The organism is Duganella kummerowiae (genome assembly GCF_053572355.1).
The window spans coordinates 228,169-285,093 of sequence record NZ_JBKFEH010000002.1 but is presented as its reverse complement, the minus strand read 5'-3'; the positions used below and the strand labels follow the sequence as shown (position 1 = coordinate 285,093).

The following is a 56,925-nucleotide window of genomic DNA, read 5'->3' as shown; positions in this document are numbered from 1 at the left end:
GAGAGTATCAATGTCCATCAGCGCCCTGACCTCAAGCTCGGCAAGTCAACTGAGCTATTTGAGCAAACTGAGCAGCACGTCGTCGACCAGCAGTGTCAACGGCGGCGGCGAAATGCCGCCGCCGCCTCCGCCCGATGGAGGCGGCGGCTTCATGGATGCGATCGCCAGCGCGCTCGCGTCCATTGGCATCACCGACACCAGCACCAGCGACGGCAGCTCGTCCAGCAGCACCTCGGACTCGTCGGCCACCACCGACAGCACCGACAGCACGGCCGACGCGCAAAGCGTGGCCGAGGCACTGGGCAGCTTCATGCAGAGCCTGATGGGCGCGCTGCACGAGCAGGGCGCCGCCAACAGCGAGGCTCCTCCGGCCTATGGGGAATCCGGTTCCGGCGGTCCGGGCGGCCCCGGCGGCCCCGGCAAGCTGGATGCCGACCTGCAAAGCCTGATCGCCAAGTTGTCGTCCAGCGCGTCGACCTCGGCCGACAGTACCGACGGCTCCGAGGGCACCGACAGCACCGGCTCCACCTCGGACCTGGAAAGCGCGTTCAAGAACCTGCTCGACAAGATCAGCGGCAGCAGCACCGACGGCGACACAGCCAACAGCAAGCTGACCAGCTTCCTGCAGGCGCTGGCCAGCAACTTGCCGGGCAATGGCAGCACCAGCGGCAATCTGGTTAACACTACCGTTTAATCCACCACGATCCGCCGCGGCAAGCCCGCGGCGCGGCGCGCTTGCCGCAGGCCTCTACCCTGGACGGCGCCATGCCGCCCAGCGCTTATCCCCTCGGCCGCATCAGGCCATGAAACCGAGATTCCTGTTGCTGAAATTGACCAGGTTGGGGAAGACGTCGGTCAGCTGCGTGGCCGACAATCCAAACCAGGACGCCAGCGTTGCTCCATACTGTTCCACGGAATAGCTGGGTAACAGGGCCCCGCTACCGACATCCTGTGCGTGGCCGACGCCTGTCACGGGCATCGTTCCATAAATGTTCTTGCCCTTGACCGCGCCGCCGATCACGAAATGGTGAGATCCCCAGCCGTGGTCGGTGCCGTCGCCGTTGCTGCTGAAGGTACGGCCGAAATCGGAAGCGGTGAAGGTAGTTACCTGCTTGCGCATGTCGGCGCCTTGCAGCGTGGCGAGAACGCTGTCGAAATAAGTCATGGCGTGGGCCAGCTTGGCCAGCAGCTCGGAGTGGGTGCCGACCTGCGCATCATGGGTATCAAAGCCGCCCAGGTTGACGTAGAACACCTGGCGCTTGAGGCCCATCGCATTACGCGCGCCTATCATCCGAGCAACGGTTTGCAGCTGCACGGCGAGCGGATTGACGGACGAGGCGCCGGTGACCGGACTGATGAAAGCCGGCGGATTGGGCACGCCGGAGGAGCCGGCCGGCAGCATGGCCGAGCTCAGGGAGGCCTGGCTGGTGATGGCGCGACGCATGACAGCAGCGTGCTCCTTCTGGAAGGCGTCGGTACTGTCCGCAGTGATAATGTTGCGCAGCGCGGAACCGGAAGCACCGAACAGGGTGCCGTTCAGGTTTGCAATGGGCGCCATGTCCGGCGACACCTGGAATTGCTGCACCGTGCGGCCGCTAAGGAACATGGCGTTGCCGTACGCCGAAATGGCGGTGTACATGGAGCTGGTGTTGGCCGAAGCCATCATGTCGGCAAAGCGCCCGCCCCATCCGCTCGACTGGCTGCCTTCGGGAGCCAGGGTTTGCCATGTGGCTTGCTGGTCGTTATGCGAAAACAGCTTGGACGGCTTGGTGTAAGCGCTTGACAGGTATTGTGCCTTGGTCAGCGGCTGCACCAGCGGACCCACGTTTGCCACGATCGCGGCGCTGCCGTTGTCAAACAGGGTTTTCATGCCTTGCAGGCTGGGGTGCAGCGCGAAGGTGCGGCCGCTCTGCGCCGTGGTTGGCGTAATGGGCAGCACGCCGCCGGCGGCGCCGGGCGCTGCCAGCGCGATCGCGCTGCCGGTGGCGCGCAGCCGTCGGTACTCGGACCAGGAGGTGCTGTCGGTTGCCAGCACCGTATTGAAAGCGTCGTTGCCGCCCGTGAGGAACACGCAGACCAGAGCCTTGTAGTCGGCGGCGGTCTGGGCCGCCGCCGTACCCATGGCAGCCAGGTTGAGACTGAACGGAATGGCGCTGCCGCCTGCCAGGGTCAGCATGTTGCCGATAAAGTGACGGCGGGAATTGGGGATATGGGTCATGGTGCCAGCCTTATTTTTGAGCCAGATATTCGGGAGATGCCATCGTCAGGTAGATCGCCAGGTAGACGCGGTTACGCTTGGCGTTGGCGACGTCGTACCCATTCCAGGTTTCCACCTTGGGCTGCACTACCGAGGTGACGGCGGCAATGAGTTGTGAACGTAAGGAGCTGGACATTGTGCCGCTCATGAGTAGCAGATTGATGCGGTCGACCAGTTTGTCCGGGGCATCGACCATGGCCAGCTCGGTGCTGTAGTCGCCCTTGACCTCCGAGTTTTTTCCCACCCCGTAAAGCAGTGCATTCTGCATATAGTTAAGGTAGCCGATCACGGAAGGTTCACCGGTGATCTGCATTTCAGGCGCCACCATGCCGGCGCTTGCCAAAGCGGTGTTAGGCGGTACGTAGCCTGGGCGGTAGAAATTGAAAACCGAAGGCGCGCGCAGCGGGCTCTGGCCCAAACCGGAGACGGCACTGTCGGCTGCCCAGAATAGATACTTACCCGATACTGACGTTGCCTTGAACGCGCGCAGCCAGTTGGCTTGGCGGAGTACCGGCTCACGTAGTTTCTTGGTGGTAGTGGTGTCCATGGCCTCGCTGTCGAGCAGGATGGCCTTGACCACCGCCTTCATGTCGCCGCGCACGCCGGAGCCGTTGTTATTGAACTTGGCAGCAACGCGTGACACATAAGCCGGACTCGGGTTGCTGGTCACCAGTCGCTGGATCAGCTGGCGGCTGATGAAAGGACCAACGTTCGGATGGTTGAACAAGGTATCCAGCGCGGTCTTCACCTCGGACGCTGCGGTGCCGCCACCACTCACGGTCACGCCGAGGAAGGACTTGGACGCGGTGGAGTGGAATTTTGGATAGTTCTGCATGGGCAGCGTGTCGCGGTTGGGGTCCCATACCGTGCCCCAGAAGCGTTCGTCGCTCTGGTCCGGCCCGCCCCAGCTCCAGCCTGTGAAGACCTTGGCCAGACCCATCACATCATCATGGGTATAGGTTTCGACAGGCTTGCCGTCTTGCAGCTTTAACGTGCCATCCTGATTTAGCTGATATAAGCCTATCGTCATCAGCTGCATCAGTTCCCGCGCAAAGTTCTCGTCCGGCATGCGGGTATCGGTTTCTTTCTGGTTACGCAAGTGATTAAGATAGATGCCCATGGTGGGATGCAGGGCCACATCCGTCAGCAAATCGCGGAAATTGCCAAGCGCGTTCTTGCCTAGCACATCGTAGTACGACGACATGCCGTATGGGCGCTGGTACAGTTCGCCATTGACTGCCGATACCACAAAAATCTGCGACAGCGCATATGCCACACGGCCGCGCAACTGATCGAAACCGGTTATGGCCTGCCACCAGAAAGCGCTTTGCATATCCTCTGCAGTCACTTTGGAGCCCGACGGAAGCGACGCCTGCAATTGCGTCATATACGTGGTGAACGATGTCTGAGCCGTCCACAGCTGTACATCCAGCCAGGCTGCCGGGCCATTGGTCGCGACGAAATTGATGGATGAATCGATAGGTCCGAAGCTTGCCTGGCTCAGGAAGTGGGCCGCCGCAGCCGGAGTTACCGCGGTACTGGCGGTACTGGAGGCAGTGGTGCTGCCAGCAGTGCTGGCCGCAGCTCCCTGGCGGACGAGGGCGGTAGTGCCATTGTTTTCGCCGCTGGCAGTGCTTATGCTGCTAAGCAGCACGGTGTTATTTGCTGCGGTGGAAGTATCATTGCTTCCGCCACCGCAGCCAGCCAAGGTGATCATTGCGGCAACCACGGTGCCGCGCACGAGCTTGCTTTGCATTACGTATTGCTCCTGTGAGTTCGATGAACCGATTCTATGGGGAATTTTCCACAAGGATACAAACGTTTCTCTTGAACGTGTGCCAACCTTAACTGTGGGAAATTAAAATCGCAGGAGATAGCAGGAGATCGCAGGCAAATGCGTACAAATTTTCAGCTTGCAAACGAATATTAATTTTCGTCAACGTCGCGTTTGGGCAACGATTTATTTTGCGTTTAGCTAGTTTTCCAGAATTTTATATAGTGCTAACGACAGATATCGTTTTGCAATCATCTGTTTTGCTGAAGACAAGCTGAGCTGAATTCTTGTGGCTAGCATCATGTTAGCCGGATTAATCAGGCAAAATCAAGTGCCTAAATGCATTGCTTTAGAAAAAAATATGGGCAGCCGAAGCTGCCCATAGTCAACAAATTAACAGGAATTACGCTACGGCATGTTGCGGTGCGGTGTCGCGCATTGAGAGCTCGTCATACAGTTGGCGGAACTCCTGGCTAAGTTTGTGCCGCACATCAAGGTGTACCATGGGCAGATTATGTTCGTGCGACTCGCGTATGCGCACGGAACTCGATAATTTACTGTCTAGCACAGGCAATCCTTCTTCCAGCAAGCGCGCGACCATGCGCTGCGGCAGGCTGGCGCGCGGCTGGAACTGGTTGACGACGATGCCTTCGATGCGCAGCCGGGGATTGTGGTCGGATTGGATTTCGGCCACATTGTTCATCAGCGTGTACAGGGCCTGGCGCGAAAAATCATCGCAGTCGAACGGAATCAGGCAGCGCTCGGCCGCGATCAGGGCCGACTGGCTGAAGAAGTTATAGGCCGGCGGCGTATCGACAAAGATTTCGTCGAACTCGGCCTCCAGCTCGTTGAGCAGGTCGCGCAGCTTGTAGATCTTGTGGCGCGACTCCAGCTTCGATTGCAGGTCGCCGATCTCCGGATGCGAAACGATCAGCGACAGATTCTCGAACGGCGTGGCGTGCACATAGCTGCGCGCCGGCGTAGGGAAGATGGTGAAGGCCAGGGTTTGTTCGAAATAGGCCGCCACCGTAGGCGCGGCCTGCTGCGCCGCATCGCCCAGCAGGTAGCGGCTGGAGTTGCACTGTGGGTCCAGGTCGATCAGCAAGGTGCGCTTGCCCTGGTGCGCTGCGATGGCGGCCAGGTTGACGGCAATGGTGGATTTGCCGACCCCGCCTTTCTGGTTGAAGATCACGCGTTTCATCCGTCTCCCTCCTGCGTTATGGATGCCGCCTAGTGTAGCAGGGTATGCTGCATCGCAATAACAAAAGTGCAAAAAAGGCAGCCGAAGCTGCCTTTGCGGGGCGGATGCGTGCGCTGTTACTGTTTGACGCAGTCCACGAAGTAGCCGCGCTTGCCATCCACTTCACGCTTGACCAGGCCGTGCACGTCGGTCTCGAAGCCGGGGAAGCGCTCGTTGAAGTCGCGTGCGAAGCGCAGGTAGTCGACGATGGTCTTGTTGAAGCGCTCGCCCGGGATCAGCAGCGGGATGCCCGGCGGGTAAGGCGTCAGCAGGATGGAGGTGATGCGGCCTTCCAGCTCGTCGATGGCGACCCGTTCGATTTCGCGGTGCGCCATCTTGGCGAACGCGTCCGACGGCTTCATGGCCGGCACCATGTCCGACAAGTACATCTCGGTGGTCAGGCGCGCCACGTCGTAGGCCTTGTAGAAGTCGTGGATCTGCTGGCACAGGTCGCGCAGGCCGACTTTTTCATAAGTCGGATTGGCGGCCGAGAATTCCGGCAGGATGCGCCACATGGGCTGGTTCTTGTCGTAGTCGTCCTTGAATTGCTGCAGTGCGGTCAGCAAGGTATTCCAGCGGCCCTTGGTGATGCCGATGGTGAACATGATGAAGAACGAGTACAGGCCGCATTTCTCGATGATCACGCCGTGCTCGGCCAGGTACTTGGTCACGATGGAGGCCGGGATGCCGGTCTCGTCGAACTTGCCGTCCAGCGACAGGCCGGGGTTGACAATGGTGGCCTTGATCGGGTCCAGCATGTTGAAGCCCGGCGCCAGGTTGCCGAAACCGTGCCAGTCGTCCTCGGCGCGGATGACCCAGTCCTCGCGCGAGCCGATGCCGTCTTCGGCGAATTCCTGCGGACCCCAGACCTTGAACCACCAGTCCTTGCCCCACTCCTGGTCGATCTTCTTCATGGCGCGGCGGAAGTCCAGCGCTTCCAGGATGGATTCCTCCACCAGGGCGGTGCCGCCCGGCGCTTCCATCATGGCGGCCGCCACGTCGCAGGAGGCGATGATGGAGTATTGCGGCGAGGTCGAGGTGTGCATCAGGTAAGCCTCGTTGAAGGCGTCCTGGTCCAGCTTGACGGATTCCGACTCGCGCACCAGCACCTGCGAAGCCTGCGACAGGCCGGCCAGCAGCTTGTGGGTGGACTGGGTCGAGAAAATCATCGATTCCTTGGCGCGCGGGCGGTCCTTGCCGATGGCGTGCATGTTCTTGTAGAAATCGTGGAAGGTGGCGTGCGGCAGCCAGGCTTCGTCGAAGTGCAGGGTGTCGATCTTGCCGTCCAGGAGCTCGCGCAGGGTTTCCACGTTGTACACCACGCCGTCGTAGGTGGACTGGGTGATGGTCAGGATGCGCGGCTTCTTGTTCACGGCTTCGCGCGCGAACGGATTGGCCTCGATCTTGCGCTGTATGCTCTCCATGGAGAATTCTTCCAGCGGGATGGGGCCGATGATGCCCAGGTGGTTGCGGGTCGGCATCAGGAACACGGGAATGGCGCCGCACATGATGATGGAGTGCAGGATGGACTTGTGGCAGTTGCGGTCCACCACCACGATGTCGCCCGGGGCCACGGTCGAGTGCCATACCATCTTGTTCGAGGTCGAGGTGCCGTTGGTGACGAAATAGCAATGGTCGGCATTGAAGATGCGGGCCGCGTTGCGCTCCGACTTGGCCACCGGGCCGGTGTGGTCCAGCAGCTGGCCCAGTTCTTCCACAGCGTTGCAGACGTCGGCGCGCAGCATGTTTTCGCCGAAGAACTGGTGGAACATCTGGCCTATGGGCGACTTCAGGAAGGCCACGCCACCGGAGTGGCCGGGGCAGTGCCAGGAGTAGGAGCCGTCGTTGGCGTATTCCACCAGGGCGCGGAAGAAGGGCGGCGACAGGCCGTCCAGGTAGGACTTGGCTTCGCGGATGATGTGCCGCGCCACGAATTCCGGGGTGTCCTCGAACATGTGGATGAAGCCGTGCAGTTCGCGCAGGATATCGTTGGGGATGTGGCGCGAGGTGCGGGTTTCGCCGTACAGGTAAATCGGGATGTCGGCGTTCTTGTAGCGGATTTCCTCGACGAAGGCGCGCAGGGTCTTGAGCGCATGGTCGGTTTCCTCGGCCGAGCCGCTGCCGAATTCCTCGTCATCGATGGACAGCACGAAGGCCGAGGCGCGCGATTGCTGCTGGGCGAACTGCGACAAATCGCCATAGCTGGTCACGCCCACCACTTCCATGCCTTCTTTTTCCATGGCGTCGGCCAGGGCGCGTATGCCCAGGCCGGAGGTGTTCTCGGAACGGAAATCCTCGTCGATGATGACGATGGGGAAACGGAATTTCATGGTGTCTCCAAAAAGAAGACCGCCCCTGACTATCGTGCAGAGGCGGGCAGGGCGCTACGGCGCAAAAAATTAAGAACGGGATTCTCGCAGAAATGCGGGCGATCCGGTGAAAAAATATCACACGTCATATTAGTGCAAGATTGCAACAGCCTGATGACATGCAGTGTACGCCCCCGCAGGGCGGAGCGGCGTCCGCTTATTCCTTGTCAGTGTGCCAGCAGGCTGGCCAGCGGATCGATGTGCAGCCAGGCAAAGGCCCCCAGGGCGATGCCGACCGCCGCAACGCCGTACGCCGCGCCTTGCAGCCATTTCTTGCGGGTCAGCAGGGTGATGGCGGCCAGCGAAATGGCGATTTGCTCGGCCGTGGTGGCCAGCGCCCACTGGTGGTGGGTGTGCAGGGCTTCGTCCGACTTCTTGTTCCACTCGTCGGCAGCCTTGTCCAGTTCCTCGGCTTCCTTCTTGATCCTGGCTTTTTCCGCCTCGTAGCGTTCGACCTGGGCCTTGTAGCGCTCGTGGTCCACGCCGGGCAGGGTCATGGCCAGTTCGGCCAGGTTTTCCTTGTTGGACTTGGCCTGGTAGTAATTCCAGCTGTTGGCGGCCTTGGTTTTCTCGATGGCGGCATTGTTCTTGAACAGGGCCGCGTCATTCTGGGTGGCGCCGCCCTGGTAGCCGAACATGGCGCCCACGGTGGCCAGGATGGCCGTCATCACGGCGATGTTATTGGAGAAGCTGTCGCTCTGGTGGGCGGCGTGTTCGACCGCGTGGTCGTGCGGACCGTGTACGTGGAATCCTTGTCCGGACATGGTTGTTTCCTTATTTGCGCTGGTAAGTGACGAAAGCATAGGGCAGGGCATCGGCCGAGACATGTTGCTCGCGCCCCGTTTCCTGCCATACCGTGGGATCGATGGCTGGGAAGAAGGCGTCGCACTCGAAAGTGTGGCCGATTTCCGTGACGACAAGAGTATGGCTCAGCGGCAGGGCCTGGGCGTAGATCTCGGCGCCGCCGATGATGTAGGCCGGCAGGCCGCTGGCCAGTGCCACGGCGGCCTCCAGGGAGGCGGCCCTTTCGGCGCCCTGGTGCGACCAGGCCGGGTTGCGCGTGACCACGATATTGCGGCGGTTGGGCAGCGGGCGGCCGATCGAGTCAAAGGTCTTGCGGCCCATGATGATGGCGTGGCCGGTGGTCAGGCGCTTGAAATGGGCCAGGTCCTCGGGCAGGCGCCACGGCAGGGTATTGTTGATCCCGATGCCGCGCCCGGCGTCGGTGGCGACGATAATGGTCAGATTGCTCATGGTGGCTAGGCTCAAGGGCGGATGGCGCGCATTATCGTTGAAACCCGGTGCAGGGGGAAGTGCCGCGCACGCCATCCGTTGCGCAAGCCATGTTTACGATAGGATACCGGCTCACCTACAGTCAAACAGAGCACCATGACGACTTTTGAAAAAACTGGCAGCCGCGCCATCCCCTCGCTGCAAGCCACGGTTGAAGACTACATCGAGACCACCACCGGCGCCCGCCACATCCACCTGGCCAGCGATTCGGCCGAGATGGTGTTCCTGGTGGCCTTCCCCACGGTGCCGGACGTCAGCGACGGCCGCGCCCACATCCTCGAACACCTGGCCCTGTGCGGCTCGCAGCGCTATCCGGTGCGCGACCCCTTCTTCGCCATGATGCGGCGCTCCACCGCCACCTTCATGAACGCCTTCACCTATGCCGACCGCACGGTGTATCCGTTTGCCAGCACCGACAAGGCCGACTTCTTCAACCTGCTGGACGTCTACCTGGACGCGACCTTCTTCCCGAATCTCGATTACCTGAACTTCCTGCAGGAAGGCTGGCGCTACGTGCTCAAGGATGGCAAGCTGTCGTACCAGGGCGTGGTGTTCAATGAGATGAAGGGCGCCTTCAACGATCCTATCCGCGCCCTGTACAGCGGCGTCGAAAGCACCCTGCTGGCCGGCACCACCTACGAGGTCGAATCGGGCGGCGATCCACTGGTGATCCCCGAGCTGACCCACGAGATGCTCAAGGAATTCCACGCCAGCCACTACCACCCGTCGCAGGCGGTGTTCATGACGGCCGGCGACATCAGCGCCGCCGAGATCCAGGAACAGATAGAGAAACGCGTGCTGTCCAAGCTGTCCGGCAGCGCGCCGCGCATGCTGCCGCAGCTGGCTGCCGGCTTTGCCGCGCCCAAGTCCAATGAAGTGCGTATCCCCTCGCAGAAGGCCAAGCCGGATGAATACGGCTTGCAGTTCGCCTGGCTGCTGGGCGAATCGGCCGACCTGGACACTTATTACAACGCCTACCTGCTGTCGTCCGGCCTGCTGGGCGATTCGTCGGCGCCGGTGATGAAGGCCATGGAATCGGCCGGTTACGGCCGTCCGTCGCGCCTGAACGGGCACGACGATGGCCCGCGCCAGATGATCTTCCACATCGGCATGGAAGGCTTGACCGAGCCGCAGATCGAACAGGCCCGCGCCCGCATCTGGGCCGCGCTGGAACAGGCCGCCGAGGAAGGCGTGCCAACGGAAACCCTGCAGGCGGCCCTGCGCGACGTGCGCTACAGCCAGCGCGACACGTCCAGCGGCCGCATGCCGAACGCGCTCACGCGATTGCTGCACGCGCTGCCGGTGGCCATGCGCGCCGGGAATGTGTTCGACGCCTTCGACAGCGACGAGCACCTGGCCAAGCTGGAAGCGGCGATCCAGGATCCGGCCTGGTTCAAGGGCCTGGTGCGCAATCTGCTGGACTCGCCGAACCGCCTGACCACCAGCGTGATCCCGGACGCCGACTACTTCAAGGCCCGCGACGCCGTCGAGGAAGCCCAGCTGGCGGCCCGCACGGCGGCCCTGGGCGACGCTGAGCGTGCCCGCATCGAAGCGGACACCGAGGCGCTGGAAGCGCACCAGCAGCTGCCGTCCAGCTCCGAGGTGCTGCCGCGCATCCGTCCGTCGGACGTCAGCCCGCATCCGCGTCCCTCGCTGCCGGTGCCGCCCGTGCAGGAGACGGCAGGCGCCAGGATGCTGCCGTTCTCCATCGCCTCCAACGGCCTGTCGTATGTGCGCGTGCTGTACGACGTGTCCGGCTTCAGCACCGAGGACTGGCCGTGGCTGCGCCTGTACAGCGACCTGGTGACGGAACTGGGCGTGGGCGAGATGGACTACGAACAGGCCGCCGCCTGGCGCCAGCGCATGGCGCCATCCTTCCACGTTGGCCTGGAGGCGACCCAGCAGCCGGGCGGCGCCCTGCACCTGGACCTGTGGTATGGCGCCAGCGGCCTGCGCGAGGAGCATGCCAACATCGCCGAACTGGTGTCGCGCAGCATCGCCGAGGCGCGCTTCGATGAACATGAGCGTCTGGCCTTCCTGATCGACAGCCAGGTGCAGGACCGCCTGAACGGCCTGGCGCAGGCCGGCAACCGCTACGCCATGCTGTCGGCGGCGGCGCCGGTATCGCCGCTGCGCCGCTTCGAGGACGAAATCAGCGGCGCCGCCGCGCTGCCGTTCTTCGGCCGCCTGCTCAAGCAGATCGGGACGCCGGAAGGGTTGGCCGCCATCGCTCAGCAGCTGCAGGCCCTGCACCAACGTATCATCGCCATCAGGCCGACCGTGCTGTCGGCCGGGGTGGGCGAGGATGGCCAGGCGCTGGGCAGCCTGCTGGCACTGCCGGCATCGCAGCCGGTGGCGCGCAGCGCGGCGCCGTCGCTGGCCGAGGCACCGCTGAGCAGCGTAGCGCTGCACGCGGTCAGCCAGATCAACCACTGCGTATCCGTATGGCGCGCGCCCATGATGCAGGAGGACGGCTCGGCCGCGCTCGCGGTGGCGGCTGAACTGATCACCAACCAGCTGCTGCACCCGGCGCTGCGCGAGAAGGGCGGCGCCTACGGCGGCAATGCCGGCTATGCGGGCAGTACCGGCACCTTCAGCATGTCGTCTTACCGCGATCCGCGCCTGGCCGGCACCTACGCCGATTTCGATTGGGCCATAGCCCAGGTGCTGGAAGCCGAGTTCTCGCAGGAGGAGCTGGAAGAAGCCATCATCTGCGTGATCAAGGGCATGGACAAGCCGAACGCGCCCTACGACCAGGTGCTGCACGCCTGGAGCCTGCGCCAGCGCGGCATCGACGACGGCGCGCGCCAGCAGTTCCGCACCGCCGTGCTGAACTGCACGCTGGACCAGATCCGCGCGGCGGTACGCAGGTGGCTGAAGAACGGCCAGCCGAGCCGCGCCGCCTTTGCCGGCAACCTGACCCAGGACCTGGCCGGCCTGCAAGGCGTGGACTTGCTGGAACTGGCCAACGCCGCCTAAAAGCCAGCGGCAACCCCGGGGTCAGGTCTCTAATTCGGACATGGGTTCGCTGGAAAAAGCAGGCTCATGTACCGATTAGAGACTGACCCCGATGTTATTTGGCATAGAAGGTGGACAGGGCGGCGGCCAGCTGGTCTGGCGCTTCGAGCGGGATCATGTGGCCGCTGCCATGCACGATGGCCAGCCGGACTTGCGGGGACTGCGCGGCAATCTCGCGCAGGTCGCCGGCGCTGACCATGGCGTCTTCCTCGGCGCCGATGATGAGTACCGGGCAGGTCAACTGATCCAGCCGCGCGGCCAGGTCCTCGCGGTCCATCGCGGCCACGAACTGCGCCAGCATCACGTCCTTGCCCAGGTCCAGCGACATCTGCTGTATGGTTTCCGTGATCGTCTTGTCTCCCATGTGCGATGGATGGACAAAATTGCGCAGCTGGCTGGGCGGCATGCCGGCAAAGGCATGTTTTTCCAGCGCCGTCATGGTGCGCTGGCGGCGTTCCTTTTCCTCGGGACGCAGCGCCCTGGCCGAACTGGCGATCAGCACCAGCGAGGCCACCCGCTCCGGGTGGTTGAGCGCATGTTCGAGCGCCAGATACGCGCCCAGCGAGAACCCGACGATGTGGGCCTGCGGCGCCGTGCGCGCCGCAATCACAGCTTGCATTTGCGCCCGCGTGCGGGCCTTGTACAGCGGGATATGGTTAGCTTCCACATCGCCCGGCAGCAGCGGAACCAGCTTGCCCCACAGGCGCTGGTCGCACATGGTGCCGGGGATGAAGTCGATCTGCATGGGATCGCCGCCAATCATACCGCCATCGCCGCCGTGATGGGCGCGTGGTGCTGGTAGCCTTCCAGGCAGAAGTCGGACGGTTCGATCTTTTCCAGCCATTCCGGTTCGTACTTGCCGGTCCGGGCGAAGTCCGGCACGCGGTCCGAGATCACCAGCCGGGGCGCCGGGTAGGGCTTGCGGGTCAGCTGTTCCTTCACCATGTCGATATGGTTTTCGTAGATATGGGCGTCGCCGATGAAGTAGCTGAACCAGCGCGGCGTGTAGCCTGTCAGGCGGCCGACCAGGTGCAGCAGGGCCGCGCCCTCCGCCATGTTGAACGGCGCGCCCAGGCCCAGGTCATTGCTGCGCACGTACAGGCACAGCGAAATCTCCCGGGTGGTGGGATTCGGGATGAACTGGTACAGCAGGTGGCACGCCGGCAGCGCGACCTGGTCCAGCACGGCCGGGTTCCAGCCGTGGAACAGGATGCGGCGGCTGCCCGGATTGTGCACGATGGTGTCCAGGCATTCGCGGATCTGGTCGATGGCCTTGTACAGCAGGACTTTCCTGACACCGCCATCATCGAGCGGGGCGATGACGGTGTAGCCGTTGCGCTGGGCGTCGGCGATCTGCTGGCCGGCGCTGGTGTCCAGCAGTTTGTAGCCCGGCCATTGGCGCCATTGCACGCCATAGACCGGGCCTAGGTCGTCCTCGCCCAGGCGGTGAGGGTTCTCCAGCCACTGCTGGTTTTCGTTGGCGTTCTGGTCCCATACCTTGCAGCCCAGCGCGCGGAAGTCGGCCGCGCTGCGCGAGGCGCGCAGGAAGGCGCACAGCTCACCCACCACCGACTTGAAGGCCAGCTTCTTGGTCGTCACGGCGGGGAAACCGTCTTTCAGCAGGTCGAAACGCATCATGGCGCCTGGCACGCTCAGGGTGCGGATGCCGGTGCGGTTGTCCTGCCAGCTGCCGGTCTCCAGCACGGTGTTGATGAGGTCCAGGTATTGCTGCATTCGATACTCCTAGTGTTGCGGGGCTTGGTCAAGGCGCTATTTTAACCGCTCAGCGCTTGCCGGTCCGGGGCTTGGACGCCGTGGCGCGGGCGGTGGCGCGGGCCGTCGACTTGGCGCCACGCCCACCTGCCACCACCACTGCGCCCCTGGGCGCCGACGGCGCAGCGGCGCTACGACGCGCCTTGCCGGCATTGTCAGGGACGCCTGGTTTGCTGGCATAGCCTGGGGCGCTGCCTGCGGGGCGGGGCGCAGCGCTCTTGTTCGCCACTGGGGCGGCGCGGCCGGTGCTGCTGGCTTTGCCGGCCGGCTGCGCAGACATAGGGGGGGCGGCAGCGGCTTTGCCGCCGGGAGGCCCGGTGAACGGGCGCTTCTTCCCGCCTGCCGCAGCAGCCTTGGCCGCCGCTGCGGCCTGGCCGGCGGCGCCGGTCTCCGGCACCCGGTGATCGGCCTCGAAGCCCGGTTCCTCCTCGCGCCGTATGGTCTGGCGCATCAGCGTTTCAATCTCGCGCAGCTGGTCCACTTCATCGGCGCAGACCAGCGAAATGGCCTCGCCCTCGGCGCCCGCGCGCCCGGTGCGGCCGATACGGTGGATGTAATCCTCGGCCACGGTGGGCAGATCGAAGTTGATCACCTGCGGCAGCGCCTCGATATCGAGTCCGCGCGCGGCCACGTCGGTGGCCACCAACAGCTGCACCTGGGCTTTCTTGAAACGCTCCAGCGCGCGCAAACGGGCCGGCTGGGTCTTGTCGCCGTGGATGCTGTCGGCGCTGATGCCTTGTTCCTGCAGGGTTTTCACCAGCTGGTCCACGCCCTTGCGGGTCTTGACGAACACCAGCGCCTGGCCCCAGCGCAGCTTGCGCAGCAAATGCAGGAACAGCTCCGGCTTGCGCTTCTTGTCGGTGGTGACCAGCCATTGCCTGACGCTGCGTGCGGCGGTGTTGCGCGGGCTGACCTGGATGGACAGCGGATCGTTTTGCAGCGCCGCCGCCATGGCGCGGATATCGTCGGAGAAGGTGGCCGAGAACAGCAGCACCTGGCGCCTGGCCGGCAGCGCCTCGAACACGGCGTTCAGCTCGCGCGCGAAGCCCAGGTCCAGCATGCGGTCGGCCTCGTCCAGAACCAGGGTCTGCAGCGCGTCGAAATGCAGCGCGCCCTGATGGCGCAGGTCCAGCAGGCGGCCGGGCGTGGCCACCAGCACGTCCAGCCCCTTGCGCAGCCTGGCGATCTGCGGTTCCAAGGGCACGCCGCCATAGGCGACATGGCAGCGCAGCGGCAGGTTGCCGCCGTAGGTGCGGAAGCTCTCGTAGACCTGCTCGGCCAGCTCGCGCGTGGGCACCAGCACCAGGCAGCGCACCGATTGCGGCATGGCGACGCCCGCCATGGTCAGCTGCTGGAGTATGGGCAGGGCAAAGGCGGCGGTCTTGCCGGTGCCGGTCTGGGCCGCGGCCAGCACGTCGCGGCCGGCCAGGACTGCGGGTATGGCCTGCTGTTGCACCGGCGTCGGCTCGCGGTAGCCCAGGGTATCCAGTGCGCGCAGCAGGGGATCGATCAGGCCGAAGTTCTGGAAAGTCATGATGAGGGAGCCGGCAAAAGGCGCAAGTGTAATCTAATTCAGCAGTGCGGCCGACCACAGGCCGAGAATTTCCGGAAGCCGCTGCGCAGGGACGGCCAGCAGGTTATCCCCCACATAGAGCTCGGTGTAGCAGTGGTCCGGCAGCGCCGCATGGGCGACCCGGTTGTACAGCCACACGCCATGCTGCCGCGCGACCTGGTCGCGCAGTTCCAGCGCACGCTCGCAGGACACCGGCATATGCACGTGCAGCATATTGGCCTGCGGCCGCGCCGGATTCGGTTTCAACTGCGGCCAGGCACGCAGCGCTTCATACAGGTGCAGGGTGCGCCGGTAGTAGTCCGGCATGGCGGCCAGGCGGGCATCGAACTGCATGGCGGCGGCCACCACGTAGGGCGTGCGGTGGATCACGTTGCCGCCCTGGCGGTGGAACCATTGGCGCGCCTTGGCGACAAAGGCCTCGCTGCCTGCCAGCACGGCACCGCCCAGGCCGCCTATGCCCTTGTACAGCGAGACGTAGACGCTGTCAAAGCCGGCCGCGATCTGGTCCAGCGGCTTGCCGTAGGCGGCAGCCGTCTCCCACAGGCGCGCGCCATCCATGTGCAGGTGGATGCCCTGCTGCCGGCACTGCGCCTTGATGGACAACAGATCATCCCAGTCCGGGCACTGGCCGCCGATCTCGCGCGCGGGCAGCTCCAGGAGAACCGCGCCCAGCTGGTCGGGCACGGCCTGCAATTCCTCCAGCGTCCAGGGGCGGAAAGGATCGCCGATCTGCAGCGCCTGGAAGTGGTCGAACAGCTGGTAGTTGCTGCGCTCGTGGCGCAGGATGTGGGCGGTCGGATGCAGCGCCACCAGGCGGCTGCCGCGCTCCATGCAGGCAATGCGCAGCGCGGTGGCCTGGGTCATGGTCCCGGTGATGCAGAATGCGGCCGCCTCGCAGCCCAGCAGGTCGGCGATTTTCTGCTCGAATTGCTGCAGCAACTCGCCGTTGCCGTACATGTCATGGCTGACGCCGTGCGCCGCGCACCACGCCGACATGGCGGCGAATTGCTCGGTCGGCGTCTGCGCCCGGTGGCCGGGCAATATGGTATGGCATTGCTGCCGCAGTTCGGCATCGGTCATGGGCGTGCTCCTGTTGAGGAGCCCAATGTTACCGGGTTTTGGGCGCGCGCGCCGGCTGGCGGCTGAAGCCGGGCTTAATGCTCGATATGGACGTTGTGGAATTGCAGCGCCGCCAGGTTGGCGTAGATGCCGCCATGCGCCACCAGCTCGGCGTGGGTGCCGGTTTCGACGATGCGGCCATCCTCCATTACGATGATGCGGTCGGCGCGCTGCACGGTGGCCAGGCGGTGCGCGATGATGACGGTGGTGCGGCCTTGCATGGCCGCCTCCAGCGCCTTCTGCACCAGGCGTTCCGATTCCGCGTCCAGCGCGCTGGTGGCTTCGTCCAGCAGCAGCAGGGGCGGATTCTTCAGCAGGGCGCGCGCGATGGCGATGCGCTGGCGCTGCCCGCCCGAGAGGCGCACCCCGCGCTCGCCCAGGAAGGATTTGTACCCTTGCGGCAGGCGCTCGATGAATTCATGGGCGGCGGCCAGCCTGGCGGCCTGTATCACTTCCTCGTCGCTGGCGTCGGCGCGGCCGTAGCGGATGTTTTCCATGGCGTCGGCCGAGAAGATCACGGTATCCTGCGGCACGATGCCGATGGCGTCGCGCAGGGTATGCAGGGCCAGCTGGGTGATGTCCACCCCATCGAGCTTGATCTTGCCATGCTGCGGATCGTAGAAACGCAGGAACAGCTGGAACAGGGTGGTCTTGCCGGCGCCGGACGGTCCCACCACGGCCACGGTTTCACCCGGCTTGATGTCCAGCGAGACCTGGTCCAGGGCCGCGCTCTCGGGCCGGGAAGGGTAGTGGAACTGCACTGCTTCCAGGCTCAGGGCGGCGCCGTTGGCCGCGCGCGGCGGCAGCGCCAGCGGCTGCGCCGGCGAGACGATGGGCGACTTCACCGACATCAGTTCCAGCAAACGCTCGGTGGCGCCGGCCGCGCGCTGGGCCTCGCCCATCACCTCCGACAGGGCCCCGATGGCGCCCGCCGTGATGGAGGCGTACAGGATGAACTGCCCCAGGTCGCCGCCGGTCATGCTGCCGTTCAGCACCGCATGGGCGCCCAGCCACAGCACGAACACGATGGCGCCAAACACCAGCACGATGGCCAGCATGGTCAGGATGGCGCGCGCGCGGATGCGGTCCATGGCGGTGCGGAACGCGCCTTCCACCGAGGCGCCGAAGCGTTCCGACTCGATGCGTTCATGGGTGAAGGCCTGCACGGTGGGCATGGCGTTGAGGATTTCGCCGGCCAGGGCGGACGCATCGGCCACCCGGTCCTGCGAGTCGCGCGACAGCTTGCGCACGCGGCGGCCGTACATCACGATGGGCAGCACGGTCAGCACCAGCAGGCCGATGATGATGGCGGTCAGGCGCGGGCTGGTCACGAACAGCATCGCCAGCCCGCCCACGAACAGCAGGATGTTACGCAGCGCCATGGAGATGCTGGTGCCGACCACCGACTGTATCAGCGTGGTGTCTGTGGTGATGCGCGACAGGACTTCACCGGTCTGCGTGGTCTCGAAGAACTCCGGGCTCTGGGTAACGACGTGGCGGTACACGGCGCTGCGGATGTCGGCCGTGACGCGCTCGCCCAGCCAGGACACGGAATAGAAGCGCGCCGCCGTCGCCACCGCCAGGATCGCGGCCAGCCCGAACAGCGCCAGGAACACCAGGTCCACGTGCTGGATGCTGCGCGCGCCGGCAGCGGCGCCGAAGCCCAGGTCTATCATCTGCTTGAAGGCGGCCGGGATGGCCAGGGTGGCGCCTGCCGCCACCACCAGCGCCACACCGGCCACGGCAAAGCGCTTGCTGTAGGGGCGCAGGAAGGGCGCCAGTCCGCGCAGGGCCGCCAGGCTGCCCTTACGCTGTTCCTGGGCGGGGCTGGAAGATGCGGCGGGCGCCGGGCTGGCGGGATGCTTGCTCATATTGTAGGCTGCGGTGTCGGTGCTCATCTGGTTCAAAGCCGGTAATCAGTGTTCATACAATGTTCATAATTTCATGCGGCTGGCATAGCCCGTCATTTCCAGGTAGCCGTGGCCGGCCGGCTTGCCGTCGCGTCCCAGCGTGACGGCGCCTTCCCAGTACACGGCGCCGGTGGAGCGGCGCGAGTCCAGCTCCTGGTCGTCCTGCAAAGGCAGGATGTCCCAGGTGGTGCTGCCGGTGGTGAGGCGGGTGGCGACCGGATACTCGGCATTGGTGCGGGGCGAACGCCACCGCCGTTGCGGGGTGAAGCTGACCTGGTCGGGCTGATACTGCGTGATCTTGCCGGACGCATCGCGCCATGTCGCGTGCGCCCATAGTTTAGCACCTGTGCGGCTGCGGATCTCGAATGCCATCAGCGCGCCGCCATCGGCCAGGTTGGCGCCTATCCAGTCCCAGCCCTGGGCCTCGGCGTCCAGCACTTCGCTCGACCATTCATGGTCCAGCCATGCGCTGCCGGTGACGGCGGCATTGCCGCTCCCGCGCGCCACGGTGCCGGTCACGCGCAGTTGCGGTTCGCTGTAGTAGTAGCTGGCCTGGGCCGGCTTAGGTCCCTTGCGCGAGTAGCCCTGTTCGCCCTGCAGCAGGCGTGGCTGGGATGGCGCCAGCACCAGGTCCAGCTTAAAACCGGCGCCATTCACGGAGACCGCATAATTGCCGTCGGCGCCGCGCCGCATGCGCCAGTCGTCCAGGCGCACATCGGTGTCGCCGGCCTTGGCGTAGGCCAGGCCGAAGCCTTCGCGCGCGCTGCGCTGGTCGTGTAGCAGCTTGCCCTGCGCCGGGTCGGAGACGGCGGCGTGGCCGATGATGAGCTGCCTGGGCGCGAAGGCGCTGGGGTTGTCCCGGCCGTGCGCGGTGGCGCTGCGGAAGAAGGTCACCTGGAAGCCCAGCGGCTTGCCGTCCCGCGTGTTGAGCCAGCCGGTCACGTACCACCATTCGGTCTTGTGGCCGGGGTGGGCGCCCAGGTCGCCCGGAAAGCGCAGCGGCGCCGCCAGCGGCGTGACGGCATCGTACTGTGGCGGCGCAGCGCTGGCAGCCATGCAAAATAGCGCCAGCAGCGCGATCAGGTAACGCAGCATCACCAGTCCTCCCTCACGGCCCGTATCGGCCCGCCTGACAAGGCGCTACGGCCCGACACCAGCGCGGTCAGCGCGGCGGCGGCCAGCAGCAGCGCCGCCACGCCCCCCAGCAGCGGCCAGGGCATGTGCAGCTGCATGGTCCAGTGGAAGGACTGCGGGTTGACGATGAAAATCAGGACCAGGCTGATGACCCAGCCCAGCACGAAACCGGTCGCGATGCCGAGCGCCGTGAGCGCGCCGCCCTCGATGGACAGGATAGCCAGCACCTGGCCCCGGGTCACGCCCACATGGCGCAGCATGCCGAATTCCTTGGCCCGGGCCAGGGTCTGGGCCGAGAAAGTGGCGGCCACGCCGAACAGCCCGATCACGATGGCGACCGCCTCGAGCAGATAGGTGATGGCGAAGCTGCGGTCGAACACGCGCATGCTGAAGGCGCGGATATCGTCCGGCGCGCTGATCTCCAGCTCCTGTCCGAACCGCAGGCGCTTCAGTTCGGCAGTGACGGCGGCTGCGCTGGCGCCGGGCGCAAGCCAGATGGCGGCATTGCTGGCGTCCTGGTCGCCGGTGATGGCGCGGTAGTCGGACAGGCGGATCTGCACCGAGCCGGTGGGCGTGCCGTAGTCGCGCCATACCCCGGCCACCACGAATTCGCGCAGACTGCCCTGCAGCGGCAGGCGGATGCGCTGGCCCAACCGCATGCCGTACACATCCACCATGGCTTCCGAGATCCAGGCCGGCGCCAGCCCGCCTTGCTGGCTGGCGTCCAGCGCCGGACCGGTCAGCGCCAAAGTGCGCGCCGCGTCGTTGGCGTCGATGCCGCCGCGCGCGATCAGCGCCACGTTGGGCCGCTCGGGCGCCAGGGAAATGGAGCGTGAGCGCATGAAGTCCACCCGCGCCACGCCGGGCAGGGCGGCAATGGCGGCCTGCTCCCGGGGGCGCAGGGCGGCGGTGCTGCCGCCGCTGGTGGAGCGCGTGTACAGGTCGGCCGGCAGGATGTGCTGCATCCAGTCGTCGAACGACACGCGGAAGCTGGATACCATGATGGCCATGGCCACCATCAGGCTAAAGCTGGACAGCACGCCGCCCAGCGCGATCCCGGCCTGGCCGGATGCGTTGGCCAGCCGCGCCAGCGTCAGCGACAGCACGGCCGACGATTGCGGCTTGCGCGCCGCCCGCGCGCTCCAGCGGCGGTGGGCGTCGCGGAAAACGGCTGCGGCCAGGCGCGGCATGAGGGCGATGGTCCCCAGCAGCATCAGCGCGATGGACAGGTAGCCGGGCAGCGGCAGTTCCAGCACCGGCGGCGCCTGGGTCAGCGCGGCGGCCAGCGCCAGGCAGGCCAGCGCCGGCCACGGACGCGCCAAACGCCGCATGGCGCCTTCCTCCGTGCCCGACTTGAGCGCAACGGCCGGCTTGGCGCGCGCCGCTTCCAGCGCGGGCGCCAGGCAGCCCAGTACGGCCACCGCCACGCCCAGCGCGAAGTACACCAGCGCCGCCAGCGGCGTGGAATGCACTTGCGGGCGCACGCCGGCGAAGTAGCCGGCGCCCAGGTCGCCGCCCAGGAAATGCAGCACGGCGGCCGCCACGCCATAGCCGGCCGCGATGCCGATGGCCGATCCGGCCACGCCCAGGCTCAGGCCTTCCAGCAGGATCTGGCGCAGCAGGTGGCGGCGGTCCAGGCCCAGCACGCGCAGCAGGGCGAACTGGCTGCGCCGCCGCAGCACGGACAGGGCCTGGGTAGAGAATACCAGGAAGGCGCCCGTGAACAGCGCCACCAGGGCCAGCACGGTGAGGTTGACGCGGTAGGCGCGGCTCATGGCGTCGTTGCGGCTGTCCTGCTCCTCGCCGCCGGGGATGAGCACGCGGAAGCGCCCCGGATGCAGGCGATCCAGGTCGGCCGCGAGCGCGGCGCGGAAGGCGTCGCGGTTGACGCCGTCGCGCAGCTTGAGGTCGATGCGCGACAGCTGTCCCAGCTTGTCGAGGCGCCACTGCGCGGCGGCGATATCCATCACGCCAAGGCGCTGGCCGCTGCGGGCGCGCAGCAGGGAACCGGCCACGCGCAGCGGCACGTCGGCCACGCCGGAGCGCAGCGCCAGCGTACCGCCGTCTTTCAGGTCAAGCCAGCCGCGCGCGGCCGGCGACAGGAAAATGGCGTCGTCAGCCAGCGTATCCTCGGCTGCGCCTTCGGCCGGCACGCCCATCAGGTCGGGCGCGATATAGCCGGCCCGGAAGGCGTCGATGCCGATGATCTTGAGGGCGCCTTGGCGGCCGCCGACCGAAGCATCGAATTCCAGTATCGGCGAAGCCACGGCCACCCCGGGCCGCTGCGCCAGTACGGGATAGATATTTTCGTCGAACAGCGGCTCGGTGCCCGCCACCTGCACGTCGGCCATGCCGGACAGGCCCTTGACGGCGGACGAGAACTCGTTGATGGCGGCCGCGTTGATCAAATGGATGGCAAAGCCCAGCGCGATGCCGATGGCGATGGCCGCCACTGCCGTCAGCGCGCGCAGCGGATGTGCGCGCCACTCGCCCTGCAGCAGCCAGCGCGACAAGCGGCGCAGGGCGGCGCTCCCCATCAGCGCGGACACTCCAGCGCCAGCGTGTCGCCGGCGCGGCGAGCGCGCTGCTGTGCGCTGTCCCGCCTGGGCACGGAGGCGTTGCGCGCATCCTCGTCGGCCCAGCGCTTGGCCAGGGCCAGCTTGGCGCACTTTTTCTGGCGTGCGTCGGCCACGGCGGAGAGCTTGGCTTGCTCACGGGCGTACAGGTCCTCGCGCTGGTGGCGCGCCTTTTCCAGCGCGGCCGCTTCCCTGCGCTGCCGTTTCAGGTCCGAGGCTGCGCCGGGATCGGCCTTGGGTGCGTATGGCGCCGGCAGGACGGTGTCGGCGCCGGCCTCGCATGGCTGGTCGCCATAGGTGGTTTTGCCCTCGTGTACGCATTTGTGCATGGTTTGCGCGCGGGCGGCGGGCAGCGCCACGGCCAGCAGGCCGGCTGCCAGGGCGGCAAGGGTGTAGCTGGTGTTCATGATCATCCCTTCACAGAATTTTTCCGGGATTCATGATACCGAGCGGGTCCAGCGCCGCCTTGATGGCCCGCATCATGTTCAGCTCCACCGCCGGTTTGTAGCGGGCCAGTTCGCCGCGTTTCAGTGCGCCTATGCCGTGTTCGGCCGAGATCGAGCCGCCGAAGGCCATGACGCTGTCGTGCACCACGCGGTTGACGGCGTCTTGGTTGCGCAGGAAATCCTCGTTGGAGACGCCGGGCGGCGGCGCCACGTTGTAATGCAGGTTACCGTCACCCAGGTGGCCGAAGCACACCAGCTGGCAGCCGGGGAAGGCCGCGTCCAGCTGCGGATTGGTGGCGTCCAGGAAGGCGGCGATGCTGGAGACGGGCAGCGAGATATCGTGCTTGATGTTCTTGCCGGCCTTGGCCTGGGCCAGCGGGATATGCTCGCGCAGCTGCCACAGCGCCCTGGACTGCGCCACCGATGCGGCCACCACGGCGTCTTCGATGATGTCCTGCGCCAGCGCGGCGGCCACCGACTGTTCCAGCAGCGCCACCGCATGCGCTTCGGACTCGCTGCTGGACAGCTCCAGCAGCACATACTGCCCATGCGGCGTGGAGAAGGGCTGGCGCAGCAGCGGGAACTGCTGGCCCACCAGGGACAGGCAGTAGTGCGACATCAGCTCGAAACCGGTCAGGCTGGCGCCGCAGCGCGATTGCATCAGCGCCAGCAGGCGCAGGGCGTGGGCTGGCGAGGGCAGGGCGGCCAGCGCCGTGATGCTGGCCTTGGGGGCCGGATACAGCTTCAGTACCGCGCCGGTGATGATGCCCAGCGTGCCTTCGGCGCCAATGAACAGGTCGCGCAAGTCGTAGCCGGTATTGTCCTTGCGCAGGCCGCGCAAGCCATTCCAGACTTCCCCCTGCGCCGTGACCACCTCCAGCCCCAGGCACAGTTCGCGCGCGTTCCCGTAGCGCAGCACGCCGGTGCCGCCCGCGTTGGTGGACAGGTTGCCGCCTATGGTGCAGCTGCCCTCGGCCGCCAGCGACAATGGGAACAAACAGCCATGCGCGGCCGCCGCTTCCTGCGCCCGCTGCAGGATGCAGCCGGCGTCCACGGTCATGGTGAGGTTGACGGGATCGACCTGGCGCACGCGGTCCAGGCGCGCCAGGGACAGCACCAAGGCGCTCCCGCTGGCGTCCGGCACGCTGCCCAGCACCAGGCCGGTGTTGCCGCCCTGCGGCACCAGCGCCACCCGGTACAAGGCGCAGGCGCGCACCAGCCGAGCCACTTGCTCCACGCTGGCGGGGCGCAGCACGGCCGCCGCCTTGCCGGTAAACCGGCCGCGCCAGTCGGTCAGGTAGGGCGCCATGCCGGCGGCGTCGGTCAATACATGGGCCTCGCCGACCGCGGTGCGGCATTCGCGCAGAAAATCAGGATTCATTTGACCGTGCTGGATTTGATCTTGTCCAGCAGCTCCCTGGCCATTTGCCTGGCGGCGCGCTTGTAGGGCCGCAGGAACAGCACCGCGCACACGAAGTAGACACAGACGATGGCCGCTTCGCCCCAGCCCAGCCAGGCCGATACGCTGCCCCGGTCGCTGTAGCCGCGCACCACGCCCTCGGCGAAGTACAGCAGTATCATCATCGAGGTCCACTGCAGGGTGTAGATGTCGCGTTTGATCAGTCCCAGCAGCGGGAACAGCAGCGGCACGGCTTTGAGCACCAGCCAGGAGCCGCCCGGATGCAGGGGCGCCAGCACCGTCTCCCACAGCACGCACAGCAGGATCAGGGCGCCCAGGCTGCCCATCGCGCCCCAGTGATATGCCTTGTGCATGCTGCTTTCCATGTCTGTCCCCTATGCCGCCACGCGCGGCGCTTGTAGTTTGACCGCGGTTTCGGCCAGGCGTTTGCCCAGCGCCAGCGCCAGGCGTCTCTCATCTTCCGTAAAGGCCTTGCCGCCATCCAGGCCGGCCCAGTGGCTGGCGCCGTAGGGCGTGCCGCCGCTGGCGGTGGTCATCAGTTCCGGGTTGGTGTAGGGCAGTCCCAGCACCATCAGGCCATGGTGGAACAGCGGCACCATCATGGAAAGCAGGGTGGCTTCCTGGCCGCCGTGCAGGCTGCCGGTGGAGGTGAACACGCAGGCCGGCTTGCCGGCCAGGGCGCCGCCCAGCCATTGGGTTGCCGTGCCGTCCCAGAAATACTTCATGGCGGCGGCCATGTTGCCAAAGCGGGTAGGCGAGCCGACCGCGATGCCGGCGCATTCCTCCAGGTCGGCCAATTCCACATAGGGCGCACCTGCGGAGGGCACATCCGGCTCGGTGGCCTCGGCCACGGTGGACACGGCGGGCACCGTGCGCAGGCGGGCGTCGCAGCCCGGCACGCTTTCCACCCCTTGGGCGATCAGCTCGGCAAGTTTGCGCGTGGCGCCGTGCCGCGAGTAAAACAATACGAGAATTATCAGGTTGCGTGAGTTCATCAGCGTTATTATAGGGCGCTTGGCGGATAGCATGTTTGCTATTCTTATATCCACCATATCGAGTACAAGTTATTGAAATACCTGTCTTCCTTCATTCAATACGTGTTCCACCGCTGCCGCAGCGGCGTGGAGACCGTCCGTTCCCTGTCCTGGCATGAGGTGCGCGACCTGCTGCTGTTCGCCAGCCGCCGCCTGCGCGAGGAAAGCCTGCCCCAGGTGGCGGGCAGCCTGACCTTCACTTCGGTGCTGGGACTGGTGCCGCTGCTGACCATTGCACTGGCTATCTTCACCACCTTCCCCATGTTCACCACCTTCCGCAGCGCCCTGGATGCGTACTTCATCCAGAGCGTGATGCCCAAGGCGATTTCCAGCACCATCATGGGCTACGTGACCATGTTTGCCTCCAAGGCGACGCGGCTGTCGGCCGTGGGGGCGGTGGCGCTGGTGTTTACCTCGATCGCCATGATGAACCTGATCGAGCGCGTGTTCAACCGGATCTGGCGCGTGCGCGGCGAGCGCCGCTGGACCCGCCGCATCCTGGTGTACTGGGCCATCCTGACCCTGGGGCCGCTGATGATAGGGGTGTCGCTGACCCTGTCCTCGCGCGTGTTCATGGCCACCAGCGACCTGGTGGGCGATATCCCCATCCTCGGTACTCTGATCTACACGGTGGTGTCGCTGGCGCTGACCGTGGGCGGCTTCACCCTGCTGTATGTGGCCGTGCCCAACCGCGACGTGGACTGGCGCGACGCCGCCTGGGGCGGGCTGGTGGCCGGCGTCGCCTTCGAGCTGGCCAAGCGCGGCTTTGCCATCTTCATCGTCCAGTTCCCGACCTATTCCAAGATCTATGGCGCGCTGGCGGCGCTGCCGCTGTTCCTGCTGTGGGTTTATTTATCGTGGATGATTACCCTGATAGGCGCGCTGCTGGTGGCTGCGCTGCCGGTGGTGAAGTATGAGCGCTGGTGGCATGAGGCGGTGCCCGGCGGCGAATTCGTGGACGCCATGGCCATCCTCAAGGTGCTGTACGTGGCCTGCGTGTGCGGCGATACGGCCCTGGTCAGCGCCGGCCAGATCCGCCTGCGCACCCGGCTGGGCTTTGACGAGATGGACAAGCTGCTGGAGAAAATGCTGGCCGAGGGCTGGGTGGGGCGGGTCAACGTCGATCCGCCGCGCCGGGTGGAGTGGGGCAAGCGGGTCAGCGAGGGCAGCGACCAATGGGTGCTGCTGGCCAATGTGGACAAGCTGACCGTGGCCGATGTCTACCGCCTGTTCGTGTTTGGCGGCATGGCCGTCAATGCCGGCGTGGTGGGTGATGGCGACGACGAGCGCGACCTGCAGGCCGCACGCGACGCCGCCGCGCTGGCGCGCACCGTGGAGAGCGCCGTGGAGGCCGGCCTGGGCCAGCCCCTGGCCGAGCATTTCGGCCCGCTGGACTGCCGTTAATCGCCGGTCAACAACAGAGTGCGGGCATGGTGCGGTTTGGTTATCCGCAATACTGGCTTTTTTGCCTCCCATACGATACATTCTGCCTGAAAGGCGAGAACAACCAGACTCCCATCCACAGAGCGACCAACCCGAGACAGGACGGCCCACCATGAAAGTTTCCGAAATTCTCCAAGTCAAAGGTAATATCCTTTACACCATCAGCCCCGATCAACCCCTGGCGGATGCCGCCAACACCATGGCGGAAAAGGATATCGGCTCGCTGGTGGTGATGGAGTTTGGCGACCTGGTCGGCATGCTGACCTTCCGCGAGGTGCTCAAGGCCGTGCACAGCAACGCGGGCTCGGTGGGCACCGGCACCGTGCGCAAGCACATGGACGACCATCCCATCACGGTCACCCCGGACACCGACGTCAATGAAGTGCGCCGCATCATGCTGGAAAAGCACGCCCGCTACCTGCCGGTCATGAACGCCCGCACCATCCTCGGGGTGATCTCGTTCTACGACGTGGCGCGCGCCGTGCTGGAGGCGCAGAGCTTCGAGAACCGCATGCTCAAGGCTTATATCCGCGACTGGCCTGCCGAGGCGGATCAAGCGGCTGACTGAACTTGCGCCTTGGGGGGCACGTATTGTCACGCACGTAGCCTGACGGTAATAGTGCCTTGTGGAGTCACTGCCGCGTTTGCTGAAATACTCGTGAAACCGTCGAATTTTCATCGGCTTCGGCTATAATCTGGTGGAGGGTGGCAACGCCATTGTGGTTTGCCAGGAATTGCGTCGGTCGGGCCGCCACGTCGGACTTCGCTCGACTATGCAAATTTCCACTGCTGTATCCCGTTCCTTCACCGAATTTACCAACTCATCCAAAGCAGGCGGCATTGTGCTTATTGTGTGCACAATCGTCTCGCTAAGTATTGCCAATACAACGCTAGGCCCGCAGTACCTCCAATTCTGGCATACAAACGTTGCCGGATTAAGCATCGAGCTGTGGGTCAACGATGCGTTGATGGCGGTCTTCTTCCTCCTTGTCGGCCTGGAGCTTGAGCGCGAGCTTTACTGCGGCGAACTCTCCGATTTGAAGCGGGCCATCCTTCCCGCTATCGCGGCGGTCGGCGGTATCGCATTGCCCAGCTTGATACACTTCAGCTTGAATCATGGTACTGAAACGCAACCGGGCTTAGGCATCCCAATGGCGACAGATATCGCGTTTGCACTCGGTGTGCTTGCGTTGCTTGGAAGCCGCGTGCCCGCGGCGCTGAAAGTATTCCTCGCGGCGCTAGCCGTCATGGATGATCTTGGCGCGATTGTTGTAATCGCCTTGTTCTACACTTCTACGGTGTCGGTTGCTTATTTGCTGGGTGCACTGGCGGTATTCGGGGCACTCATGTTTATCAACCATAAATTACGTATCACCGTGCTCCCGCCGTATCTCATCGGCGGCGTGCTGATGTGGTTTTTGATGCTGAAATCTGGCGTGCACGCCACCATTGCCGGAGTCTTGCTGGCGTTCGCTATCCCGTTCTCCAGGGCACAAGACGATGAGGAATCGCCATCCCACCGCCTGGAGCACGCTCTCCATAAGCCTGTCGCGTTCATCATTTTGCCTGTCTTCGCGCTTGCCAACACCGGCATCGTGCTGTCCCCGGACTGGCCGCAGCACCTGCTGTCCACGAACAGTTTGGGCATCATATTGGGGCTGGTCATGGGCAAGCCCGTGGGAATCACGTTGGCATGTGTGGCGGCGGTGGTTCTCGGCGTGTCCAAGCTCCCGGATGGCCTGAGGTGGTCCCACATCGTCGGCGTTTCGATGTTGGGCGGCATTGGGTTCACCATGTCCATCTTTATCGCGAACCTGGCGTTCCCCGGCTTTCCCGACATCGTGAGCGCAGCGAAGCTGGCCATCCTTGTTGGCTCTTTGATCTCGGGCGTAGCCGGCTACATATGGCTAAGCAAGAAGTCATGACCTGACTGCATGGTGGTATGGCCATCCCGGCAACACCATCAGGCGGCCAGCAGACGGCCCAGCAGCGGCGCCAGCAGCACCATCAATATACCGCTGAAAATCATGGTGAGGCTGGCGACCGCGCCTTCCTGCGGCCCGAGCTGGCGCGCCATGCTCATGCCGAAGCCGTGCGCGGCGGCGCCGAACGGCGCCCCGCGCGCGATCCGCATGCGCAGCGGCAGCAGCGCCAGCAGGGTTTGTCCCAGCAGGATGCCGAACAGTCCGGTGATCACCACGAAGATGCCGGTCAGCTGGGCCGAGCCGCCCAGGTGTTTGGTGGCTTCCAGTGCGAACGGGGTCGAGACCGAACGCGCCAGCAGGCTGTGCGCCAGGCTGCCGTGCAGGCCCAGCGCGCGGTCCAGCAGCAGCGTGCTGCCCAGCGAGGCGGCTATCCCTGCCATACTGCCCAGGCCCAGCGCCAGCCAGTGGCGCCTGACCAGTGCGCGGTACTGGTAAATCGGCAGCGCGAAGGCCACGGTGGCGGGGCCGATCAGCCACACCAGCCAGCGCGTGTCGCCGAAATACTGCGGGAAGGGCGTGGACGACAACTGCAGGATGGCGATCAGCACCGCCGACGTGGAGATGGCAGGCGTCAGCCAGAAGTAGCCGTAGCGCCGGTGCAGTGCGCGGTTGGCGTAGAACAGGGCCAGCGTCAGCACCAGGTAGAGCAGCGGCGTCATGCCATGCGCTCCCGGCGCAGGCGCTTGAGGCGCAGGCCGCGCTCGAAGCGGCATACCCACTCGACCGTGAAGGCGGTCGCCAGCAGCACCGCGATGAAACCCAGGCCGATGGCTGCGAGCAGGCGCAGGCCCTCGCTTTGCAACAGGCCGGTGAACTGCACCACCGACACCACCAGCGGAATAAAGAACAGCAGCATATTCGACAGCAGCCAGTCGGCGCCTTGCTCGACCGTGGCCGGGCGCACCACGCCGCCCAGCAGCAGCGCCACCATGGCCAGCAAGCCGAGCACGCCGCCTGAGAAGGGCAACTGCAGCCAGGCAGCGGCGCGGTCGGCGCCATACCAGGCCGCGATCAATGCCAGGACTTGGGCGACGGTGAAGAGGATGCGTTTCATGGAGGCCATTCTAGGCTGCAGCTTCGGAAAGATAAAATGAATTAGAATTATGAAAATCATTCGAATCCGGAATACATTATGGATATCCGCTCGCTGCGCTACTTCATCGCCGTGGTCGAGCAGCAGGGCTTCAGCCGCGCGGCGGAAAAACTGCACGTGACTCAGCCCACCGTCAGCAAGATGGTGCAGCAGCTGGAGCAGTCGCTGGACCTGGTGCTGCTGGACCGCGTAGGTAAGCGCTTCACGCTGACCGACGCCGGCCAGGTGGTGCTGCAGCGTGGCCGCGCGCTGTTGGCCATGCACGAGGAAATGGGTGTGGAGCTGGGCGACCTGCAGCAGCTGAGGCGCGGCGAGCTGCGCATGGGTGTGACCCAGCAGTCGCACGCGGTGCTGGCGCCGCTGCTGGCCGACTATCACCGGCGACATCCCGAAATAGAGCTCAAGCTGTTCGAGGGCGGCTCGCAATCCATCGAAAACGATATCCGCGCCGGAGCGCTGGAGCTGGGTACGCTGCTGGACCACGCCGCCAACGTGGGCGTATGGCAGGAATTCGACGCCGTACCGCTGGTGAATTCGCCCATGTGCCTGCTGGCGCCCATGGACTCCGCCTGGCGCGGCCGCAAGACCGTCGCGCTGCGCGAGCTGGCCGGCAGCGCCTTCATTTTCTATGGCGAGTCGTTCGCGCTCAACGAGATCGTGTGGCAGGCCTGCCTGCAGGCCGGTTTCACGCCGCGCATCAGCAGCCGCAGCGGGCAGTGGGACTTCGTGGCCTCCCTGGTGCGGCTGGGCGTGGGCGTTGCCCTGCTGCCCAGGCTGTTCTGCGACACCCTGCCCAGGGGGCAATTCGTGGTGGCGGCGCTGGAACAGCCTGCGCTGGACTGGAAGCTGATGCTGGCCTGGCGCCGCGGCGGCCACCTGTCCTTCGCCGCGCGCGCCTGGCTGGAGCTGGTGCGCGCGGCCGGATAAGCCGTCAGGCCGGGCCGCGCCAGGCCGGGCCGCGCCAGGCCGGGCCGCGTCAGGCCGCGCCGCGCAGCGCGCCGCCCGCCAGCCAGCTGTCCAGCGCCTGCGCCGTCATGGGGCGGGCGAACAGGAAGCCCTGGGCATGCGGGCAGCCCAGGTCCAGCAGGATCTGGGCCTGGCGCTCGTCCTCCACGCCCTCCGCGATCACGGACAGGCCCAGGTTGCGGCCCAGCTGTATCACCATCTCGGCTATGCTGCTGCCGCGCGCCGAACCGGTGATCTCGGTCACGAAGGCGCGGTCTATCTTGAGGCGGTCGATCTGCAGCCGCTGCAGGTAGGACAGCGATGAAAAACCGGTGCCGAAGTCGTCGATGGCAATGCTGACGCCGGTCTGCTTGATCTGCGCCAGCATGCGTATCAGCAGGTCCGGTTCCTCCATCGCCATCGATTCCGTGATCTCCAGTTCGATGAACTCGGGCGGCGCCTGGGTATCCTCCAGCGCGTTGCGCAGCATCTCCAGGAAGTAGGGATGGCGGAACTGCACCTGCGACACGTTGATCGACATGACGAAGTCCCGGTGCCCGGCCGCGCGCAGCGCCACCAGTTCGCGGCAGGCGGTGCGCATCACCCATTCGCCCAGGTCGATGATCAGGCCGGAATACTCGGCGATCGGGATGAAGCGGTCGGGCGAGATGAATTTGCCGTCCGGCGTCTGCCAGCGCAGCAGCGCCTCGGCGCCCACCGGCCTGCGCGTGGCCAGGTCGATCTGCGGCTGGTACACCACGAACAGCTGGTTCTGCCCAAAGGCGGTGCGCAGCGCGTGCATCATGCGCACCCGTTCGCGGATCTCCACCCCCATGCTGCGCGAGAAGTAGAAATGGCCTGCGCGCTGCTGCGACTTGGCGCGCTTGAGAGCGATGTCGGCGTCCTTGAGCGCATCGGCGCCGCCGCCGTCATGCTCGCACAGGCGCACCAGGCCCAGGGTGGCGGTCAGCTGCACATCCTGGCCGTCGATGCTGAACGGGGTCTGGAACAGGGCCAGGATGCGGGCCGGATTGACCAGGCTGGAGTCGCCCAGCACGCAGAAGATATCGCCGCCTATGCGCGCCACGGTCAGTTCCTTGCCCAACTGGTGCTGCAGGCGGTTGGCCACCGCCACCAGCAGGGCGTCGCCGAAATGATGGCCCAGGGCGTCGTTGGTTTCGGCGAAGTGGTCCAGGTCGACCAGCGAGATGGTGGCGTCATTACGCGCCGGGCCGGCCAGGGCCTCGTCCAGGATCTCGACCAGGCGGGTGCGGTTGGGCAGCTTGGACAGCTGGTCGTAGAAGGCGGCGTTGTGCAGGTGGCTGACCAGTTCCACATTGTCCAGCCCGACCGCCACGTTGCCGCTGAACACTTGCAGCAGCTGCTCGTCGATCTCGCTGGGGCGCCGGGCCAGGCCGAGGAAGGCGGCGAAGTCGCGGCTGGACTTGCCCGGCAAGTAGAGCGCCACGTAGTCGGTCCCGTACTGGTTGCGGCGCTGCGCCAGCGCCATCTCGAGGGCGGCGTGGACGCGCGGCTGCTCGCGCATGGTCAGCTGCTGCCCCTGCAGGTGGGCATGCGCGCCGCAGGCCGCCACCGCCATCAGCTGCTGGCAGTCGCCGCTGGGGCAGTCCTGTACGCACAGCACGCCGTCCACCGGCTGGTCCAGCAGCGCTTGCGCCTGGGCCAGCACGCCGGCGCCGTAGTTCTGTACTCCGTGCAGTGACATCAGCCGGGTACTGGCGTGGACGATCTGGTCCAGGCCGCGCCGGCTGTCGTTGATCTTGCGGATCTGCTCGTACGAGCGGATCGCCGCCGTCACCGTGGTGAACAGCTTGATGCGGGTCAGTTCGGACTTGGTCTTGTAGTCGTTGATGTCGAAATCGCGGATGGCGTCGATTTCGGGCGCATAGCCGGGCTGGCCGGTGCGCAGGATGATGCGCACGTCGTGCAGCCGCAGCTCTTCGCGGATGTGGCGCACCAGCTGCAGGCCGGCGTCGTCCTGCTCCATCACCACGTCCAGCAGGATGACGGCGATGTCGCGCTCGTGCCGCAGCATCTCGCGGGCCTGGCTGGCGGAATAGGCGTGCACGAATTGCAGCGGCCGGTTTTGCATGTCCAGGTTGCCGAGCGCGAAGGTGGTGGTCGAATGCACGTCCTCGTCATCGTCGATGATCATGACGCGCCATACGCAGTCCGGGCCGGACACGGCAGCCGCAGCCGGATGCTCATCGAGGAATACCAGGTCGTCGTGATCATCCTTGGAAGACTCCAGGTTGCTGATCGATGAGGGCATGCGTCACTTCTCCACGTTTGCTCAGTTTCACGGTCAAGTATATAGCGAATTGATAAGAGGGAATGGGGTTTTCCACCGTTTATCACTCATGTAACATTCTCAGTGGCAACATTTATCAAAAACCGTGGGTTTCAGGGGACGGGGCGGGCGGCGGACTGGTAAAATTGAGTCTAGTCACCACCAACCTCCACGTCTACTATGTCCGGCAATACCTTTGGCAAGCTGTTCTCCGTTACCACGTTTGGCGAATCCCATGGCCCCGCGATCGGCTGCGTGATCGATGGCTGCCCGCCGGGCCTGGCGCTGTCGGAGGCGGACATCCAGCCGGACCTGGACCGTCGCCGTCCCGGCACCTCGCGCCACGTAACCCAGCGCCAGGAGCCCGACCGCGTCGAGATCCTGTCCGGCGTGTACCAAGGCGTGACCACCGGCACCCCGATCGCGCTGCTGATCCGCAACGAGGACCAGCGCAGCAAGGACTATGGCAACATCGCCGAGAGCTTCCGACCCGGCCACGCCGACTACACCTACTGGCACAAGTACGGCGTGCGCGACCCGCGCGGCGGCGGCCGCTCGTCGGCGCGCCTGACCGCACCGGTGGTGGGCGCCGCCGCCATCGCCAAGAAGTGGCTGAAGGAGAAGTACGGCACCGAGTTCAAGGGCTGCATGAGCCAGCTGGGCGACATCGCCGTGCCTTTCCAGGGCTGGGAGCATGTGCATGCCAATCCCTTCTTCGCGGCCAGCGGCGACGCCGACCTGATCGCGCGCATGGAAGCCTACATGGACGAGCTGCGCCGCGAAGGCGACTCGATCGGCGCCCGCATCGAGGTGGTGGCCAGCAATGTGCCGGTCGGCCTGGGCCAGCCGCTGTACGACAAGCTGGACGCCGACATCGCCTACGCCATGATGGGCATTAACGCCGTCAAGGGCGTGGAGATCGGCGCCGGCTTCCGGTCGGTGGCGCAAAAGGGTTCCGAGCACGGCGACCAGCTGACCCCGCAGGGCTTCATCGGCAACAACGCCGGCGGCGTCCTGGGCGGGATCTCGACCGGGCAGGACATCACGGTGTCCATCGCCATCAAGCCGACGTCCTCGATCCGCACGCCGCGCCAGTCGATCGACAAGGATGGCGTGCCGGTCACGGTGGAAACCTTTGGCCGCCACGACCCCTGCGTCGGCATCCGCGCCACGCCCATCGCCGAAGCCATGCTGGCCCTGGTGCTGATCGACCACGCGCTGCAGCACCGCGCCCAGTGCGGCGACGTGCACGTCAACACGCCAGACATCGCCCGCTGAAGTCGGGCGCTGAAGGCGGACACTGATACGGCGCGCTGATCCTGGCGCCAGGCCGAGCGTCAGCGGGCCCTGGCCGGCTCAGAATTCTTCCCACTCCGCTTCCTTGCCGGCCTGCTTGGGAGGCTTGGCAGGCCTGGCCAGCGCCGGACGCGCAGGGGGCGCGGCCTTGGTCGCCGCAGGCGCCGGGCGGCGCGGCGCTGGCGCCGGCTTGGGCGCCGGCGCAGCGGCACGGCTGCCCTCCACCTTGAACACGCTCACCATCTGCGCCAGCCTGACGGCCTGTTCCTGCATGGCTTGCGAGGCCGCCGCCGCCTGTTCCACCAGGGCCGCGTTCTGCTGGGTCACATTGTCCATCTCGGCAACGGCCGTGTTGATCTGTTCGATGCCCACCTCCTGCTCGCGGCCGGCGGCGCTGATCTCGGAAATGATAGCCGTCACGCGCTGCACGCTGGCGACAATTTCCTGCATGGTGGCGCCGGCCTCGTTGACCAGGCTGCTGCCGCTGCCGACTTTTTCCACCGAATCGTTGATCAGCGCCTTGATGTCCTTGGCTGCCGCCGCGCTGCGCTGGGCCAGGGTGCGCACCTCGGACGCCACCACCGCGAAGCCGCGTCCCTGTTCGCCGGCGCGCGCCGCTTCCACCGCCGCATTCAGTGCCAGGATGTTGGTCTGGAAGGCGATGCCGTCGATCACGCCGATGATGTCGGCAATCTTGGCGGAGGAAGCGGTGATCTGGCCCATGGTGTCGATCACGCGTGTCACCAGTTCCCCGCCCTTGAGCGCGATGCCCGAAGCCGACGAGGCCAGCGCGTTGGCTTGCTGCGCATTCTCCGAATTCTGCCGCACCGTGGAGGTCAGCTCTTCCAGCGACGAGGCGGTTTCTTCCAGGCTGGCGGCCTGTTGCTCGGTGCGGCGGGATAGGTCCAGGTTGCCGGCCGCGATCTGGTTGCTGGCGGTGGCGATTGCGTCGCTGCCGTCGCGCACGCTGGTGACCGTGCCTGCCAGACGCTCCTGCATCTGGGCCAGGCCGCGCATCAGCGCGCCCATTTCGTCCTGGCGTCCCAGTTCGATGCGGTTGGCGAGATTGCCTTCGGCGATGGCGTTGAAATGGCCCAGGGCCGAGTCCAGCGGCCCCATTACGGCGCGCACCAGCAGCACCCCGGAGACGCCGGCCAAGGCCAGGCCGATCACGATGGCGGCCGTTGCCAGCATCATGTTGCGGCCATAGTCTGCTTGGCTGCGCTCGTACTGTTCCTGGGTCGATTTGAGCTGGTAGGTGGACAGTTTTTCCGAACTGTCCGTGTACAGCCGGAACAATCGCGTCACCTCGCTCAGCATGAGGCGGTCGATCTCGGCCTGGTTGTGCTCGCGCAGCGCCTTGGCGGCCGGGAGGATGCCGTCGTTGATGAGGGCCTTGCGCTGGGCGCCGACCTGGTCGGCCAGCGCCTTCTCGCCCTCGCCGAAGGGCAGCGCCAGGTAGCTTTGCCACAGCTTGTCGCTGGTGTCGAGGAAGCCCTGGGCGCGCGTCAGGGTTTCCTCGACGTTGGCGGCGTCCGGCTTGAGCGCCACCCGGTCCAGCGACAGGCGCGCGCGGTCGATCTGGATCTGGGCTTCGTAGATGGCCTTCATGGACACCATGCTATTGGCGTACACGTCCTTCAGCACGGCGTTGGACACCGACAAGCTTTGGATGCCCCTGGCGCCGATCAGCACCAGCAGGATGGATAACAAGGCGATTGTGCCGATCAGGCGGGTGCGGATGGTCAATCGAGCAAACATGGTGTTTCCTTATGCTGGAAACGGCGGGGGCGGGGCCGTGTTTGCGCCGCGCAGGCCATGCGGCAGGGCATGGCGCGGCTGGGGTGATGACGGCCAGTCTATAGCATTAATTTCTCGGTAACAATTTGTTTTTCGCCCGGGCGTGGCGGCTTAGCCTCGGTTGGCCACCGGCTCGAGCTTGTGGCGCTGTTCGATCGAACGGCCCACCAGTCCGCGCAGGTCGTTGAGCAGGGCGAATTCGGTCGGGTTGAGGCGGATGGGCGGGAAGGAATCGTCCCAGTCGCCGTACAGGAAGCCGGTCGGCTGGCCAACCGCGGTCAGCGGCAGTATCACGAAGCTGCGCGCCTCGGCCAGGGTGGCGGTCCACCAGCCGGGCAGCTTGGCCGCAAACTTGGGGTCGCGCGCATTCTCGATGAAGATGACGCGGTCGCTGTGCAGGGCGGCGAAGAACACGTTCGGCTCGTAGTTGTCCTCAAAGCTCATGTGCGGCAGGCGTTCGCGGGTCCCTTCGCCGAAGCCGATGCGGGCCGCATAGGTGCCGTCGCGGCGGTTGCGCACGAAAGCCACGGCGCGCGAGAATTCCAGGCCCTTGTAGATGGTTTCCAGCGCGATTTGCACCATCTGGCCGGGGCTGGCGGTCTCCAGCATGTCGCGCATGTCGGCCAGGCCGCTGAGCAGGATCTTGTTGCCGGCCGCACGCTGGCGTTTCTTGGCCAGGGCCTCGGCGCGCTTTTCGGCCGGCCGCGACAGCGGGGCGATGGTGAGGTCGTTGACCGCCACCGCCTTGGCCTGTTCGATGGCCTCGGCCAGCTGCTCGGGCTCGACGCCCAGCATGGCGCTGTAGCGTTCGGTCAGCGCGGCCACCTGGGCATGGCCTTCCGGGTCGTCGTTCCACAAGGCGTCGGCGCAGCGCGAAGCCATGGTGGACAGGCCCGCCACCCAGTCCGATGACGACACTTCGGCGCCTTCCTCGGGCGGCTCGAGGTCGCGCATGCCTTTGACCAGGCTGGCCGGCAGGCCCCAGTGCAGGGCGGCGGCGTGACCGATCTCCTGCAGGGTCAGTCCCAGCAGCTCCGGTGCGCACGCATCCGGCGTGACCGCGTTCTGCCCGGCGTGCTGCAGCAGCGCAGCCCATTGTTCCGGCATGTAGTAGGTCAGCATCAGTGCGCCCAGGCGCTGCAGCATGGCGCACACCACGGCTTCCTCGCCGTGTCGGCTGTGCGCGGCCTCGGCCACCTGCTGGGCCACGATACCGGATAAAACCGCCTTTTCCATTTCCACGTGGGCGACGGCGGAGTCCGGCGTCGAGGAGGCCAGCTCCTCGATCAGCTTGAGGCCCAGGGCCAGGTGGCCGATGGCTTCCGTGCCCAGCACCAGCACGGCCTTGGAGACGGTACTCACGTGCTGCCCGAAGGCCGAATACATGGTGCTGTTGGCCAGCCGCAGGACCTTCTGGGTCAGGACCGGGTCCGACAGCACGGTGCGGGTCATGTTGAATTCCTGCTCGTCCTCGCCGCGCATGGCGCCCAGGATGGAAGTGATGGCCTTGGCGAAGCCGGGCAGGTCGCCGCGCCTGCGCGTGCATTCCCACAGCCTGGACAGGGTCTGCTCGCCCAGCGCCGTGCCGGCCTTGTACGGCGGCGTCATGCGGACACCTGGCGCGGTTCGGCCGGCGGCACCAGATGGGCGTAGGTGCTGTCCTTGAGTGCGGCCATGGCCACGTTGGCCGCCATCGGCTTGCCGGTCAGGTAGCCCTGGATGTACTGGCAGCCGCGCTGCTCCAGGTAGTGCAGCTGCGGCTCGGTTTCCACCCCCTCTGCCACCACGCTCAGTCCCAGGTGCTTGGCCAGGTCCAGCACGGCGTTGCAGATGGCGGAGTCCTTGGTGGACTCGGGCAGGTCGCGGATGAAGGCGCGGTCTATCTTCAGCACCGAGATCGGGAAGCGCTTCAGGTAGGCCAGCGAGGAATAGCCGGTGCCGAAATCGTCGATGGCAATGCGGGCCTTGCGCTGGGTCATTTTGGACAGGATGGATTCGGCATGGGCCGGGTCCAGCATCAGCGTGCCTTCTGTTATTTCAAGAACCAATTGCTCACCTAAAACGCCGGAAAACGCAATGGCGTCGTCCAGCACATCCAAAAATTTATCGTTGCGGAATTGCCGCGGGCTGATATTAACAGACATGTACAGGCTGCGCCCGGCCACCTCCTGGAACTGCTTGAGCTGCACCGTGGCCGCCTTCAGGGCCCAGGCCCCCAGCAGATTGATCAGGCCGTTGGTCTCGGCAATCGGGATGAAGCGCGCCGGCGACACCATGCCCAGGGTCGGGTGCTTCCAGCGCATCAGGGTCTCGAAGCCCTGGATCTCGCGCGTGCGCGCGTCCACGATGGGCTGGTAGTGCAGCAGGAACTCGCCCTCGCGCACGGCCTGGAACATGGCCGCCTCCAGCGAGATGTCGTGCTGCGGCTTGTCGCCGTCGCGCTGGCTGTACACCACGCAGCGCGCCTTGCCGGTGGCCTTGGCGCGCGTCAGGGCGGCATCGGCCAGGGCCAGCAGGCGGGCGTCGTCCTCGGCGTGCAGCGGATACACCGCCACGCCCACCGAGGCGCCGATGTAGACCGTGTGGGTGTCGATCTCGAACGGCGATTGCAGGGAGGCGATCAGGCGCCCGGTGACCAGCTTGATCTGGGCCTCGGTATGGGTGCCGGGCAGCACCGCGACGAATTCGTCGCCGCCCACCCGCGCCAGGGTGTCGGAATCGCGCAAGGTCTTGCGCAGGCGCGCCGCCGCCATGCGCAGCAGGGCGTCGCCGGCCGGATGGCCGATGCCGTCGTTGACTTTCTTGAAACCATCCAGGCCGATGGTGGCCACCGAGAAGCCCTGGCCCGAGCGGCGCGCGGTGGCGATCACCATGCGCATGCGGTCGGCCAGCAGCAATCGGTTGGGCAGTTCGGTCAGGGCGTCGTGGGTGGCCAGGTGGCGCAGGCGCTCCTCGGTGGCGTGCTGGGCCGACATGTCGCGCCCCACCACCAGCAGTTCCTGCTTGCCGGCCTGGTTCAGGAAGGTGGAGATGCGCAATTCGTGCCACACTTCGGTGTCGGCGGTCCTGAGGCGCACTTCGACCAGCTTGGCCACCCCGGTCTGCGTCACATCGGCCAGCACGGCCTTGAGCGGGGCCCGGTCGGGATCGGCGACATGGCTGGCCAGCGTGTCGCCGGACAGTTCGCGGGTGCAGCCCATGAAGGTGGTGGCGCGCCGGCTGGCGTGCAGGATCTGGCCAGGCAGGTTGAGACGGAACACAACATCGCCAGCCTCTTCCATGAGGTTGTCTGTTTCGTTGCGCAAGGGGCCTTGCGGCTGGGAGGAGGTGCTGGAAAGCATCGCGTGAGCTGATTCGGGCCGGAACTGTAAACCAGAACGAAATGTATCATTGATGCAGGCGGATTTACATGAAAAAAGACAAGATTCATGACGGTTTTGTGTATTTGTCGCGGCGGGTGACTGAAAACGCTGCTTCAGAGTGAAAAAGCCATGAATATGCGCTAATTTAAATTGCATTAAATGAAATTATTATTCCCTTAGGTGCAATGAAAGACAGCGAGGGCAAAATGAATGAATTCGATACGCATGCGCTGGCCAACACCGTGCCGCCGCTGGGCGCGATCAACCTGTACGGCTGCGACCCGGCCCTGCGCGCCGCCCTGCTGCGCGAGGGCGGCGCAGCCGAGGACCACGCCCTGTGGCGTCTGGGCGAGCAACTGGGCCGGGCCGAGGTGCTGGACCTGGGCCGCCTGGCCAACCTCTACGCGCCGGTGCTGCACCAGTTCGACCGCGAGGGGCGCCGCATCGACGAGGTGGAATTCCATCCGGCCTGGCACAGCCTGATGGCGCTGCTGATAGTCGAGGGCGCCCATGCCTCGCCCTGGGACGGCGGCAGCCACGTGGCGCGGGCGGCGCGCTACCTGCTGTTCGGGCAAGTCGAGAACGGTACCCAGTGCCCGGTCACCATGACTTACGCTTCGGTGGCCGCGCTGCGCCAGGCGCCGCGGCTGGCCGCCAAATGGTTGCCCAAGATACTGTCGCGCCGCTACGACCCGCGTTCCCTGCCGGTCGAGCAGAAGGAAGGCGCCCTGGTCGGCATGGGCATGACGGAAAAGCAGGGCGGTTCGGACGTGCGCCTGAACACCACCCGCGCCACCGCGCTGGAGCCGGCCGAGGCGCGCCGCCTGTATGGCGAGGAGGGGGAGCAGGTGTACCGCATCGTCGGCCACAAATGGTTCTTTTCGGCGCCGCAGAGCGACGCCCACCTGGTGCTGGCGCAGACCGATGCAGGATTGTCCTGTTTCTTCCTGCCGCGCTACCTGCCGGATGGCAGCCGCAACCAGATCCGCGTACAGCGCCTCAAGGACAAGGTGGGCAACCGCTCCAACGCCTCCTCCGAGGTGGAATTTACCGGCGCGCACGGCTGGCTGCTGGGGGCGCCGGGACGCGGCGTGCCCACCATCCTGGAGATGGGCAGCCATACGCGCCTGGACTGCGTGCTGGGCAGTGCCGGCGCCATGCGGGCCGCGCTGGTGCATGCGCTGCACCATGCGCGGCGCCGCGTGGCTTTCGGCCGCCCGCTGGCGCAGCAGCCGCTGATGCAGAACGTGCTGGCCGACCTGGCGCTGGAATCCGAGGCCGCTACCGTCTTCGCCATGCGGCTGGCGCGCTGCTACGACCAGTCCGGCGAGCCGTCCCAGGCGCTGCTGGCGCGCCTGCTGACCCCGGCCGGCAAGTACTGGATCTGCAAGCGCGGTCCCGGCTTCGGCGCCGAGGCCATGGAAGTCGTCGGCGGCAGCGGCTATGTGGAGGACGGTCCGCTGGCGCGCTTGTACCGCGAACTGCCGGTCAATTCGATCTGGGAAGGATCGGGCAACGTGATGTGCCTGGACCTGCTGCGCGCCCTGGGCAGGAACCCGGACGCGCGCCAGGCGCTGGCGGCCGAGCTGGCGCTGGCCGGGCAGGACGATGCCGATTACACTGCCTGCACGGCGGCCCTGCTGGCCGACCTGGAGCACGCCGGCGCCGACGAATACGGCGCCCGCCGCCTGGCCGAGCGGGTGGTGCTGGCGGTGCAGGCCGGGCTGCTGCTGCGCCATGCGCCCGATTACGTGGCGCGCGCCTTCGTGGCATCGCGCCTGGCGCGCGATCCGGGCGGCGCCTATGGACGGCTGCCGGATGGCGTTGATTGCGGCGCCATCCTGGAGCGCGCCCTGCTCGAGGAGGGACAATAATTTTGCCGTAACCATTCCCTGAGGCGGTCCGGGCTGGGATAATGCCGTGTAATACCTGATCACCAGAACATGACCATGAAACAAGATCCGCGCTTTCCCAATCTCTACATCACCGACCATCCGCTGATCCAGCACAAGCTCAGCCACATGCGCGACAAGGGCACCTCGACCCGCACCTTCCGCGAGCTGCTCAAGGAAATCACGCTGCTGATGGGATACGAGATCACGCGCGACCTGCCGCTGACCACGCGCACCATCGAGACCCCGCTGGCCACCATAGACGCGCCCGTCATCGCGGGCAAGAAGCTGGCCATCGTGCCGATCCTGAGGGCCGGCATCGGCATGAGCGACGGCCTGCTGAACCTGGTGCCCTCGGCCCGCGTGGGCCATATCGGCGTGTTCCGCGACCCCGCCACCCACCAGCCGGTGGAATACCTGGTGCGCCTGCCCGACCTGGCCGAGCGCACCTTCATCCTGTGCGACCCCATGGTGGCGACCGGCAATTCGGCGGTGCATGCGGTGGACGTGCTCAAGTCGCGCGGCGTCGGCGACGACCAGATCATCTTCCTGGCCCTGGTGGCGGCGCCGGAAGGCATTACCGTGTTCCAGAACGCGCATCCGGGCGTGAAAATCTACTGCGCCTCGCTGGACAGCCACCTGAACGACCACGCCTACATCATGCCGGGCCTGGGCGACGCCGGCGACCGCATCTTCGGCACCAAATAAGCATGGCGCCCCTGGCCGATCCCCACTTCCGCGCCCGCCTGCAGGCACTGGGCGACAAGTTCGCCGCCACCGTGCCCGGCACGCTGGACAAGATTGCCGCTGCGCTGGCGGCCTGCGCAGCGGCGCGCGGCGCGGACGGCGTGCCGGCGCCGGACACACTGCATGTGCTGCACGAATTGCTGCATGGGGTGGCCGGATCGGCCGGCACCTTTGGCTTCGGCGCCCTGGGCCAGGAATGCCGCCGCATCGAGCAAATGCTGCGCGCCCTGATGGAAGGCGGCGAGGGCGACTGGCACGCCATTTCGGCCGACACCGCGCAGCTGCTGCAGCGGGCCGCACGCGATCCCCGCCATCTGGACCCCGGCGCCGTGTAAAACTGCGCAAATCCCGTTTCTGCGGTGCGCTTGATCCAGCGCAAATCGTGTAGGATTTACTTGTCTATAGTGACACATATCCCTGAAAAACGCAGTAAAAACAACGGTTTTGGCACCAAACAAGTGCATTGGCATTTATTTTCGACAAAACGTGCTTTTCTCGTTCAATTGGGTATAATGCGGCATCGTTTGATCAAGAGTAGGGCAGTTTAACTGGTCTTGCAATCTTGTCTCAAAACGATATCACGGGCGCAAGCCCAACTTAACTGAAATAGGAATTTGTATGGCAACTGGTATCGTAAAATGGTTCAATGACTCGAAGGGTTTCGGCTTTATCACCCCTGACGAAGGCGGCGAAGATCTGTTCGCTCACTTCTCGGCGATTCAGTCGGCAGGCTTCAAGTCGCTGCAAGAGAACCAGCGCGTTTCGTTTGACGTGACCGCCGGCCCCAAAGGCAAGCAAGCGTCGAACATCACCCCGCTGTAATACGCTGGATCAAAACGACTAAAGAAATCCTCGGTATCCGAGGATTTTTTTTCGCCTGTACTTCGGGCAGATACATCACGTGAGCGGCTTCTTCCAGTAGTCCGGCTGGGCGTAGGCATGGCGCAGGAAGTCCACGAAGGCCCGTATCCGCAGCGGCAGGTGGCGGCGCTGGGCAAATACGGCGTAGATGTCGTTGCCGGGCGCGCAGTACCCGTCCAGCACCGTCTGCAACCGTCCCGCCTCGATCTCGCTGCCCACTTCCCACATCGAGCGCCACGCCAGTCCCTTGCCCGCCAGGGCCCATGCGTGCAGCACCTGGCCGTCGTTGCAGGCCAGGTTGCCGCTCACCTTGAGCACCACGTTCTTGCCGTTTTCCTGGAAGGTCCAGCCGCGCTGGCTGCCTTCGCTGCTGATGGGCAGGCAATTGTGCCTGGCCAGGTCGGCCAGGGTTTCCGGCACCCCGTGGCGCTTGAAATAGGCCGGCGCGCCCACCACCACGCGTTCGTTGTCGGCCAGTTTGACGCTGACCAGGCTGGAATCGGCCAGGCTGGCGATGCGGATCGCCACGTCCACTCCTTCGCCGATCAGGTCCACCACGCGGTCATTCAGGTTCAGGGTGACGGTGACGTCGCGGTGCTCGGCCAGGAAGGAGGGCAGCAGCGGCGCCACGTGCTGGCGTCCAAAGCCGGCCGGAGCCGACACCATCAGGTGGCCGCTGGCGCGCGCGCTGCGCTCGGCCACGGCGGCCTCGGCATCTTCCAGGTCGGCCAGGATGCGCTGGCAATCTTCCAGGAAGGCGGCGCCCTCGTTGGTCAACGCCAGCTTGCGCGTGGTGCGCTGCAGCAATTTTACTCCCAGGCGTGCCTCCAGCGCGTCCAGGCGCCGGCCTATCATGGCCGGGGCGATGCCCTCGGCGCGCGCCGCCGCCGACAGGCTGCCGCGCGCCACCACGTCGACAAAGGTGGATATCTGCCGGAATTGTCCCATTCCTTACCGCTCCCGCTCACTTGTGATAAATACGCAAAAATGAAGTGATGTTTTGTCTCGTTTCCATAACTTCCATTTCAATATACTTGAAATCCCGGCAGCATGTAACCGAACCGCTACACTAATGATTAAGGTCCGGAACGGGCGCCAGCTGTGCTTATAATGGTCCGGGACCACCCTTTTACTAACGGAGAGACACCCATGACGCAATCCACCCTCAACTTGCCGGCAGGCATGGAAATCACGGGCGAGATCAAGCCCGGCTACGAGAACATCCTGACTGCCGACGCGCTGGCCCTGGTGGCCGAGCTGAGCCGTGAATTCGAAGCCCGCCGCCAGCAGTTGCTGGCCGTGCGCGTGGAGCGTGCCGCCCGCCTGGACGCCGGAGAGCGTCCCGACTTCCTTCCGGAAACCGCGCACATCCGCAGCGGCGACTGGACCATCGCGCCTATACCCCAGGCCCTGGAATGCCGCCGTGTGGAAATCACCGGCCCGGTCGAGCGCAAAATGGTCATCAACGCCTTCAACTCGGGCGCCGACAGCTACATGACCGACTTCGAAGACTCGAACACCCCCAACTGGGACAACCAGATCACCGGCCAGATCAATATGTTCGATGCGGTGCGCCGCACCATTTCGCTGGAACAGAACGGCAAGTCGTACAAGCTGAACGACAAGATCGCCACCCTGGTCGTGCGTCCGCGCGGCTGGCACCTGGACGAGAAGCACGTGCTGGTGGACGGCAAGCGCATCTCGGGCGGCATCTTCGACTTCGCCCTGTTCATGTTCCACAATGCCAAGGAACAGCTGGCGCGCGGCGCCGGCCCATACTTCTACCTGCCCAAGCTGGAATCGCACCTGGAAGCGCGCCTGTGGAACGACATTTTCGTCATGACCCAGGATGAACTGGGCATCCCGCAGGGCACCATCAAGGCCACCGTGCTGATCGAGACCATCCTGGCCGCCTTCGAGATGGACGAGATCCTGTACGAGCTGCGCGAGCACAGCGCGGGCCTGAACGCCGGCCGTTGGGACTACATCTTCTCCTGCATCAAGAAGTTCAAGCTGGACAAGGAGTTCTGCCTGGCCGACCGCGCCAAGGTCACCATGACGGCGCCCTTCATGCGCGCCTACGCCCTGCTGCTGCTCAAGACTTGCCACAAGCGCAAGGCCCCGGCCATAGGCGGCATGGCGGCCCTGATCCCGATCAAGAACGATCCCGAGAAAAACGAGATCGCCATGGGCGGGGTGCGCACCGACAAGGCGCGCGACGCCACCGACGGCTACGACGGCGGCTGGGTGGCCCACCCGGGCCTGGTCGACCTGGCCATGGCCGAGTTCACCAAGGTGCTGGGCGACAAGCCTAACCAGATCGACAAGCAGCGCCTGGACGTGGACGTCACGGCCGAACAGCTGCTGGACTTCAAGCCCGAGACCCCGATCACGGAAGCCGGCCTGCGCTACAACATCAACGTGGGCATCCACTACCTGGGCAGCTGGCTGGCCGGCAATGGCTGCGTGCCCATCCACAACCTGATGGAAGACGCGGCCACGGCCGAAATCAGCCGCTCGCAGGTGTGGCAGTGGATACGTTCCGATAAAGGCGTGCTGGAAGATGGCCGCAAGGTTACGGCCGAGATGGTGCGCGCCATGATCCCCGAAGAACTGGCCAAGGTGCAGGCCGCCGCGCCGGGCGGCGACGGTCCGACCTATCCGCGCGCCGCAGAGATCTTCGAGAACATGGCGACCTCGGAAGCCTTCGAGGAATTCCTGACCCTGCCGCTGTACGAGGAAATCTGATGACGTGATGGCGCCGCCCGCGGCGCCATCACGGCAAACCGGAGCAGGCCACGCTGGCCGCTCCGGTTTTTTTACGTCCTCAGAAGTTGTTCTTCCACAGGCGCAGTGCGGTGAAGGCCGACAGCGCGGTGCTGTTGGCGTCCAGCTTGCCGGCCGCCACCAGTTGGGCCGCAATGGCCGGTTCGCGGTAGCGCAGGAAGGGATTGGTGGCCTTTTCCAGGCCTATGGTGCTGGGCACCGTGGGCAGGTCGTGCTCGCGCTTGTCGGTCTCCACCTTGACGCGCTGCTGCAGCGCCTCGTTGTCGGGATCGACCACGCGCGCGAAGCGCAGGTTGGACAGCGTATACTCGTGGGCGCAGTACACCAGGGTGTCGTCGGGCAGCGAGGCCAGCTTGCCGAGCGAGCTGATCATCTGGGCCGGCGTCCCTTCGAACAGGCGGCCGCAGCCGCCCGCAAACAGGGTGTCGCCGCAGAACAGCCAGGCCGGTTCGCCGTCCTGGGCCGCGCGCACGTAGGCGATGTGGCCCATGGTGTGGCCGGGCACGTCCAGCACCGACAGCCTGAGCGCCAGGCCCGGCACGTCGATCACCTTGTTCTCGCCCACCGGCAGGGTGACGGCGGCGATGTCCTCGTTGCGGGGACCAAAAACGGGAACCGGATATTGCTGTAATAATTCAGGGACGCCGCCGATGTGGTCAGCGTGGTGATGGGTGAGTAGAATGGCGGTGAGCTTGAGTCCGTGGGCTTTGAGGGCGGCCAGTATCGGCTTCGCGTCACCTGGATCGACCACGGCGGCATGCGTGCCGTCATGGATCAGCCACAGATAGTTATCTTGGAAAGCAGGAACCGTGAGGACAGTTAAGGCGTTGGTAGAAGATATGGTCATTGGGTCGCGAATGTTGGCACTTGGGACTGGGCATGGATAAGGCGTCGGAAAAATCCATTATAGCGCTGGATGGCTGGCTGCAAACGCCGGCTGGCGTGTACCTGCGTGCATGGGAGCAACGCTGCCTGGACAACCTGACAGCCGACATCTTCGGCTACAACGCGCTGCAGATCGGCATGCCGCAAATCGATGCGCTGGCGGCCAGCCGCATGCCATCCAAGTGGCTGGCCGACATCCGTCCCCATCCCTTGCAGGGGGAGGCCGGGGCGGCGCGTCCGGCGGTGGTCACCCTCGATGTGGAGGAGCTGCCGTTTGCCTCGCAAAGCCTGGACCTGGTGGTGCTGCCGCACGTGCTGGAATTCGCGCGCGAGCCGCATCAGGTGCTGCGTGAGGTCGAGCGGGTCCTGATACCCGAAGGCCAGGTCATCATCTGCGGCTTCAACCCGGCCAGCCTGTGGGGCATGCGCCAGGGCATGCGGCGCCTGGGAGGCTCGGACTTCCTGCCCCGCACCGAGGAATTGATTTCCATGCTGCGCATGAAAGACTGGTTAAAATTGCTGAACCTGGGCGCCAGCCAGAGCCACTTCGGCTGCTATGCGCCCGCCTGCCGCACCGAGAAATGGCTGCACCGCTACGCCTTCATGGACCGGGCCGGCGCGCGCTGGTGGCCCTACCTGGGCGGCGTCTACATCGTGCAGGCCATCAAGCGCGTCAAGGGCATGCGCCTGATCGGGCCGGCCTGGACCCGCAAGGCGGCAGCGGCCCCGGTGGCCGTGCCCGTCACCAACCGGCAACGGGAACTGGAACTACAAAGAAAACTACCAAGAGAACTACGAGATGGATAAGGTTGAAATTTTTACCGATGGCGCCTGCAAGGGCAATCCCGGCACCGGCGGCTGGGGCGCCTTGCTGACCTCCGGCGAGCGCGAGAAGGAAATCTTCGGCGGCGCCCACAACACCACCAACAACCGCATGGAACTGCAGGCCGTGATCGAAGCCCTGAACGCGCTCAAGCGGCCCTGCGAGGTGGTGCTGCACACCGACAGCCAGTACGTGCAGAAAGGCATCAGCGAATGGATACACGGCTGGAAGGCGCGCGGCTGGAAAACTTCGACCAGGGAGCCGGTCAAGAACGCCGACCTGTGGCAGGCCCTGGACCAGGCCCAGGCCGTCCACCAGGTCGACTGGCGCTGGGTGCGCGGCCACAATGGCCACCCCGGCAACGAGCGCGCCGACATGCTGGCCAACCGCGGCGTGGCCTCCGTGCGCGGCCAGTAGGCTATACTGCGCGGCTGACTTACCCGTACCGATAGAATCCCATGCGTCAAATCGTCCTCGATACCGAAACCACCGGCATCAATCCCAAGCTGGGCAACCGCATCCTGGAGATAGGCTGCGTCGAGCTGTACAACCGCAAGCTGACCGGCAACAACCTGCACTTCTACATCAATCCGGAGCGCGACTCGGAAGAGGGCGCGCTGGCGGTGCACGGCCTGACTACCGAATTCCTGAGCGACAAGCCGCGCTTCCACGAGATCGTCGAACAGCTGCGCGAATACATCCGGGACGCCGAAGTCATCATCCACAATGCGCCTTTCGACCTGGGCTTCCTGAACCACGAATTCAAGCTGTTGCAGCTGCCGGACTTCACCGATCACATCAAGGGCGTGATCGACACCCTGGTGCACGCCAAGGAACTGCATCCGGGCAAGCGCAACTCGCTGGACGCGCTGTGCGACCGCTACGGCGTCTCCAATGCGCACCGCAAGCTGCACGGCGCGCTGCTGGACGCCGAGCTGCTGGCCGACGTCTACCTGGCCATGACGCGCGGCCAGAACAGCCTGGGCATGGACGTGGTGGAGGAAGTGGTGGCTGGCGGCGAGCTGCTGGAGCCGGTGGCCATGGCCGACATCATCTTCCAGCCGGCCGGCGCGGACGAGCTGGCGGCGCACGAAGAGGTGCTGGACGGCCTGGACAAGGCCGTCAAGGGCAGCTGCATCTGGCGCACGGCGCTGGCGCTGCCTGCGGTTTAAGCAAAGTGAGGCGGATTCAAGGATTTTTCGAATTTGCCCTTCCATTTTCCCTGGGGCGCTTGCTATAATTCGCCTCGCTTTGGGAGGTTAGCTCAGGGGTAGAGCACTGCATTCACACTGCAGGGGTCGCAAGTTCGAAACTTGCACTTCCCACCAAAGCACCCGCAACGGGAGGTTAGCTCAGGGGTAGAGCACTGCATTCACACTGCAGGGGTCGCAAGTTCGAAACTTGCACTTCCCACCAGAATTAAAAAAGCCGGTCTGTGCAAACAGACCGGCTTTTTGCATTCACGTATCGCGCAGCCGCAGGCTGCCTTACTTCACCACGCCGCACGCCATGCGGGCGCCGCCGCCGCCCAGTTTTTCTGGATGATCGCTGTGGTTGTCGCCGCCGGCGTGCACCATCAAGGCGTGGCCGGCCAGTTCCTCCGCTTTCAGGCGCGGCGCCAGCACTGGCGTCACGGCGCTGCCGTCCGCGCCCACGTACAGGGCCGGCAGGTCGCCCTTGTGGCCGCTGTCGTCATACGGCCCCTTGTGGGCGCCGGTCTTGTCCGGGTCCCAGTGGCCGCCGGCCGCCCCGGCCGGCACCGTCTTGCCGTCCGCCGTGCTGGGCTCGCAGGACGGCTTCTCGTGCAGGTGGAAGCCGTGCACGCCGGGCGGCAGGCCCTTCAGGTCGGGCGTCAGCAGGACGCCATATTTGTTCTGTTCGATCTTGATGGTGCCGGCCGTCTTCTCCACGCCGCCGGGGCCGACGATGGATATTTGCACGGTTTGCGCCTGGGCGGCGCCGGCCAGCAGCAGGCTGATGAGTAAGCTCGGTTTCACGGGGTCTCCTTTCGTGATGCGGGGCGGGGGTAAAAACTTGCCGTATTTTACACGCCGCGCCGCGCCGGGACCGTTCCGTACAGCCCGTGCCTAGCGCGGGCGCACCGGCAGCAGCGCCGGCGGCCGCATGCGCGGCGCGGCGTCGCTCTGGCGCCGCACCAGGGTGTAATCCATCACCACGTGGCGCGGGTCTTCCGGGGCGCCGTTGCGGCGCGCGCGTATCTGCTGCACCAGGTATTCCAGCGCCGCCTCGGCCATGATGGCCACCGGCTGGCGCACCGTGGTCAGCTCCGGCCAGATGGTGGTGGCCAGGGCGGTGTCGTCGAAGCCGGCCACGGTGAGGTCGCCCGGAACATCCAGCCCCAGCCGGTGGGCGATAGCCACCACGGCGGCCGCCATGTCGTCGTTGCTGGCGAAGATGGCGGTGGGACGCTGCTCCAGCGCCAGCAGCTGCTCGGCCGCGTCCAGGCCGGAGCGGTAGGAAAACATGCCCTGGGCGATCAGTTCGGGATCGGCCGGCAGGCGCTTCTCGGCAATGGCGGCCTGGAAGCCTGCCAGGCGGCGCGCGCTGGCGCTCTGGTTGGGATTGCCCGTGATGAAGCCGATGCGCTGGTGTCCGAGCGCGATCAAATGGCTGGCCATGGCGTGGGCGGCCTGGAAGTCATCGATGCTGACCCCGCTCACGCGCTTGTCGGGCTGGCCGCAGGCCACCGCCACCACGGGCAGGCCGGACTTGGCGATCAGGTCCACCAGCTTGGGCGAGTCGCACAGCGGCGGCGGCAGGATGATGCCGTCCACGCCATTGGCGATCAAGCGCTGCGCATGCTCGATGTCGTGCTGGTCGGCGGCGCACTTTTCCACCACCAGCTGGATGTTGTTGGGGCTGGCCTCGTTCAGCAGGCCCACCAGGAATTCGCTCAGGTAGCCCGCGCTGGGATTGCTGTACAAGAAGCCGACCCGGATCGGGCGCAGCCCGGCCAGGCGGCGCGCAGCCTGGTTGGGGATGTAGTTCAGCTCGGCGACGGCCGCGTCCACGCGCTGGCGGGTTTTCTCGCGCACATTGGTATCGCCGTTCATCACGCGCGACACCGTCATGGGCGACACCCCGGCGCGCCTGGCCACGTCCTGCATGGTGGGCGCGTGCGGGCGGATATCGTCGTTCTGGTCCGGTTCAGGTTTCACCTTGTTTTTATTCATCTGCCTTCTAACATCTCATAGGGTTGTGCATGTTAGCGCAAACTTTACCATACGGCCCGGGACCTTGCTCAGCCCCGGCCCGGGGCGTAGGGATAGCGCAGGGACTGGTAGTACTGCAGCGGCTGGGCCGGCGGCCGCACCCCGGGCGGCAGCGGCAGGCCCGACACCGACTGGAAATAGGCGATGCAGGCGTCGCGCCACAGGCGGGCGTTGTCCACCTGGCGCCCCAGGCGCTGGTCCACTTCCGCGTGGCGGCGCGCGTCGATCAGGGGCCGCAGCCGGCTCCAGCGCGCGCGCAGGTCGAGCGCGGCCTGCAGCCCGCTGTCGTAGCGGTGCACCAGCTCGGCCCACAGGGTGCGGCCGGACGGCATGGCGTAATCCCAGGGCAGGTGGTGGAACCACAGCAGGTAGCGCTCCGGCGTGGTGCGCGGATCGGCGTACAGGCGCGCGAGCGGCGGCGCATACTGGGCCACGGCGTTGCTGCCGCTGGCCGTGCGGTCATAGCCTATGCCGTCGCGTCCCGCGCGGTGGTAATAGACCGGATTCCAGTCCGGCCGTTCCAGGTCGTCCACCCAGGGCGCGGGGCCGTGGTGGTGGGCGCTGCCCATCAGGTGGTGCAGGCCGAGCGGCGTCATGTAGTCCACCACGGCTTCGCGCGAGAGCATCATCATGTCCGCCACCGGCTCGGTGACGCGCGCATCAGGGCTGAAGGTCTGCGCCGCCCACTCGACCGCGATGGCGCGCGGTGAAGCCTGCGGGTCCCAGGCCAGGCGCCCGTAGGCATACCAGTTGGCCTGGTCGAAGTGCGAGCCGGTCCAGTTGCGGTCGCTGCCGATATTGGCCACCCCGGCCATGCCGCCCATGCCCTGCTGCAGCACCTGCGCCACGCTCAGGCCCTGCGGCGCACGTCCCGTATCGCTGCCTAGGGTTTCCGCATACAGGGCGCCGAGGTAGGCCAGGTCGGTGGAAAAGCCCAGGTATTCCTTGGTGACCTGGAACTCCATCATCAGCGGCGTGTGCGGCATGGCGCCGAACAGCGGATGGAAGGGTTCGCGCGGCTGGAAGTCGATAGGGCCGTTCTTCACCTGTACCAGGACGTTGGCGGCGAAGCGCCCGTCCAGGGGCTGGAATTCGTCGTAGGCCTGGCGGGCGCGGTCGCCGCCCTTGCCGGCGCCGGGCGCGTACACGAAGGCGCGCCACATCACCACGCCGTGATGCGGGGCCAACGCGGCGGCCAGCATGTTGGCCCCGTCCGCGTGGCTGCGGTGATAGTCCTGCGGCCCGGGCTGGCCTTCCGAATTGGCCTTGACCAGGAAGCCGCCGAAATCGGGAATGGCGCGGTAGATCTCGTCGGCCTTGCGCCGCCACCAGGCTTGCACCTCGGGCGAGAGCGGATCGGCGCTGGCGGTTTCCTTCAATTCCAGCGGAGTGGAAAAGCGCGCCGACAGGTAGACCTTGATGCCGTAGGGCCGCAGCACATCGGCCACGGCGGCGGCCTTGGCGATATACGGCGCGGTCAGCACCTCCGGCCTGGAATTGACATTGTTGAGCACCGTGCCGTTGATGCCCAGCGAGGCATTGGCGCGCGCATAGTCGGTGTAGCGGCGGTCGACGATGTCGGGCAGGGCCCACCAGTCCCAGATCGACTGGCCGGCATAGCCGCGCTCCACGCTGCGGTCCAGGTTGTCCCAGTGGTTCAGCACGCGCAGCCGCAGGCTGGGCGCAGACGCGGTATCGATGACGTCCAGGCTGGCCCCGGTGGCCGCCGCGCGCAGCCAGGCAAAGGCGCCGTACAGCAGCCCGGCGTCGCTGTTGGCCGCCACCAGGGTGACCTGGTGCTTGCCGATGCGGGTGCGGCGCAGCAGATAGCCTTCCGGGCCCAGCGCGGCCAGCTTATTGGCCAGCTCGTCGGCCGGCGACGCCAGTGCCGGCAGCCCGGGCAGGGCCGCCAGGCCGCGTGTACTCGCCAGCACCAGCGCGCCGTCGGTTATACGTTCAGCCAGCGCCGGGGTGCGCCCGGCCATGCCGGTAATGCCGCGAACCAGTTCATCGATGGCCGCGCGGGTGGTAGGCGAGGACGGGCCGGCCAGCACGATGGAGCGGGCCTGGGCTTGCAGCTGCTGCCGGGCGGCGCCCTGCAGCGGGCGGTAGCGCAGCCACAGCTCATAGCCGTCCTCTTCAAAGGCCGCGGACACGGCGGAACACCACAGCAGCAGCGCCGCCAGCGCCGCATGGATCAAGATGCGCATGGGAGTCTCCTGTTCAGCGCAGCGGGCTTTCCGGCGGCCCCAGGTAGCTGGGCTTCAGGCCGCCGGCATCGATGAGCAGCTTGTGCAGCACCAGTCCCGGATCGACCAGCCAGAACCTGACCGTGTGGGGCCCCGGCTGGGCGATGGTGTGGCGGGTCTTGAAGGTGATGGCGCCGTCGGCCACGCTGCGCTCCCAGAACGCCTGCGAGCCGTCCGCATGCACATTGACCACCTGCGGGGTCTCGCCGTCGATCGACACGGCATAGCGCAGGCCGGCGCCGGGCTGGAATTTCTGGGTGGGCGCCAGGGTCGCGTGCAGGGTGACGGCGCCCGCCTTGAACAGGTGGATATCGTATTCCAGCCGCATGCCGGGCTGGCGTATGGCTGGCGCATCGACTGGCAGGCTGGTGACGCCGGACAGCGTGCGGCCGTGGCCGGGGATGGTCAGCCAGCTGCGCTGCGGCGCCGCCACCGCGCGCGTATAGTGTTCCGCCTCGATGGACACCACGCCGCCGCTCTCGATGCGGCCGCGCACGGCCGCGTGGCCGGCCGGTTTGTGCAGCGGCACGCGCACCGTGGCCCTGGCCTGGTCCGGGCCAGTGATGGTCAGGGTGGCAATGGTGGCGCCTTCCGGCACCTGGTCCCAGCGCGCACCTACTACGATGCGCTGCTGGTCGGCCACCGTGCCGGACGGCCGGTCCAGCGTGATCCACGGCTCGCTGGCGCTGACCGTGTACGCAAAGCTGGCGGTTCCCCGGTTGAAGATGTCCAGCGTGCGCGGCGCCTGGCTGAACACGTCCAGCGCCGGCAGGGTGAGCGCGCCGCCGTCGAACCGGGTCCAGGCCTGGTCGCCGCCTTCCACCGCGATCCCCATCTCGGCCCCGGCCGCCGGCTGGATCTCGGACACGGCCGGCATCACATTGCGCGGCGGCTGGTTCCAGTAGGTGTAGCCCAGGTGGGTTTGCGACATCATGTGATTCCACTTGCCGCCGCTGATGTCCTGGTGGTAGCGGCGGACCAGTTCCGCGTCCAGCGCGAACAGCTGGCGGGCGCGCGCGGCCAGCTGGTTGGCGGCCACGCGGCCCTGCTTCGCGTACAGGCGGTTCAGGCCGGCCGTCACGTACAGTTCATTGACCACGGCGCCGGCCTTGGCCGGGTACAGCACCAGCTGATAAAAGGCGTCGCGCCGCTCGGGCGGCAGCGCGGCCGAGATCTGTTCGGCGCGCGCGGCAATGGCGTTGTAGTCGGCCACGATGCGCTCGGCTTCGTGGTAGTCGGTCAGGCTGTAGGTGTTAGGCTCCAGCATTTCCGGCTTGCGGCGGCCGTTGTACTGGGCGTAGCTGGCGACGATGGCGGCGATGTCGTCCGCATGCTGCGGCCCGAATTCGCGCGCGGCCCACAGCCGCAGGTAGTCCGGCAGGCGTTCGGCCGGCCAGGCCGCCGGGTTCCAGGCATAGGTGAGGAAGAACTCCATCGGCACTTCCATGGGCTTGAGGTCGCCCACGTTGACGATCCACAGCCGGCTGGCCTGGTACTGCCAGGCCAGGTGCATCTGTTCCCACACCTTGGGCAGGGGCGTGACATTGATCCATTTGTAGGAGCGCGGCCCGCCCACGTAATCGAAATGGTAGTAGACGCCGGCCCCGCCGGTGCGCTGGCGCTCGGCGGCCGTGGGCAGGCGGCGGATGTTGCCCCAGTTGTCGTCGCACCACAGCAGGGTGACGTCGTCCGGCACCCGCATGCCGCGCTCGTAGTACTCCTGGACTTCCTTGTACAGCGCCCACACCTGCGGCACCTCGGCGGCCGGCTTGCCGGTCTGCTGGGCGATGATGGTGCGCTGGTCGGCCACGATCTGTTCCAGCAGCGCCACGTTGGCCTGCTCCGACATGGGCTCGTCGCCGTCGCCGCGCATGCCGATGGTGATCAGCTTTTCCACATCGCGCGTGTTTTGCAGGCCGCCGGTCCAGAACTTGCGCAGCACCTCGGCATTGCGGTGGTAGTCCCACGGGCCGCTGCCGTAGCGCTTCCATTCCTGCTGCGGTCGCATCATGGGCTCGTGGTGCGAGGTGCCCATCACGATGCCGTATTCCTCGGCGCGCTGGCCGTTTTCCGGATCGTCGTCGAAGAAGGCGGAATTCCACATGGCCGGCCAAAGGTAGTTGCCGCGCAGGCGCAGGATCAGCTCGAAGACCTTTTCGTAGAACGCGTGGTTGTACTTGCCGTAGTGCTGCTGCACCCAGCCGGTCAGCGCAGGCGCCTCGTCGTTGAGGAAGATGCCGCGATAGCGCACCACCGGGGCGTCGGCCACGGCGCCCGGGGCGGCGATGTGGATGCGCGGGTGGCGCGCGGGCGGCACGTCGGCCCACCAGGTCCAGGGCGAGACGCCGATCTGCTCGGAGATTTCATAGATGCCGTAGATGGCGCCGCGCTTGTCGCTGCCGGCGATCACCAGCGCATGATCGACCCCGGGCAGGGGATGGTCCAGGGTCTGGATGTGAAAGCCCTCCCACTTGCCACGGGTGGCGGACAGGTCCAGCTTGCCGCTGGCGGCCAGGCTGTCGATCAGCGCGCTCTTGCCTATGGTGCCGATGATGACCACCTGGGCGCCTTGCGGCTGGCCGGAGCGCCGCAGGTCGGGGCGCACGCCGCTGACCCGTTCCACGTCGGCCTGCAGGTCGGCGGCCGCGCGCAGCACGCCGGGATGGTCGGCCCCGTCCACGTAAATGGGCGCGGCCTGGCCATCCTGCGCCAGGGAGACGGCCATGGGCGGCGCTTGTTCGAAGGAGGCGATGGGTTTCTGGCCCAGTGCATAAGCGGGCAGGGCGGGCAGGGCCGCCAGCAGCGCCAGTGCGGCGAGGAGTTGTCTCATAGGATGTAGTTATAGTGTGTAGGTCGCTGCCGCATGGCAGTCCATGCCGCAGTCCATGCGCTGTCAGCGCGCCCCGCAATTGCGGCGCAACGGCTCCAGCGGCACGGCTTCGGCTATCGCCCGATAGCCGGCCAGCGAGGGATGCAGCCCGTCGCCGGAGTCCAGTTCCTTCTTCAGGCGATCGGGGCGCTCCGGATCGCGCAGGGCGGCGTCGAAGTCGGCCACCGCGTCGAACACGCCGGAATGGCGTATCCAGTCGTTCAGTTCGCGCCGGTCGGCCTCGTTTTCCGGGCCCGGGTGGTAGTAGTCGCTGCCGCCGTAGGGCGTCACGGTGGCGCCGATCAGGCACACGCCGTGCGCGTGGGCGCGCTCGGCCAGCTGGCGGTGCGCCAGCTTGAGGTCGGCCAGCAGCCTGGCGCGGTCGGCCGGCAGGTCGGGCGTGTTGCGGTGCTGGCCGCCCATGTCGTTCACGCCGATCAGCACCAGCGCGTGCGTGACGCCGGCGCGCGAGACCACGTCGCGGTCGAAGCGCGACACCAGGTTGGGGCCGAGGCCGTCGCGCAGCATGCGCCCGCCGCCTATGCCGGCGTTGACCACGCCCAGCGCCAGGCCCTGCTTGCGCAGGCGTTCGGCAAAGACGTCAGTCCAGCGGTTGTTGCCGTCCACGGTGACGCCATAGCCGTCCGTGATGGAGTCGCCGATGGCCACCACGGCGCCGGCCGTGGCGCTCGCCCGCACTTCCACGTCGCTGAGCGCATACCAGCGGGTCACCTTGCCCGGTTCGTCCCAGCTAGGCTCCGCCACGCGGTTGCCCTTGGCCAGGAAGGTGTGGGTGCGCGCGCCCGTGTGGGCTGTCTGGCGCGCCGGCTCGGCCGTGAAATACAGCGACACTGCCAGGTCGGCTCCCGCCGCCACCGGCAGCGCCACCTCGTCGCTGTAATATTCGGCGCCGGCCGGTACCATCACGCTGGTGCTGCCGTTGAAGGTGAGGGGGCGGATGGTGTCCGGTTGCAGGTCGGGCTTGCCCGGCGCCTGGGCCAGCGCCACGCTGGCCGCGCCTACCAGCAGCGGCCCGCTGCCGAAGGCGTTGCTGATCCTGACCCGCAGGCGGCTGCCGCCCAGGGAAAGGCGCACCACCTGGCGCAAGCTGGCGTCGCGCCACTGCTCGGGCGCCAGCGCGTTGGCCGGTTCCGGCACCTGCTGCGCCGACCCCCAGGACGCCACCCAGCGCTGCGGCTCGGGGGCGCCGCCGCTTGCGGCTTGGGCCGTTCCCCATCCCAGCGCCGCTGCCGATACCAGGGCCAGCAGGCGATGAACGAGGCCATATTTAGCGTGTTGACTTGCTTGCATAATTCCTTCACACTGATGAAATGTTAGCGCTATTCATTTTAGGATAATTAAATGGTACGTGCAACAAACTCAACTTTATAAATCAACTCCAAAACAA

At 65.9% G+C, this 56,925-nt stretch carries 45 protein-coding genes and 2 tRNA genes; 17 read left to right on the top strand and 30 right to left on the bottom strand.

Annotated elements, in window-relative coordinates; all coding sequences use genetic code 11:
• The first annotated feature begins 10 nt into the window (after nucleotides 1-10).
• Nucleotides 11-694, top strand: a complete 684-nt coding sequence (locus ACLB1G_RS02055; RefSeq protein WP_491625506.1) for a hypothetical protein — start codon at nucleotides 11-13, stop codon at nucleotides 692-694.
• Nucleotides 695-796: 102 nt separating this feature from the next.
• Here the strand turns inward: ACLB1G_RS02055 and ACLB1G_RS02050 are convergent, their stop codons facing one another.
• The 6 genes from ACLB1G_RS02050 to ACLB1G_RS02025 all read right to left on the bottom strand — a co-directional run bounded on the left by ACLB1G_RS02050 (nucleotide 797) and on the right by ACLB1G_RS02025 (nucleotide 8,894).
• Nucleotides 797-2,218, bottom strand: coding sequence for a DUF1501 domain-containing protein (locus ACLB1G_RS02050; protein WP_491625505.1), 1,422 nt, complete (start codon nucleotides 2,216-2,218; stop codon nucleotides 797-799).
• Nucleotides 2,219-2,228: 10 nt separating this feature from the next.
• Nucleotides 2,229-4,013 carry a DUF1800 domain-containing protein gene (locus ACLB1G_RS02045; protein WP_491625504.1) on the bottom strand — a complete coding sequence of 595 codons (1,785 nt, stop codon included), beginning with the start codon at nucleotides 4,011-4,013 and terminating at the stop codon, nucleotides 2,229-2,231.
• 421 nt (nucleotides 4,014-4,434) lie between these two features.
• Entirely contained in the window at nucleotides 4,435-5,232 is a 798-nt protein-coding gene (locus tag ACLB1G_RS02040; RefSeq protein WP_491625503.1) for a ParA family protein, read from the bottom strand.
• Nucleotides 5,233-5,348: 116 nt separating this feature from the next.
• Nucleotides 5,349-7,601 carry an Orn/Lys/Arg family decarboxylase gene (locus tag ACLB1G_RS02035; protein ID WP_491625502.1) on the bottom strand — a complete coding sequence of 751 codons (2,253 nt, stop codon included), beginning with the start codon at nucleotides 7,599-7,601 and terminating at the stop codon, nucleotides 5,349-5,351.
• Nucleotides 7,602-7,807: 206 nt separating this feature from the next.
• On the bottom strand, nucleotides 7,808-8,404 hold the full coding sequence (locus tag ACLB1G_RS02030; RefSeq protein ID WP_491625501.1) for a DUF4337 domain-containing protein: 597 nt from the start codon (nucleotides 8,402-8,404) through the stop codon (nucleotides 7,808-7,810).
• 10 nt (nucleotides 8,405-8,414) lie between these two features.
• Nucleotides 8,415-8,894 carry a dihydrofolate reductase gene (locus ACLB1G_RS02025; RefSeq protein ID WP_491625500.1) on the bottom strand — a complete coding sequence of 160 codons (480 nt, stop codon included), beginning with the start codon at nucleotides 8,892-8,894 and terminating at the stop codon, nucleotides 8,415-8,417.
• Between the two features lie 135 nt (nucleotides 8,895-9,029).
• Here ACLB1G_RS02025 and ACLB1G_RS02020 point away from each other — a divergent pair, with 135 nt between their 5' ends.
• Nucleotides 9,030-11,912 carry an insulinase family protein gene (locus ACLB1G_RS02020; protein WP_491625499.1) on the top strand — a complete coding sequence of 961 codons (2,883 nt, stop codon included), beginning with the start codon at nucleotides 9,030-9,032 and terminating at the stop codon, nucleotides 11,910-11,912.
• 94 nt (nucleotides 11,913-12,006) lie between these two features.
• Here the strand turns inward: ACLB1G_RS02020 and ACLB1G_RS02015 are convergent, their stop codons facing one another.
• The 11 genes from ACLB1G_RS02015 to wrbA form a co-directional block, all read right to left on the bottom strand.
• Nucleotides 12,007-12,696 carry an alpha/beta fold hydrolase gene (locus tag ACLB1G_RS02015; protein ID WP_491625498.1) on the bottom strand — a complete coding sequence of 230 codons (690 nt, stop codon included), beginning with the start codon at nucleotides 12,694-12,696 and terminating at the stop codon, nucleotides 12,007-12,009.
• Nucleotides 12,697-12,710: 14 nt separating this feature from the next.
• A complete protein-coding gene (locus ACLB1G_RS02010) occupies nucleotides 12,711-13,685 on the bottom strand; it encodes a thymidylate synthase (protein ID WP_491625497.1) in 975 nt (324 codons plus the stop codon).
• Between the two features lie 49 nt (nucleotides 13,686-13,734).
• Nucleotides 13,735-15,258, bottom strand: coding sequence for a DEAD/DEAH box helicase (locus ACLB1G_RS02005; protein ID WP_491625496.1), 1,524 nt, complete (start codon nucleotides 15,256-15,258; stop codon nucleotides 13,735-13,737).
• Between the two features lie 33 nt (nucleotides 15,259-15,291).
• Complete coding sequence (locus tag ACLB1G_RS02000; protein ID WP_491625495.1) at nucleotides 15,292-16,377, bottom strand: threonine aldolase family protein; 1,086 nt, start codon at nucleotides 16,375-16,377, stop codon at nucleotides 15,292-15,294.
• 74 nt (nucleotides 16,378-16,451) lie between these two features.
• The gene (locus ACLB1G_RS01995) at nucleotides 16,452-18,287 is read right to left on the bottom strand and encodes an ABC transporter transmembrane domain-containing protein (RefSeq protein ID WP_491625667.1); all 1,836 of its coding nucleotides are present in this window, start codon (nucleotides 18,285-18,287) and stop codon (nucleotides 16,452-16,454) included.
• 63 nt (nucleotides 18,288-18,350) lie between these two features.
• Nucleotides 18,351-19,421: a lipocalin-like domain-containing protein gene (locus tag ACLB1G_RS01990; protein ID WP_491625494.1), complete on the bottom strand. Its 1,071-nt coding sequence runs from the start codon at nucleotides 19,419-19,421 to the stop codon at nucleotides 18,351-18,353.
• On the bottom strand, nucleotides 19,421-21,997 hold the full coding sequence (locus tag ACLB1G_RS01985; protein WP_491625666.1) for an ABC transporter permease: 2,577 nt from the start codon (nucleotides 21,995-21,997) through the stop codon (nucleotides 19,421-19,423). Before ACLB1G_RS01985 ends, ACLB1G_RS01990 begins: the two co-directional genes overlap by 1 nt.
• On the bottom strand, nucleotides 21,997-22,443 hold the full coding sequence (locus tag ACLB1G_RS01980) for a DUF4124 domain-containing protein (RefSeq protein WP_491625493.1): 447 nt from the start codon (nucleotides 22,441-22,443) through the stop codon (nucleotides 21,997-21,999). The genes ACLB1G_RS01985 and ACLB1G_RS01980 overlap by 1 nt, the downstream gene beginning before the upstream one ends.
• A gap of 10 nt (nucleotides 22,444-22,453) precedes the next feature.
• Nucleotides 22,454-23,863, bottom strand: a complete 1,410-nt coding sequence (locus tag ACLB1G_RS01975) for an FAD-binding oxidoreductase (RefSeq protein ID WP_491625492.1) — start codon at nucleotides 23,861-23,863, stop codon at nucleotides 22,454-22,456.
• A complete protein-coding gene (locus tag ACLB1G_RS01970; RefSeq protein WP_491625491.1) occupies nucleotides 23,860-24,267 on the bottom strand; it encodes a DUF2069 domain-containing protein in 408 nt (135 codons plus the stop codon). The genes ACLB1G_RS01975 and ACLB1G_RS01970 overlap by 4 nt, the downstream gene beginning before the upstream one ends.
• A gap of 9 nt (nucleotides 24,268-24,276) precedes the next feature.
• Nucleotides 24,277-24,897 carry an NAD(P)H:quinone oxidoreductase gene (gene wrbA / locus ACLB1G_RS01965; RefSeq protein WP_491625490.1) on the bottom strand — a complete coding sequence of 207 codons (621 nt, stop codon included), beginning with the start codon at nucleotides 24,895-24,897 and terminating at the stop codon, nucleotides 24,277-24,279.
• Between the two features lie 81 nt (nucleotides 24,898-24,978).
• Here wrbA and ACLB1G_RS01960 point away from each other — a divergent pair, with 81 nt between their 5' ends.
• The 3 genes from ACLB1G_RS01960 to nhaA all read left to right on the top strand — a co-directional run bounded on the left by ACLB1G_RS01960 (nucleotide 24,979) and on the right by nhaA (nucleotide 28,304).
• Nucleotides 24,979-26,340: a YihY family inner membrane protein gene (locus tag ACLB1G_RS01960; RefSeq protein ID WP_491625665.1), complete on the top strand. Its 1,362-nt coding sequence runs from the start codon at nucleotides 24,979-24,981 to the stop codon at nucleotides 26,338-26,340.
• A 151-nt stretch (nucleotides 26,341-26,491) separates the two neighbouring features.
• Nucleotides 26,492-26,947 carry a CBS domain-containing protein gene (locus ACLB1G_RS01955; protein WP_491625489.1) on the top strand — a complete coding sequence of 152 codons (456 nt, stop codon included), beginning with the start codon at nucleotides 26,492-26,494 and terminating at the stop codon, nucleotides 26,945-26,947.
• A gap of 205 nt (nucleotides 26,948-27,152) precedes the next feature.
• Nucleotides 27,153-28,304 (top strand): Na+/H+ antiporter NhaA, encoded by a 1,152-nt coding sequence (gene nhaA / locus ACLB1G_RS01950; RefSeq protein WP_491625488.1) that lies wholly within the window; start codon nucleotides 27,153-27,155, stop codon nucleotides 28,302-28,304.
• A 38-nt stretch (nucleotides 28,305-28,342) separates the two neighbouring features.
• Here the strand turns inward: nhaA and ACLB1G_RS01945 are convergent, their stop codons facing one another.
• Nucleotides 28,343-29,023: an LrgB family protein gene (locus ACLB1G_RS01945; RefSeq protein ID WP_491625487.1), complete on the bottom strand. Its 681-nt coding sequence runs from the start codon at nucleotides 29,021-29,023 to the stop codon at nucleotides 28,343-28,345.
• The gene (locus tag ACLB1G_RS01940) at nucleotides 29,020-29,418 is read right to left on the bottom strand and encodes a CidA/LrgA family protein (RefSeq protein WP_491625486.1); all 399 of its coding nucleotides are present in this window, start codon (nucleotides 29,416-29,418) and stop codon (nucleotides 29,020-29,022) included. The genes ACLB1G_RS01945 and ACLB1G_RS01940 overlap by 4 nt, the downstream gene beginning before the upstream one ends.
• A gap of 78 nt (nucleotides 29,419-29,496) precedes the next feature.
• On the opposite strand from ACLB1G_RS01940, the gene ACLB1G_RS01935 reads away from it, so the two are divergent.
• On the top strand, nucleotides 29,497-30,384 hold the full coding sequence (locus tag ACLB1G_RS01935) for a LysR substrate-binding domain-containing protein (protein WP_491625485.1): 888 nt from the start codon (nucleotides 29,497-29,499) through the stop codon (nucleotides 30,382-30,384).
• Between the two features lie 49 nt (nucleotides 30,385-30,433).
• On the opposite strand, the gene ACLB1G_RS01930 is transcribed toward ACLB1G_RS01935, so the two are convergent.
• The gene (locus ACLB1G_RS01930) at nucleotides 30,434-32,695 is read right to left on the bottom strand and encodes a putative bifunctional diguanylate cyclase/phosphodiesterase (RefSeq protein WP_491625484.1); all 2,262 of its coding nucleotides are present in this window, start codon (nucleotides 32,693-32,695) and stop codon (nucleotides 30,434-30,436) included.
• 198 nt (nucleotides 32,696-32,893) lie between these two features.
• Between ACLB1G_RS01930 and aroC the strand changes: the two genes are divergently transcribed.
• Complete coding sequence (aroC, locus tag ACLB1G_RS01925; RefSeq protein WP_491625483.1) at nucleotides 32,894-33,991, top strand: chorismate synthase; 1,098 nt, start codon at nucleotides 32,894-32,896, stop codon at nucleotides 33,989-33,991.
• Nucleotides 33,992-34,069: 78 nt separating this feature from the next.
• Here the strand turns inward: aroC and ACLB1G_RS01920 are convergent, their stop codons facing one another.
• From ACLB1G_RS01920 to ACLB1G_RS01910, 3 genes are all read right to left on the bottom strand, one after another.
• Nucleotides 34,070-35,770, bottom strand: a complete 1,701-nt coding sequence (locus tag ACLB1G_RS01920; RefSeq protein ID WP_491625482.1) for a methyl-accepting chemotaxis protein — start codon at nucleotides 35,768-35,770, stop codon at nucleotides 34,070-34,072.
• A 150-nt stretch (nucleotides 35,771-35,920) separates the two neighbouring features.
• Nucleotides 35,921-37,417, bottom strand: a complete 1,497-nt coding sequence (locus ACLB1G_RS01915; RefSeq protein WP_491625481.1) for an HDOD domain-containing protein — start codon at nucleotides 37,415-37,417, stop codon at nucleotides 35,921-35,923.
• Nucleotides 37,414-39,090 carry a putative bifunctional diguanylate cyclase/phosphodiesterase gene (locus ACLB1G_RS01910; RefSeq protein ID WP_491625664.1) on the bottom strand — a complete coding sequence of 559 codons (1,677 nt, stop codon included), beginning with the start codon at nucleotides 39,088-39,090 and terminating at the stop codon, nucleotides 37,414-37,416. Before ACLB1G_RS01910 ends, ACLB1G_RS01915 begins: the two co-directional genes overlap by 4 nt.
• A 287-nt stretch (nucleotides 39,091-39,377) precedes the next feature.
• Between ACLB1G_RS01910 and ACLB1G_RS01905 the strand changes: the two genes are divergently transcribed.
• From ACLB1G_RS01905 to ACLB1G_RS01890, 4 genes are all read left to right on the top strand, one after another.
• Nucleotides 39,378-41,045, top strand: a complete 1,668-nt coding sequence (locus ACLB1G_RS01905; RefSeq protein WP_491625663.1) for an isovaleryl-CoA dehydrogenase — start codon at nucleotides 39,378-39,380, stop codon at nucleotides 41,043-41,045.
• Between the two features lie 75 nt (nucleotides 41,046-41,120).
• Entirely contained in the window at nucleotides 41,121-41,771 is a 651-nt protein-coding gene (gene upp, locus ACLB1G_RS01900; RefSeq protein WP_491625662.1) for a uracil phosphoribosyltransferase, read from the top strand.
• A 2-nt stretch (nucleotides 41,772-41,773) separates the two neighbouring features.
• Nucleotides 41,774-42,145 (top strand): Hpt domain-containing protein, encoded by a 372-nt coding sequence (locus tag ACLB1G_RS01895; protein ID WP_491625480.1) that lies wholly within the window; start codon nucleotides 41,774-41,776, stop codon nucleotides 42,143-42,145.
• A gap of 283 nt (nucleotides 42,146-42,428) precedes the next feature.
• Nucleotides 42,429-42,632, top strand: coding sequence for a cold-shock protein (locus ACLB1G_RS01890; protein ID WP_491625479.1), 204 nt, complete (start codon nucleotides 42,429-42,431; stop codon nucleotides 42,630-42,632).
• A 75-nt stretch (nucleotides 42,633-42,707) separates the two neighbouring features.
• Here the strand turns inward: ACLB1G_RS01890 and ACLB1G_RS01885 are convergent, their stop codons facing one another.
• Nucleotides 42,708-43,619 (bottom strand): LysR family transcriptional regulator, encoded by a 912-nt coding sequence (locus ACLB1G_RS01885; RefSeq protein WP_491625478.1) that lies wholly within the window; start codon nucleotides 43,617-43,619, stop codon nucleotides 42,708-42,710.
• A 201-nt stretch (nucleotides 43,620-43,820) separates the two neighbouring features.
• On the opposite strand from ACLB1G_RS01885, the gene aceB reads away from it, so the two are divergent.
• On the top strand, nucleotides 43,821-45,419 hold the full coding sequence (gene aceB, locus ACLB1G_RS01880) for a malate synthase A (protein ID WP_491625477.1): 1,599 nt from the start codon (nucleotides 43,821-43,823) through the stop codon (nucleotides 45,417-45,419).
• A gap of 79 nt (nucleotides 45,420-45,498) precedes the next feature.
• On the opposite strand, the gene gloB is transcribed toward aceB, so the two are convergent.
• On the bottom strand, nucleotides 45,499-46,305 hold the full coding sequence (gloB, locus tag ACLB1G_RS01875) for a hydroxyacylglutathione hydrolase (RefSeq protein ID WP_491625476.1): 807 nt from the start codon (nucleotides 46,303-46,305) through the stop codon (nucleotides 45,499-45,501).
• Nucleotides 46,306-46,337: 32 nt separating this feature from the next.
• Here gloB and ACLB1G_RS01870 point away from each other — a divergent pair, with 32 nt between their 5' ends.
• From ACLB1G_RS01870 to ACLB1G_RS01850, 5 genes are all read left to right on the top strand, one after another.
• Nucleotides 46,338-47,150 (top strand): class I SAM-dependent methyltransferase, encoded by an 813-nt coding sequence (locus ACLB1G_RS01870; protein ID WP_491625475.1) that lies wholly within the window; start codon nucleotides 46,338-46,340, stop codon nucleotides 47,148-47,150.
• Nucleotides 47,143-47,583, top strand: coding sequence for a ribonuclease HI (rnhA, locus tag ACLB1G_RS01865; protein WP_491625474.1), 441 nt, complete (start codon nucleotides 47,143-47,145; stop codon nucleotides 47,581-47,583). The genes ACLB1G_RS01870 and rnhA overlap by 8 nt, the downstream gene beginning before the upstream one ends.
• Before the next feature lie 41 nt (nucleotides 47,584-47,624).
• On the top strand, nucleotides 47,625-48,338 hold the full coding sequence (gene dnaQ / locus ACLB1G_RS01860) for a DNA polymerase III subunit epsilon (protein WP_491625473.1): 714 nt from the start codon (nucleotides 47,625-47,627) through the stop codon (nucleotides 48,336-48,338).
• 81 nt (nucleotides 48,339-48,419) lie between these two features.
• A tRNA-Val gene (locus tag ACLB1G_RS01855) sits at nucleotides 48,420-48,494 on the top strand.
• Nucleotides 48,495-48,507: 13 nt separating this feature from the next.
• Nucleotides 48,508-48,582 (top strand) — tRNA-Val (locus ACLB1G_RS01850).
• Between the two features lie 71 nt (nucleotides 48,583-48,653).
• Here the strand turns inward: ACLB1G_RS01850 and sodC are convergent.
• The 5 genes from sodC to ACLB1G_RS01825 form a co-directional block, all read right to left on the bottom strand.
• Nucleotides 48,654-49,163 carry a superoxide dismutase [Cu-Zn] SodC gene (sodC, locus tag ACLB1G_RS01845; protein WP_491625472.1) on the bottom strand — a complete coding sequence of 170 codons (510 nt, stop codon included), beginning with the start codon at nucleotides 49,161-49,163 and terminating at the stop codon, nucleotides 48,654-48,656.
• A gap of 90 nt (nucleotides 49,164-49,253) precedes the next feature.
• Nucleotides 49,254-50,360 carry a LacI family DNA-binding transcriptional regulator gene (locus ACLB1G_RS01840; protein WP_491625471.1) on the bottom strand — a complete coding sequence of 369 codons (1,107 nt, stop codon included), beginning with the start codon at nucleotides 50,358-50,360 and terminating at the stop codon, nucleotides 49,254-49,256.
• 68 nt (nucleotides 50,361-50,428) lie between these two features.
• On the bottom strand, nucleotides 50,429-52,609 hold the full coding sequence (locus ACLB1G_RS01835; protein ID WP_491625470.1) for an alpha-glucuronidase family glycosyl hydrolase: 2,181 nt from the start codon (nucleotides 52,607-52,609) through the stop codon (nucleotides 50,429-50,431).
• 13 nt (nucleotides 52,610-52,622) lie between these two features.
• Nucleotides 52,623-55,478 (bottom strand): glycosyl hydrolase 115 family protein, encoded by a 2,856-nt coding sequence (locus ACLB1G_RS01830; protein ID WP_491625469.1) that lies wholly within the window; start codon nucleotides 55,476-55,478, stop codon nucleotides 52,623-52,625.
• Nucleotides 55,479-55,541: 63 nt separating this feature from the next.
• Nucleotides 55,542-56,828, bottom strand: a complete 1,287-nt coding sequence (locus tag ACLB1G_RS01825) for an SGNH/GDSL hydrolase family protein (protein ID WP_491625468.1) — start codon at nucleotides 56,826-56,828, stop codon at nucleotides 55,542-55,544.
• Between the last annotated feature and the right edge of the window lie 97 nt (nucleotides 56,829-56,925).

Coding starts and splice junctions, on each gene's coding strand:
- ACLB1G_RS02035 (WP_491625502.1), bottom strand. CDS start 7,601: ATGAAATTCCGTTTCCCCATCGTCATCATCGACGAGGATTTCCGTTCC.
- ACLB1G_RS01870 (WP_491625475.1), top strand. CDS start 46,338: ATGGATAAGGCGTCGGAAAAATCCATTATAGCGCTGGATGGCTGGCTG.
- ACLB1G_RS01910 (WP_491625664.1), bottom strand. CDS start 39,090: ATGGAAGAGGCTGGCGATGTTGTGTTCCGTCTCAACCTGCCTGGCCAG.
- ACLB1G_RS02040 (WP_491625503.1), bottom strand. CDS start 5,232: ATGAAACGCGTGATCTTCAACCAGAAAGGCGGGGTCGGCAAATCCACC.
- ACLB1G_RS02005 (WP_491625496.1), bottom strand. CDS start 15,258: ATGACTTTCCAGAACTTCGGCCTGATCGATCCCCTGCTGCGCGCACTG.
- ACLB1G_RS02015 (WP_491625498.1), bottom strand. CDS start 12,696: ATGCAGATCGACTTCATCCCCGGCACCATGTGCGACCAGCGCCTGTGG.
- ACLB1G_RS01915 (WP_491625481.1), bottom strand. CDS start 37,417: ATGACGCCGCCGTACAAGGCCGGCACGGCGCTGGGCGAGCAGACCCTG.
- ACLB1G_RS01955 (WP_491625489.1), top strand. CDS start 26,492: ATGAAAGTTTCCGAAATTCTCCAAGTCAAAGGTAATATCCTTTACACC.
- ACLB1G_RS02030 (WP_491625501.1), bottom strand. CDS start 8,404: ATGTCCGGACAAGGATTCCACGTACACGGTCCGCACGACCACGCGGTC.
- ACLB1G_RS01905 (WP_491625663.1), top strand. CDS start 39,378: ATGAATGAATTCGATACGCATGCGCTGGCCAACACCGTGCCGCCGCTG.
- ACLB1G_RS02045 (WP_491625504.1), bottom strand. CDS start 4,013: ATGCAAAGCAAGCTCGTGCGCGGCACCGTGGTTGCCGCAATGATCACC.
- ACLB1G_RS01975 (WP_491625492.1), bottom strand. CDS start 23,863: ATGAATCCTGATTTTCTGCGCGAATGCCGCACCGCGGTCGGCGAGGCC.
- dnaQ (WP_491625473.1), top strand. CDS start 47,625: ATGCGTCAAATCGTCCTCGATACCGAAACCACCGGCATCAATCCCAAG.
- ACLB1G_RS01885 (WP_491625478.1), bottom strand. CDS start 43,619: ATGGGACAATTCCGGCAGATATCCACCTTTGTCGACGTGGTGGCGCGC.
- rnhA (WP_491625474.1), top strand. CDS start 47,143: ATGGATAAGGTTGAAATTTTTACCGATGGCGCCTGCAAGGGCAATCCC.
- ACLB1G_RS01895 (WP_491625480.1), top strand. CDS start 41,774: ATGGCGCCCCTGGCCGATCCCCACTTCCGCGCCCGCCTGCAGGCACTG.
- ACLB1G_RS01920 (WP_491625482.1), bottom strand. CDS start 35,770: ATGTTTGCTCGATTGACCATCCGCACCCGCCTGATCGGCACAATCGCC.
- ACLB1G_RS01840 (WP_491625471.1), bottom strand. CDS start 50,360: ATGAATAAAAACAAGGTGAAACCTGAACCGGACCAGAACGACGATATC.
- aceB (WP_491625477.1), top strand. CDS start 43,821: ATGACGCAATCCACCCTCAACTTGCCGGCAGGCATGGAAATCACGGGC.
- ACLB1G_RS01995 (WP_491625667.1), bottom strand. CDS start 18,287: ATGAGCAAGCATCCCGCCAGCCCGGCGCCCGCCGCATCTTCCAGCCCC.
- ACLB1G_RS02010 (WP_491625497.1), bottom strand. CDS start 13,685: ATGCAGCAATACCTGGACCTCATCAACACCGTGCTGGAGACCGGCAGC.
- ACLB1G_RS01985 (WP_491625666.1), bottom strand. CDS start 21,997: ATGGGGAGCGCCGCCCTGCGCCGCTTGTCGCGCTGGCTGCTGCAGGGC.
- ACLB1G_RS01830 (WP_491625469.1), bottom strand. CDS start 55,478: ATGAGACAACTCCTCGCCGCACTGGCGCTGCTGGCGGCCCTGCCCGCC.
- ACLB1G_RS01825 (WP_491625468.1), bottom strand. CDS start 56,828: ATGCAAGCAAGTCAACACGCTAAATATGGCCTCGTTCATCGCCTGCTG.
- ACLB1G_RS01930 (WP_491625484.1), bottom strand. CDS start 32,695: ATGCCCTCATCGATCAGCAACCTGGAGTCTTCCAAGGATGATCACGAC.
- ACLB1G_RS01940 (WP_491625486.1), bottom strand. CDS start 29,418: ATGAAACGCATCCTCTTCACCGTCGCCCAAGTCCTGGCATTGATCGCG.
- nhaA (WP_491625488.1), top strand. CDS start 27,153: ATGCAAATTTCCACTGCTGTATCCCGTTCCTTCACCGAATTTACCAAC.
- upp (WP_491625662.1), top strand. CDS start 41,121: ATGAAACAAGATCCGCGCTTTCCCAATCTCTACATCACCGACCATCCG.
- aroC (WP_491625483.1), top strand. CDS start 32,894: ATGTCCGGCAATACCTTTGGCAAGCTGTTCTCCGTTACCACGTTTGGC.
- ACLB1G_RS01835 (WP_491625470.1), bottom strand. CDS start 52,609: ATGCGCATCTTGATCCATGCGGCGCTGGCGGCGCTGCTGCTGTGGTGT.
- ACLB1G_RS02025 (WP_491625500.1), bottom strand. CDS start 8,894: ATGAGCAATCTGACCATTATCGTCGCCACCGACGCCGGGCGCGGCATC.
- ACLB1G_RS01945 (WP_491625487.1), bottom strand. CDS start 29,023: ATGACGCCGCTGCTCTACCTGGTGCTGACGCTGGCCCTGTTCTACGCC.
- ACLB1G_RS02020 (WP_491625499.1), top strand. CDS start 9,030: ATGACGACTTTTGAAAAAACTGGCAGCCGCGCCATCCCCTCGCTGCAA.
- ACLB1G_RS01990 (WP_491625494.1), bottom strand. CDS start 19,421: ATGCTGCGTTACCTGATCGCGCTGCTGGCGCTATTTTGCATGGCTGCC.
- ACLB1G_RS02000 (WP_491625495.1), bottom strand. CDS start 16,377: ATGACCGATGCCGAACTGCGGCAGCAATGCCATACCATATTGCCCGGC.
- gloB (WP_491625476.1), bottom strand. CDS start 46,305: ATGACCATATCTTCTACCAACGCCTTAACTGTCCTCACGGTTCCTGCT.
- wrbA (WP_491625490.1), bottom strand. CDS start 24,897: ATGAACTCACGCAACCTGATAATTCTCGTATTGTTTTACTCGCGGCAC.
- ACLB1G_RS01980 (WP_491625493.1), bottom strand. CDS start 22,443: ATGAACACCAGCTACACCCTTGCCGCCCTGGCAGCCGGCCTGCTGGCC.
- ACLB1G_RS02050 (WP_491625505.1), bottom strand. CDS start 2,218: ATGACCCATATCCCCAATTCCCGCCGTCACTTTATCGGCAACATGCTG.
- ACLB1G_RS01935 (WP_491625485.1), top strand. CDS start 29,497: ATGGATATCCGCTCGCTGCGCTACTTCATCGCCGTGGTCGAGCAGCAG.
- ACLB1G_RS01890 (WP_491625479.1), top strand. CDS start 42,429: ATGGCAACTGGTATCGTAAAATGGTTCAATGACTCGAAGGGTTTCGGC.
- ACLB1G_RS02055 (WP_491625506.1), top strand. CDS start 11: ATGTCCATCAGCGCCCTGACCTCAAGCTCGGCAAGTCAACTGAGCTAT.
- ACLB1G_RS01970 (WP_491625491.1), bottom strand. CDS start 24,267: ATGGAAAGCAGCATGCACAAGGCATATCACTGGGGCGCGATGGGCAGC.